The sequence below is a fragment of the Bradyrhizobium sp. 613_E4_N2_2 genome (genome assembly GCF_052075995.1).
GTDB lineage: Bacteria > Pseudomonadota > Alphaproteobacteria > Rhizobiales > Xanthobacteraceae > Bradyrhizobium > Bradyrhizobium barranii.
The window spans coordinates 3,175,511-3,230,764 of sequence record NZ_CP197234.1 but is presented as its reverse complement, the minus strand read 5'-3'; the positions used below and the strand labels follow the sequence as shown (position 1 = coordinate 3,230,764).

Below are 55,254 nucleotides of genomic sequence, written 5' to 3'. Positions count from 1 at the left end.
GCCCCTATCTAGGACGAACCCAGGTTTTGGAACCGGGCAACGCCAACAACGTTCTCTTGTCCTGTCTGGAGAAAAACGTGACGAAACAAGCCTCCGCTACGGCCACCCCGCCGCTTTCGTCACCGTCGGCCGACCCGCGCGGCCTCGCCCAGGGGCTGGAAGAGGCGTTTCTCGCCGTCCGCAACGAGACCGAGCGCCGGGCCGCGCCGCTGTCGCCTGAAGACCAGCAGATTCAATCCATGCCGGATGCGAGCCCCACGAAATGGCATCGGGCCCATACCACCTGGTTCTGGGAGCAATTCCTGCTCGGCGAGCACTGTCCCGGCTACCGGCCCTTCCACCCTGATTTCGCTTTCCTGTTCAATTCCTATTACGTCAGCGCCGGCCCGCGTCATTCCCGCAATCACCGCGGCGACATCACCCGCCCCAGCGCCGATCAGGTCGGCGCCTATCGAACATATGTCGATGCGGCCGTCGTCGAATTCTTCCGCGAGGTCGGCGCGGACAAGCTTCGCGAGATCGCACCGCTGGTCGAGGTCGGGCTCAATCACGAGCAGCAGCATCAGGAATTGATGGTCACCGACATCCTGCATGCTTTCGCGCAGAACCCGATCCCGCCGGCCTATGATCCGGACTGGCGCTTCCCGGCTTCGACACGCGCGGGGGAGGATTGGCTGACGCTGAACGAAGGTATCCACACCGTCGGTCACGTCGACGACAGTTTTCATTTCGACAATGAGAAGCCGGCGCATCGCGCCCTCGTCGGTCCGGTCAGGGTCGCACGCAATCTCGTCACCAACGCCGAGTGGCTCGCCTTCATGCGCGACGGCGGCTACCGGACCGCAACGCTGTGGCTGATGGACGGCTTTGCCACCGTCAACAACGAAGGCTGGGACGCCCCCGGCCATTGGCGCGAGATCGACGGCCAGTGGCACATGATGACGCTCGCCGGCCTCAAGCCGGTCGATCCGGACGCGCCGGTCTGCCATGTCAGCTATTACGAGGCCGATGCGTTTGCGCGCTGGGCCGGAAAGCATCTGCCGACCGAGATGGAATGGGAGGTTGCTTCGCGTGCCGGCCAGCTCAACGACGCCTTCGGAATCGTCTGGCAGTGGACGCGTTCTTCATATTCGCCCTACCCCGGCTATCGCGCCATCGAAGGCGCGCTCGGGGAGTACAACGGCAAGTTCATGATCAACCAACTGGTGCTGCGCGGCTCCTCGCTTGCAACTCCCGAGGGCCACAGCCGTATTACCTATCGCAACTTCTTTTATCCGCACCATCGCTGGCAGTTCACGGGACTGCGGCTCGCCGACTACGAATAAAAAATCATCCGACGACAAATACGCGCCGGACAGCGCGTTCAGGAGAGTATCATGAATGTGCACGCCAGCGCTTTGGCCGAAGCCCATCTCCCCGACGAGCAGACCACCGCTTTCGCCCGCGAGGCCATCGAGGACCTCTCGCAGCAGCCCAAAAAACTGTCGCCGAAATATTTCTACGACGCGACCGGCTCGGAGCTGTTCGAGGCGATCACGCGCCTGCCGGAATATTACCCGACGCGCACCGAGCTTGCGATCCTGAAGGAGCGCGGCAGCGAGATCGCGAAGATCATTCCGCAGCATGCGGCGCTGGTCGAGTTCGGCGCTGGAGCAACCACGAAAGTCCGCCTGCTGCTCGATCACTGCAAGTTCGCGGCCTATGTGCCCGTGGACATCTCCGGCGACTTCCTGAAGGCGCAGGCGAACGGCCTGAAGCGAGACTTCCCGACGCTCGGCATCTATCCGGTGGCGGCCGACTTCACCACGCCGTTCGAGTTGCCCAAGGCAGTCGCATCGATGCCCAAGGTCGGCTTCTTCCCCGGCTCGACCATCGGAAATTTCGAGCCGCATGAGGCGCAGGCCTTCCTGAAGAGCGCCCGCAAGATCCTGGGCAAGGGCGCGCAGATGATCATCGGCGCCGACCTCGAGAAGGAAGAGCGCGTCCTCCATGACGCCTACAACGATGCCGCCGGCGTCACCGCCCGCTTCAATCTCAATGTGCTCGTGCGCATCAACCGCGAGCTCGGCGGCAATTTCGACCTGTCCGCCTTCACCCATCGCGCGATCTACAACCGCGAGCGGCACCGGATCGAGATGCATCTCATCAGCAAGAAGAGCCAGACCGTGCGCCTGCTCGGCACCAGCTTCTCGTTCCGCCCCGGCGAGAGCATCCACACCGAGAACAGCTACAAATACAGCCTCGAGCGTTTTGCTGCGCTGGCGCAGGGCGCGGGCTGGCAGGTTCGCGAAAGCTGGACGGACGCGGCGAAGATGTTTTCGGTGCACGCGCTGGAGGCGGCGGAGTAAGTGCTCCGTTGAATCTGAGAGCGTTTTCCTGCGGCGCATCCTTCGAGACGCCCGCCTTCGGCGGGCTCCAGCGCGCGGCAGCAGTTTCAGCGGGCGCCTATGCCGATTAGCCTCATCCTGAGGAGACCGCGCAGCGGTCGTCTCGAAGGACGAGGCGCTCGCTCAGACCGCTCCAAATTCAATGCTGCTCTGCCTCCTCCGGCTTCGACCCCAGCGACATCGACTCCCACACTGCGACCACGATCATGATCACGGTCGACGCGACCGACAGCCAGAGCGGCGAGAGATCGGCGGCGAACCACCACAGCACCAGTAGCAGGATGATGCCGATGCCGTGGGAGAGCTGGAGGAAGCCGCGGATCGCGTGCTTGAACAGGATGGTGCCGACCAGGAACACCAAGGGACCACCGACCGTGCTCACGATGGTCCTGATATCGGAATGGCCGGTCGGATGCTTCAGCACCAGCTCGTCCGACACTGCGGTCAGGATGATGCCGGCGACGATCGGCATGTGCAGATAGGTATAGGCCATCCGTGCCAGCCGGCCGGATTCGGTGGATTTCGAGAGCCGCTCGGAGCCGGCCTCCGCGCCCTTGTGGAAATAGACCCACCACATCGCGATGGCCCCGGCCAGCGCCGAGACGAAGGCCAGGATGTTGTCCGCGGTCCACTCCAGCTCGGCGAAGGTGGCACCGTTGACGACGACGGCCTCACCGAGTGCGATGATGATGAAGCCGGCGCAGCGCTCGGCCATGTGGCCGCCCTCGACGGCCCAGGCTTCGACCGACGAGAAGCCGAGCTTCGGGACCCAGAAGCGCACCGCCGGCGAGACGTATTCGATCGCGAGCGCCGCGATCCAGAACCACAGCCGCGCCTCGTCATGGGCGAGACCGCCGAGGATCCAGAAGATCGCGGAGCCGCAGAGCCAGACCAGAATGCGGATCGCGTTGTGCCGGACGGCCGTTCGATGGCGCGGGGTCGCGAACAGCCAGAAGGCGGTGCGTCCGACCTGCATGGTCGCGTAGGCGATCGCGAACCACAGGCCCCGCCCCTCGAAGGCGGTCGGGATCGTCGTCGACAGCACGAGGCCGCCCAGCATCATCAGGAAGATCAGGATGCGGACCGGGGTCAGCTCGGGATTGAGCCAGTTGGTGACCCAGGCGGTGTAGACCCACACCCACCACACCGCGAGGAACAGCACCGTGACGTGCACCGCGCCGAGCGGGGTGAAATGGTGCAGCAGCGTATGCGAGACCTGCGTGACGGCGAAGACGAAGACGAGGTCGAAGAACAGCTCGGCATTGGTGACGCGGCTGTGCTGGTTCGGAGCGATGACGCGAAACATCGCGCCGCGAGGATTGTCCGCAGCCATCGTCATCCCCCCGTCACGCGATCAGATCAGGCCCCCGGTACCCCGGTTTGCAGCGCCAGAGCATGCAACACGCCGCCCATCTGGCCTTGCAGGGACTGATAGACGATCTGGTGCTGCTGGACGCGGGACTTGCCGCGGAAGGATTCCGAGATCACGGTCGCGGCATAGTGGTCGCCATCGCCGGCGAGGTCACGGATCGTCACCTCGGCATCGGGGATCGCTGCCTTGATCATCGCCTCGATATCGTGGGCGTCCATGGGCATTCGGGTCTTGCTCCTGTCTCGGCTTCGAATCGCTTGCCGGGGTCCCCGGACCGGCAGGGCCAAACTTAGCGTGAACGGCCTTCTACGTCACGCATTCCGGCACTATATCCCTGATCCCATCCGGATAAAGGCACGACAAAGTGCCGCGCGCGCAAGATTGATCGAAAAGGCGTGAAATCATGAAGCTTCCAGGGCCCGACCACCCCATCACCATTACCCAAAATCCCCGACGCGTCCGCGTCACGGCCGGCGACATCGTGATCGCCGAGACCAGCAAGGCACTGATCTTGAAGGAGGCCAAATATCCGGCGGTGCAATATGTGCCGCGGGAGGACGCCAACATGGCGGTGCTGGAGCGCACCGACCGCGTCACCCATTGCCCCTACAAAGGGGACGCGAGCTATTACAGCGTCAAGGCCGATGGCAAGACGCTCGACAACGCGATCTGGACCTACGAGACGCCCTTCCCCGCGATGACGGAGATTTCCGGCCATCTCGCCTTCTATCCGGACAAGGTGAAGATCGAGGAAGTGGGGTAGGCTCACCGCGCCGGGGCGATTGCAGGTCGCTTCCTCTCCGTCGACACAAGGCTCAAGATGCCGCGCAAAGCCGCAAGACTGATTGGGGTCTCGTTGCTGGGCGTGGCCGGCATCCTCATCGTGGTGGCCGCCGCCGGACTGGGTTTTCGCGCCTATCGCCAGCATCTTGCTGCCGAAACCCTCGCGATCCGCTCACCAAAGGGCGTGCAGGAGGGAGGGTTCGTCGACATCGGCGGAATCAAGCAATGGATTCAAATCCGCGGCGAGGATCGGGATAACCCGGTCCTCCTGTTCGTCCACGGCGGGCCCGGAGGGTCCAGCTGGCCAATGTCGTCGGGTTGGCGCCCCTGGGAAAAGCACTTCACCATCGTGCAATGGGACAAGCGCGGCACCGGCCGCACGTATGGCGCCGCCGGAGACTCGCTGGCGCCAACCATGACACTGGAGCGCATGACGCAGGACGGCGTCGAGCTGGCCGAGCATCTGCGCACGCATCTGCACAAGGACAGGATCGTCCTGGTCGGGCATTCGTGGGGCTCGTTCCTGGGAATTCACATGGTGAAGCAACGCCCGGATCTGTTCTCGGCCTATGTCGGCACGGGCCAGGTGGTTGGCAGGACGACCTTCGAGAAGGCATTCGAGCTCACGATCGCGCGCCTGCAACGGCTTGCGGCATCCGCCAACAATCGTGAAGCCCTGGCGGAATTGGCGCCGATCGCTTCACAGCCGACCCTCACCCCGGAAAATCGCCTGATTGCGGACAAATGGAGCAACGCGCTGGGTCTGCCGCCCGCCGGCGGCTTCCAGCTCGCCGGCCCCATCCCGCCGCTCTTCATGCCGGATGTCTCGCTGCTCGACTTGTACAACTGGCGCAAGGGCGTCGCCTTCTCGGCCCAATATCTGACCGGACGGAACGGGCCGATGTTTCAGAGCGACATGGCCTCGATGGGATTCAGATCTTCGATCCCCATGTTCTTCATCGAGGGCGACGCGGACGGCGTGACGCCGGGCGAACCGGCCGAGCAATATTTCAAGGAGATCACGGCCCCGCATAAGGAATTTGTGTGGGTTCGCGGCGGCGATCATTTCATTCCGTTCGATCGTCCTGATGAGTTCCTGGCCGAGCTGATGGCCCGCGTCATGCCATTCGCAGGCAATTGAGGGCCGGCGCGCCGGCCCTCCGATTCGGCAGCCCGGCTACGCCCTGAAGATCGTGAGCCCCAGTATCAGCAGCACCAGGAAGATCACGACGAAGATATAGAACAGGAAGCGAGCGACATCGGCCGAGGCGGCCGAGAGGCCGGTGAAGCCGAGCACGCCGGCCACGATCGAGACCAGGAGAAAGATCAGCGCCCATTTCAGGATCGTCATAACCAACTCCGACTAAAATGCCGCACGTGCGGCCCTCAACCTATTCGCGAACGCTAACTTCGCTGCGCGGAACTGGTTCCTGAGGGCGCTCCGCGGGCAAGGCGCGGCATAAACTGCGCTTGCTGAATCCGGTTCCCGGCGGCACAGTCCGGCCAGGGCAGGAGCGCAATCGGGGCGACCATGATGACGATGTCACATTCCGCGACGATCGGCGCGGAGGCGCACGCCGCGCCGAAAGCCAAGGCGCGCAATCTGTCGCTCGATCGGACCCGCACCTTCCTCACGCTGGTGGTGCTGCTGCACCACGCCGTCATTCCCTACACCTATTTCGGTCACACCGACCCGGCGTCCTGGATCGGCTTCGACGTCGTCGTGCTCTGCACCGACAGCTTCTTCATGGCGATGTTCTTCTTCCTGTCGGGACTGTTCACGTGGTCCGGCATCGCGCGCAAGGCGCCACAGGTTTTCCTGCGCGACCGCCTGTTGCGGCTCGGGCTGCCGTTCGTGATCGCGGCCTTCACGGTCATCCCGCTCGCCTATTACGCGATCGCGCTGCGGCACGATCCCGAGCTGACCTTCGCTTCGTTCTGGTGGAAGACGATCACCGTCGGGCCGTGGCCGAGCGGGCCGATCTGGTTCGTGTGGGTGCTGCTGGCGTTCGACCTCACCGCGAGCCTGCTCTACCGGGTCTCAGCCCACCTGGTCGATCCGGTCAACCGCGTTTCGGTGCGCGGATTTGACCAGCCGGCCGTGTTCTGGCTGCTGCTCGCCGTCGTCACTGCCGTCGTCTACGTGCCCGCGCTGGTCCATTTCGGCGCCAACAAATGGTTCGAGTTCGGACCGTTTTCGGTGCAGGCGAGCCGCATCCTGCTCTACTTCGCCTATTTCTTCATTGGCGTCAGCGTCGGTGCCGCCAACTTCGATCGCGGCATCCTCAGCGCCGAGGGCCAGTTGCCGAAGAACCGATGGATGTGGGTGATCGCCACGCTGGTCCCCTACTGCCTGATGTGGTGCATGATCTACATCAAGCGCGCAATCCTCGGGAATCCCAACGTGCTGCCGGACTGGTATCAGGCGATCTACGGCACGCTCGTCGTGCTGTTCTCGGCCGCGATCCTGCTCGCGATCCTCGCCTTCTTCCTGCACCAGAAGTCGCCGGGGCCGAACCTGCTCGACCGCATGCAGGCGGACGCCTACGGCATGTTCCTGGTGCACTACCCGATCGCGCTGTGGATCCAGTATGTGCTGTTCGACTACTCGTGGCCTGCGATCTTCAAGGCCGCGATCGGCTTCGTGCTCACGGTGTTGCTGAGCTGGGGACTGACGGCAATGTTGCGGAAGATTCCGGGCGCGTCGCACGTTTTGTGAGGCCGAGGTCTCTCCATCCGCCATTGCGAGCGTAGCGAAGCAATCCAGAGTCTCTCCGCGGAGACAGCCTGGATTGCTTCGTCGCTCTGCTCCTCGTAATGACGGAGTGTGTGGCGGCGCCTTACGCCGCCTTCCCGCTCATATATTCCGGCAGCCAGCGCTCGAACGATTTCCGCAGGCTATCGATCGTGACCGGCGCCTCGCCCGCGATCGCGATTGCATCGCCGCCGGTGGTGCCAATGCGCACGCAGGGCACCTCGCAGCCGCGCATCTTGGCCAGCACGCGGCCGGCTTCCGCTTCCGGCACGGTGACGAGATAGCGCGCCTGGTCCTCGCCGAACCAATAGGCTTGCGAGACGAGCGACGTCGGCGCCGCCAGCAATTTTGCGCCGATGCCGCTGGCCATTGCCATCTCGGCGAGCGCGATCAGCAGGCCACCGTCGGAGAGATCGTGCACCGCGGTCGCAGTGCCCGCATGGATCATGCCGCGCACGCAGTCGCCGTTGCGCTTCTCGGCCGCGAGGTCGACCGGCGGCGGCGCGCCCTCCTCGCGACCGCAGATGTCGCGCAGGTAGACCGACTGGCCGAGCCAGCCGTGGGTTTCGCCGACCAGGAGGATCGCCTCGCCCTCGGCCTTGAAGGCCAGCGAAGCGGACTTGGTGAAATCGTCGAGCAGGCCGACGCCGCCGATCGAAGGTGTCGGCAGGATCGCGCGGCCGTTGGTCTCGTTGTAGAGCGAGACGTTGCCGGACACGACCGGGAAGTCGAGCGTGCGGCAGGCCTCCGAGATGCCCTTCAGGCAGCCGACAAACTGGCCCATGATCTCGGGCCGTTCAGGATTGCCGAAATTGAGATTGTCGGTGATCGCGAGCGGCTTGCCGCCGACCGCGGTGATGTTGCGCCAGGCTTCCGCCACCGCCTGCTTGCCGCCCTCGAACGGGTCAGCTTCGCAATAGCGCGGCGTGACGTCGACGGTCAGCGCCAGACCCTTCGGCCCGTCCTGCACGCGCACGACGGCGGCGTCGCCGCCGGGACGCTGCAAGGTGTTGCCGAGGATGACGTGGTCGTACTGCTCCCAGACCCAGCGCTTGCTGCACATGTCGGGCGTGCCGATCAGCTTCTCCAGCGCGGCACCGACGCCCATCGGCGCCGGCACCTCGCGCGCGTGCACCACAGGCAGCGCGGCGGAGGGAACGTGCGGACGGTCGTAGAGCGGCGCCTCGTCACCGAGCTCCTTGATCGGCAGGTCGGCCATGACGTCGCCGCCATGCTTGACGACAAAGCGCTTGCTCGGCGTGGTGTAGCCGACCACTGCGAAGTCGAGCCCCCACTTCTTGAAGATCGCCTCGGCTTCCTTTTCCTTCTCGGGCTTGAGCACCATGAGCATGCGCTCCTGGCTTTCCGAGAGCATCATCTCGTAGGCGCTCATGCCGATCTCGCGGGTCGGCACCGCGTCGAGATCGAGGTCGACGCCGAGGTCGCCCTTGGCGCCCATCTCGACCGCCGAGCAGGTCAGGCCGGCCGCGCCCATGTCCTGGATCGCGATGACGCAGCCCTTCTCCATGATCTCGAGGCAGGCCTCGAGCAGCAGTTTTTCGGCGAAGGGATCGCCGACCTGCACGGTGGGGCGCTTCTCCTCGGACTTGTCGTCGAACTCGGCCGACGCCATCGAGGCGCCGTGGATGCCATCGCGCCCCGTCTTGGAGCCGAGATAGACGATCGGCATGTTCACGCCGGAGGCGGCAGCATAGAAAATCTTGTCGGCATCGGCGAGGCCGACCGCCATTGCGTTGACGAGGATGTTGCCGTCATAGCGGGTGTGAAAGCGCACCTGGCCGCCGACCGTCGGCACGCCGAAGGAATTGCCATAGCCGCCGACGCCGGCGACGACGCCGGAGACGAGATGCCGTGTCCTGGTATGCTCGGGCGCGCCGAAGCTCAGCGCATTGAGGCAGGCGATAGGACGCGCGCCCATGGTGAAGACGTCGCGCAGAATGCCGCCGACGCCGGTGGTCGCGCCCTGATAGGGCTCGATGTAGCTCGGGTGGTTGTGGCTCTCCATCTTGAAGACCACGGCCTGGCCGTCGCCGATGTCGATCACGCCGGCATTCTCGCCGGGGCCCTGGATCACCCAGGGCGCCTTGGTCGGCAGGCCGCGCAGATGGATGCGCGAGGATTTGTACGAGCAGTGCTCGTTCCACATCGCCGAGAAGATGCCGAGCTCGGTGAAGGTCGGCTCCCGCCCGATCAGCTTCAGGATGCGCTCGTACTCGTCGGGCTTGAGCCCGTGGGCGGCAACCAGTTCGGGGGTGATCTTGGGTTCGTTCTTCATGGATTCGGGGCTTTCGGCGGCGTTTTGCCGTTCTTAGGAAGATCGGGGGCCTACGAAAAGCCCTTTATGGCGCATTTTCCCGCTGTCCCACGTTTTGCGGGCAGGCGGTCGGCGGGAACGGGAATTGCAAGGCGCTGACGGATCGGATTTAAGGACTAAAGACCCGTAATTGAAGGCCCATTTCCTTGCACGAATTGACCAAAGTCCCCTCCACCCGCCGCCCGGACCTGCACGTCGCCACCGATGGCGAGTTCACGGGCTGGCGGACCTGGGTTCGCGACAGTTTTGAGAGCCATATCGGCCCGTTCTGGCACAAGATCGAGGAGGACGGCAGCGTCCGCTCGGCGTTCCGGGTCGAGAAAAAGCACCTCAACGGCTCCGGAAACGTCCATGGCGGCTGCTTCATGGCCTTCGCCGACTATTGCCTGTTCGCGATCGCCACCCACGAGCTGGATGGCCCGGCCGTGACGACGAATTTCGCCTGTGATTTCCTCGACGCGGCCCGCGAGGGCGAGCTGGTCGAATGCGTCGGCGAAGTGTCCCGCGCCGGCGGCTCACTGATCTTCCTGCGGGGCAAGCTGACCTCGGCCGGGCGGCCGCTGTTTACCTTCTCCGGCACGATCAAGCGGGTGAAGCGGAAGCCCGCACTCCAGCCAAACGCATAGCTCGACGCCTTCCCTTTTCGCGCCCCCTCGCCCAGACTTGCTGAAAGCGCTTTTGCGCGGGGGAGCAAGAACAAGGTGCCGCAGAGCACATCCGGATCGGGCCACACAGCGCCCTCCGCGTCAGCGCCATTGCCATCCATGACCGCCGTCGGCGCCCGTAACTGGCGCGACTATGCGCTGCTGTTCGCGCTCGCCTGCTGCTGGAGCTCGACCTATCCGCTGGCCAAGCTCGCGCTTCCCACGATCCCGCCCATCACCTTCATCTCGGCGCGCTCGCTGATCGCGTTCGCCTTCCTGTTTGCCATCCTGTGGATGCGCGGCGTCAAGCTGCCGACCGACGTGAAGGCCTGGAAGCTGTTTGCGACCCAGCAGCTGATCAATTCGACCTTCCCGTTCCTGGTCATCACCTGGTCGCAACAATATGTCCCGGCCTCGAACACGGTGGTGCTGGCCTCGACGACGCCGATCTTCGCCTTCCTGATCACGTCGCTGATCACGCGGCACGAGCCGGCCACGCTGCTGAAGCTCGCGGGCGCAATTCTCGGCCTCGCCGGCACGATCGCCATCGTCGGGCTGGACGCGCTGCGCGGCTTCAGTGGCGAGATCGTGGCGGAGATCGCGATCCTGCTCGCCACCATCTCCTTTGCCTGCGCGACCATCTTTGGCTTGCGGCTCTCCGAATACGATCCGATGGTGGTCGCAACCGGCTCGCTGCTGTTCGGTGGCCTCGTGCTGCTGCCGCCCTCGCTCATCATCGACCAGCCCTGGACGCTGCACCCGACGCCGACGGCGATCGTCGCCACCATCGTCATGGGCATCGTCTCCAGCGCGCTGGGGCTGATGCTGTTCTACGTCTGCCTCGGCCGGCTCGGCACGCTGACCACGAACGCGCAAGGCTATCTGCGCATTCCAATCGGCGTTGGATTGTCCGTGCTGCTGCTTGGCGAGAGCGTGCCGTCGAACCTGGCGCTGGGCCTGCTGCTGGTCATGGCCGGCGTCGCCGCCATGACGGTGCCGGCGGAGAAGTTCAAGCTGCGCAAAGCATGATCCGGAAAAGTGCGCAGCAGTTTTCCGATGAGATCATGCTCAAACAATAAGACCGCTCAGGTCGAAATCTGCTTCTCGGCGATCGAGAGCCACTCGGCCTGCGCCTCGCGCAGATATTTGGGCGCGCGCCGCATCTGGATCAGGAGTTCGTTGAAGACCACGCGCGCCTCGGCGCTGCGGCCGACCATCTGGAGCAGCATGCCGTAGCGCACCCGCGCCTCGGCGCCCGGGAAATAGCCGGCGACGGCGTGATATTCCTCCAGCGCCTCGTCGAGCCGGCCGACCTCGGCGAGTGCGCGGGCGTAGAGCAGATGCGCATCGGCGGAATCGAAGTCCGGCCATTGCTTCTGAAGATCGTCCAGCGTCGCCAGCGCATCGGCCGGACGCTTGGCGGCAAACTCGGCTTGCGCCTTGCCGAAGGCATAAGCGGGGTCGTGGCCCATCGGCAGGCTCAGGATGTGACCGTAATGCTGCTCCGCCTCGCTGAAGCGGCCAACCTTTGCGCATTCCTCGGCCAGCGCCGCACGGTTGGCGATGGTGTCGGTGGCCGCCAGCCGGTCGCACAGCTCGCGATAACGCTTCTCCGGATCGAGCCGATTGGCAACGCGCTGACGCGCCTGTCGCGCACCGGGGCTGGAAAACCATTCAGGGACGAGCTCGACCGCGATATAGGCGAGCGCGCCGATCAGCGGCACCATCAGGATGATGAAGGCCCAGGGCTGCAACCGCCCGGTTCGCGACGCGTGATAAATCAGTGTGATATCGAGCAGCAGAACGACCAAAGCGACGGGCATGGGACATCCGGGAGCACAACGACAGCGCACGCTTCCTGATATCGCAACTCGCGCGGCCAAACAACTTTGAGTTGCTTCCACCCGCGCGGAAATCAGCGACCCCGGACGCGCGCACCTTGATGGCGACGAGGAGTCAGTCGTCTCAAACGCGATTGAGGTTCATGAGACAGCAAGCCCAAAACCGCTATGACCTGCTATGACTTGGGCGGCTGCTACTTGGCGTCGTCGGCCAGCATCTTCCGGTATTTCTCGACGTCGCGCGTCACGAGCTTTTGCAGAACCTCGGGCGTGTGCTCGTCGGGGTCGGGCGCGACGGTCGAGAGCTCGGCAAAACGCTTCTTCACCGCGTCGGTTTCCACCGCCGTGCGCGCAGCCGCGTTCAGCTTGGCGATGATGGCCGGCGGCGTGCCCTTCGGCGCGAACAGGCCGTTCCAGCCCTGCGCCTCGAAGTCCGGCAGGCCTGCCTCGGCAGACGTCGGCAGATCGGGCAGCGTGGCCAGCCGCACGGTCGAGCCAACCACGAGCCCCCGCACCAGCTTCTCGTTGATCGACTGCGAGACGGAGGCTGCGGCGTCGCAGACGCCGTCGATCTGGCTGCCGATCGCATCCGTGAGTGCGGGCGCCGCACCGCGATAGCCGACCAGTGTTGCGTCGACCCCGGCGGCCGTCACAAAGCTCTTGCAAATGAGGTAATTCGACGAGCCGACGCCGGCGTGGCCGAGATTGATCTTGCCCGGGTTGGCCTTGGCGTAGGCGATGAACTCTTTCAGGTCCTTCGCCGGGAAATCCTTGCGCAGCGCGATGACGCCGAACGTCTTCGCCACCATGGCGATCGGCACGAAGGATTCAGGCGTGAACGGCAGTTTCGGATAGATCGTGTAGGTCGCGGCATTGGTGCCGGCGTTGCCGATAGCGATGGTGTAGCCGTCAGGCTCGGCGCGGGAGGCGCGCGCCAGCGCGGTCGAGCCGCCGGCACCGGCGACGTTCTCGATCACGATGGTCTGGCCGAGCGCGATGCCCATTTGCTCGGCGACCGTGCGCGCGATCACGTCCGACGTGCCGCCGGCCGCGAACGGCACGATCATCGTGATCGGGCGCTTGGGGAAATCCTGCGCGAAGGCGGCGGTCGCGAGCGAAAATGTCGCGAGCGACAGCGCCGCGATCGCGGCGAGAGCCCGCTTCCCCACGAACGAGATCACGCGGCCTTTTCCAGATGGGCAGTGAGGCCGGCGAACAGGCCGCGGCCATCGGTGCAGCCCATGATGTCTTCGACGTGGTTCTCCGGGTGCGGCATCATGCCGAGCACGTTGCCCCTGTCGTTGACGATTCCGGCGATGGATTGCGCCGCGCCGTTGATGTTATGGGCCTCGTCGACCACGCCCTCGGCCGAGCAGTAGCGATAGAGCACCCGCCCCTCGCCTTCGAGCCGCTTGATGGTCTCTTCGTCCGCCTCGTAATTGCCCTCGCCATGCGCCACCGGCACGCGGATCACCTGGCCCGCATTGTAGCCGCGGGTGAACGGCGTGTCGGAGCGTTCGACGCGCAGATGCACGTCGTGACAGATGAATTTCAGCCGTGCGTTACGCATCAGGACGCCGGGCAGCAGGCCGGACTCGCAGAGGATCTGAAAACCATTGCAGACGCCGAGCACGAGACCGCCCTTGGCCGCATATTCGCGCACCGCGTCCATCACCGGCGACCGCGCCGCAATCGCGCCGCAGCGCAGATAGTCGCCGTACGAGAAGCCGCCGGGCACCACGACGAGGTCGGTGCCCGCGGGCAGCGACGTCTCGGCGTGCCAGACCATCGCGGGCTCGCTGCCGGAGATCAGCCTCAATGCGCGCGCCATGTCGCGCTCGCGGTTGATTCCGGGAAAGACGAGGATGGCGGCTTTCATGGTTCGGGTTCCGACGGTGATGGGAATCGGGCTGGCCAAAGGGCCAATTCGTCAGGAGACATAGCCATTTGACGGGGATTTTACCAGTGCTAGCCTCGCCGGGCGGCCTTGTACACAGGCCATAGCCACGGCAATTTTGCCTGACGATTTTGCCCGGGATTGAAGCCATGAACGTCCCGTCGCTGCCCGCCTCCCTCTCCGAACCGGTGTCCACTCAGGGCGTCATCGCCGCCGGCGCCTATGTCGACGGCCGGCGTGTCGCCAATATCGCCATCAGCGAGGCTTCGAGCTGGCGGGCCAAGCCCGGCCACGTGGTGTGGATCGGGCTGCACGAGCCTGACATGGCGCTGCTCGGCGCCGTGCAGAAGCAGTTCGACCTGCACGACCTTGCCATCGAGGACGCCAACAACGCCCATCAACGGCCGAAGATCGAGCAATATGGCGAGGCCCTGTTCATCGTGGCGCGGACGGCGCAATTGTTCGAGGGCCGGATCGCCTTCGGCGAGACGCACATATTCGTCGGCGAAGGCTATCTGGTCTCGGTGCGCCATGGCGCCTCGACATCCTACACGCCGGTGCGCGAACGCTGCGAAAGCTGCCCACGGGCGCTGGCGCGCGGCGAGGACTACATCCTCTACGCCATCCTCGATTTCATCGTCGACAACTACTCGCCCGTGCTGGAGAGCATCCACGAGGAGGTCGAGGGCATCGAGGACGACGTGCTCTCAAAGCCGATCAGCAAGGCGCAGATCGAGCGGCTCTACATGCTGCGCCGCGACCTGTTGCGGCTCAGGACCGCGATCGGCCCGCTGGTGGAAGTCTGCCGCCGCCTCGAGCATGACGAGCTTGCGATGGTGCGTGCGACGATGCAGCCGCTGTTCCGCGACGTCACCGACCACGTCAGGAACATCCAGGAGCGCATCGATTCCATGCGCGAGGTGCTGGCCTTCGCCTTCGAGGCGAGCCTGCTGGTCGGACAGGCGCAGGAGACGGCGGTCTCCAAGAAGCTCGCCTCGTGGCTCGCGATCCTCGCCGTCCCCACCGCAGTCGCAGGCATCTACGGGATGAACTTCAAGTACATCCCCGAGTTGCAATGGGAGTACAGCTATTTCGTCGTCATGGGGACGATGGCCCTCGCCTGCCTCGGGTTGTACTGGCGCTTCCGCCGCGTCGGGTGGCTGTGAGCGCCGCGCGGGCTAGACGATCTCGACGCGATAGTTCTCGATCACGGTGTTCGCCAGCAGCTTGTCGGCGGCCTCCTTCAGCGCCGCTTCGGCCTTGGCCTTGTCGGCGCCGGCAAGCTCGATGTCGAACACCTTGCCCTGGCGGACGCTGGCGACGCCGTCGACGCCGAGCGACTTCAGCGCGCCTTCGATGGCCTTGCCCTGCGGATCGAGGATGCCCGTCTTCAGGGTAACGGTAACACGTGCCTTCACGTCAAATCCCTCTTAGCTCTTCACCAGCACCGGGCCAGTGCCCTGCGGACGCTCGTTCTCCATGAGGATGCCGAGGCGTTTTGCGACTTCGGTGTAGGCCTCGAGCAGGCCGCCGAGATCCCTGCGGAAACGGTCCTTGTCGAGCTTCTCGTTCGACTTGATGTCCCACAGACGGCAGCTATCCGGCGAGATCTCGTCGGCGACGATGATCCGCATCATCTCGTTCTCGAACAGCCGGCCGCACTCCATCTTGAAGTCGACGAGGCGGATGCCGATGCCGAGGAAGAGGCCGGTGAGGAAGTCGTTGACACGGATGGCGAGCGCCATGATGTCGTCGATCTCCTGCGGCGTGGCCCAGCCGAAGGCGGTGATGTGCTCTTCCGACACCATGGGGTCGTTGAGCTGGTCGTTCTTGTAGTAGAATTCGATGATCGAACGGGGCAGCTGCGTGCCCTCCTCGATGCCGAGGCGCTGCGACAGCGAGCCGGCGGCAACGTTCCGCACCACCACTTCCAGCGGCACGATCTCGACCTCGCGAATCAATTGTTCGCGCATGTTGAGGCGGCGGATGAAATGGGTCGGCACCCCGATGTCGTTGAGGTGCTGAAACAGGTACTCCGAGATCCGGTTGTTGAGGACACCCTTGCCCTCGATCACCTGATGCTTTTTCGCATTGAACGCGGTGGCGTCATCCTTGAAGTGCTGGATCAGGGTACCGGGCTCCGGGCCTTCGTAAAGAACCTTTGCCTTGCCTTCATAAATACGACGCCGACGGCTCATGGGGATGTACCGTGTTTTGTTGAAATCCATGTATTTGGTGTGCTCCGGTTACCAGGCTACGACCCACAGCGGAGCTGCCGTGAACGGCTGGGAACCCGTCTATAACCCCTTGGAAACAGAACGGGAACCAAACCTTCAGGCAACCTATCCGATTGGCTGTCCCAGCACAATCGATCCGGCCGCCCGGCATCAACTTATACCGTCTTGCCTGCGGCTTAACGGCTCGTTGTTTTGCCGATTCGTGCCCCCTATCTAGGCATGCGCCGGGGCCGTCGCAACGACGGCCACCGGATCCAGTCAGCAGGGAATTGGAAAAAGGCATGAGCAGTTTGGACAAGCGCGAGGAAGGCTTCGAGAAGAAGTTCGCCCTCGACGAGGAGCAGAAATTCAAGGCGGAAGCCCGCCGCAACCGGCTGCTCGGCCTTTGGGCCGCCGAGAAGCTCGGCATCACCGGCGAGGCCGCCACCGCCTACGCCAAGGAAGTGGTCGCGGCCGATTTCGAGGAGGCCGGCGATGCCGACGTCCTGCGCAAGGTCATGGCCGATTTCGCCGCCAAGAACGTCGCCATCACCGAACAGGCGATTCGCGCCAAGATGAGCGAATTGATCGCTGTGGCCGCGGCCGAGGTGAAGGCGGGGAAATAGCCGAATAGGGAGCGGCGAGTAGCGAATGAACCCCATTCGCTACTCGCCATTCGCCATTCGCGTCCCTCACCCCTCCTTGAAGCCGTATTCCGGCACATTGCCGCTGGCGCCGTAATATTTGTACGGCAGAAACTTGCCGCTCATGGTGATCTTGACGCGGTCGCCCTTCGGGTTGGCAACGCGCTCCATGGCCATGTCGAAGTCGATCGCCGACATGATGCCGTCGCCGAATTCCTCCTCGATCAGCGCCTTCCACGCCGGACCGTTGACCATCACCATCTCGTAGAAGCGATAGATCAGGGGATCGGTCGGCGGCATCGGCGTGCCGGTGCCGCGCATCGGCACCTCGTTGAGCATCGCGGTCTCGGCCTTCGACAGGCCGAACAGCTCGCCGGCATTGGCGGCCTGCGGTTTCGTCAGCTTCATCTGGCCGAGAATCGCACCGACGATCAGCACCTCGGAATAGCCGCCGACCTTGTCGCAGATGTGTTTCCAGCTCCAGCCGTTCTCGCGCTTGATGTCGAGCAGCTTTTCGGTGAGGTCTTCGCGTTTCATGTCAGGGTCTCCCTTGGCCAGGCATCGTGTCACGTCGTTTGTGCCGCTTTGGGAGGCACGAAACGTGCCAATAAATGAGGCTTGAGGCGTCACCGCCTCGACCTCCCCTCACGCGGTAAAGCCTCCGTGAACCGCTTGATCGCCTCGAGCACCGGCTGCTGATCGCCGGCAAAGAACCAATGGTCATTGCCGTCGAGCTCGACGAATTCTGCACCGATGATCCGGCTCGCGATGTCGCGCCCGGCCGCGATCCGCACGGCCTTGTCGTCCCGACGATGCAGCACCAGCGTCGGCACCGCAATCCGCGCCAGAAGGTGTCGCACATCGGCATCGCGAAATGCCTCGAGCACGGCGGAGATTCCGCCGGGACTGGACGCCGCGCGCAACAGCCCCGCCCACCAGGCGCGCGCCTGCGGATCATTGGCCAGGCTCGGCGCGAAGGCTTCGATCCCGACCGGACCGCCCCATTGCGCAATCAGGTGCTTGCTCCAGGCGTCATACTGGCTGGCGCGCAGCGCGTGCGGATAGTCCTCCGACCAGCAGCCCTTGGCCAGTGCGCCGAACAGAATGAGCCCGGCCACATGGCGGGATTCCTCGACCGCAAATTTGATGCAGGCCGGCCCGCATTCGGATGCGCCAAACAACACGACGCGGCGCGAGTCCGCCGCCCGCAGCACCGTGCCGATGTCTTCCGCGGTGACGTCGATGCCGGGGGCCGATCCGACCCGGTCGGACAGGCCGATGCCGCGGCGATCGAAAACGATCAGCCGCCCAAGCCTCATCAATGAAGCCAGAAACGTCCGGCTCGCAGGGTTCTCCCAGGCGCGCTCCACATGCGAGACGAAGCCGGGCATAACCAGGATGTCGAGCGGACCACTTCCGTAGGTCTGATACGCCAGATGCACGCCGGCGCCCTTCACGTAGCGTGTCGCTGGAAGAGCATCGCGCAGCGGCGCGGCCGCGCGGCTCATGAGCGCCTCGGTCTCGGCTTCCGGCGCGACCCCAAGCTCGTCCCGAAGCCGCTGCGCTAGTGCGGCGTGATGCCGTTCCGCCGCGCTTCGGTCGCCCGCCAGCAGCAGGCTGCGGATCAGGTGCCGGCCATACACCTCGCTGAGCGGATCGAGCTCGACCAGACGGCCCGCATGCAGTGTCGCGGCGAGATGATCGCCCGCGGCATTCCTGTCCTGCACCAGACGCTCGAGCGCCTGCACGAGCCGCCCCCGCAGCGCCTCGCGGCGAAAGAACGCCCAATCGTCGAACTCAGGACAGTCGTCCGGAGAAAAGCCCGCCAGGAAGTCGCCGCGATAAATCCGGCAGGCCTCTTCAAAGTCGCCGCGGTCGCAGGCGCGCTCGAACCGATGCGAGTCGATCTTCAGCTCGACCTCCGGAGACCAACGCAAGCTCGTGCGGTCGGTCTCGAAAACCGCCTGGCCGAGCGTGAGCTCGACGCGGTGAAGCAGACGCCGCAATCGCGCGAGGCTGGTCTCGCGGGAAGTCTCGGGCCATAGCAGCGTGGCAATGACGTCGCGCGCGACGGGGCCTTTGGCTTCCGCGAGATAGACCAGCAGCGCTAGCCCCTTGCGTAAGGCCAGCTTGATCGGGCGGTCGTCGGCATGGACCTCGGGGAACCCGAACGTGACAAGCGAAAAGGCCGTCATGGAGATCCTCCCTCCCCGGTCGGCGCCCCCGGGGGACGCGCAGGGGACGGTCCAGCGATAGCGGTCAGGCCAGATCGAGCCCGCTCGCCAGCGAGCGGTTCAGGCTCCTGAATGCGGCACCGCCGCCATCGGCACAATAGGAAAAACCATGTTCGCGCGCCTCGCAATCCTGCTCTACGCCATCGTGAGCTACGCCGTCTTCACGGCTTCATTCCTCTACGCGCTCGGTTTCGTCGGCAATTATGTCGTGCCCAAGTCAATCGACACGTCGATCGACGTCGGCGCGCCTGCGAATTTGGGTGAGGCTATCGTCGTCAACCTGCTGCTGATGAGCCTGTTTGCCATCCAGCACAGCGTCATGGCGCGCCCGGCCTTCAAACGCTGGTCGGCCAAATTTCTTCCAGTGGCCTGCCAGCGCAGCACCTATGTGCTGCTCTCCAGCCTGGTCCTCGTGCTGCTGTTCTGGCAGTGGCGTCCGATCCCGACGCCGATCTGGCAGGCCAGCGGCATTACGGCGTGGCTCCTGACCGGCGTGCATTGGCTCGGCTGGCTGATCGCGTTCGCCTCGACCTATATGATCGATCATTTCGATCTGTTCGGCCTGCGCCAGGCTCTCGTCGCGTTGCGCGGAGCCGAGATATCAGGTCAATCCTTCCGGGCGCCGCTGCTCTACAAGATCGTGCGGCATCCGCTCATGCTGGGCTTTCTGCTCGCGTTCTGGGCGACGCCCGAGATGACCGCCGGCCATCTGCTGTTCGCGATCGCCAACACGGCCTACATCCTGGTCGCCCTGCAGTTCGAGGAGCGGGACCTGATCGCCGAGTTCGGCGCGACCTATCAGGACTATCGCCGGCGGGTTCCGATGCTGTTGCCGCGCATTTTCGGAGCGCCCCGATGAAAGCGGTTCTGTGCAAGTCATTCACTGGCCCTGCGGATCTGCGCCTCGGTGAGATCGCTACGCCGCGGCCTGCCGGCGACGAGATTCTCATCGACGTCCACGCGGCATCCGTGAGCTTCATGGACCAGTTGCTGGTCTCGGGCCTCTACCAGATGCGGCCAGCGACACCCTTCGTGCCCGGCACCGAAGCATCCGGCGTCGTCGTCGCGGTCGGCGACAAGGTCACGACATTTGCCCCCGGCGATCGCGTGGCCTGCAGTGCCTGGACCGGCGGCTACGCCGAACGGATGATCGCGAAGGAATCGAAGAGCGTGCGGCTGCCTGATGGCGTCGCGTTCGAAGCCGGGGCAACAGTGCTGCACAATTACGGCACGGCCTATTATGCGCTGGTCGAGCGGGCACGGGCGCAACGCGGGGAAACGCTGTTCGTCACCGGCGCAGCCGGCGGGGTTGGCCTTGCCGCCGTCGACCTCGGCCGCCATCTCGGCCTGCGCGTCGTCGCCGGCATCGGCTCCGACGACAAGGCCGCCCTGGTGCGGCGTTACGGGGCCGGCGATGTCGTCAACTATCGCAGCGAAGATCTGCGCGACCGGATCAAGTCGATCACATCGGGAGAAGGCATCGATGTCGGTCTCGACAACGTCGGCGGCACGATCTTCGAACAGATGGCCCGGCTGATGAGATGGGACGGACGGCTGATGCCGATCGGCTTCACCGGCGGCGAGATTCCACAGATCCCGATGAACCTTCCTCTCCTCAAAAATTACGCCATCATCGGCGTCTTTGTCGGCGCCTGGGCGGAGAAATTCTCCGCGGAGGCCGCGCGCATGAATGACACGCTGATGCAATTGCTGGCCGACGGAAAGATCCGCCCGCACATCGATCGCGTCCTCCCTTTGGAGGAGGCCGGCGACGCCATGCGCGCCGTCGCCAATCGCGCGGTTCTGGGACGAATTGTCCTCAAGATCAGGTAGACTGCGCCCGACGAGGAAGAGAGGACAGAACCGATGACCGAGATCATCATCGACAAGCGCTTTTGCGGTCCTCCGAACTCCGGGAACGGCGGCTATGTCTGCGGCCGGCTGGCCCGCCACATTTCCGGCGGCGCCGAGGTGACGCTGCGCGCGCCGCCTCCTCTAGACAAATCGCTCGATGCGGCCGCGACCGCCGACGGCACATGGGAGCTTCGTGACGGCGCCAAGGTCGTCGCGACCGCGCGGGTGGCCAGCGTCGAGCTTGCGCGCCTTGAGACAGCCCGTTTGCAGGAAGCACGCGCAGCCGAATTGCTGGCGCTGTTCAAGCCGCACGAGCATCCGCTGCCGAACTGTTTCGTCTGCGGTCCCGCAAGAGCGAAAGGCGACGGCCTGCGCATCTTCGCCGGCCCGCTCGGACGTCACAACGCCGTTCTCGCGGCGAGTTGGACGCCGGACTCGAATCTGGCCGCCGAGGACGGCCTGGTTGCGTCAGAATTTCTCTGGTCGGCGCTCGATTGTCCCACCGGCTTTGCCTGCAATTGCGATCAGCAGAGCGCGACCTTCGACAAGACGCCACTGCTGCTGGGCCGGATGTCGGCACGGATCGAAGCCCGGCCGCGCCCCGGAGACCGCTGCGTCATCACGGCTTGGCCAACCGGCCGCGACGGCCGCAAGCGCATGGCCGAGGCCGCGCTCCACGATGAAGCCGGGGGACTGCTGGCCGTGGCGAGGACGACATGGATTGCGGTGGAGCGCGAGGTGCAGCTCGGGCGTACTTCGTAGGGTGGGCAAAGGCGCACAGCGCCGTGCCCACCACTTCTGTCTCAGCTCCGTTGAGCGACATGGTGGGCATGCTTCCGCCTGCGCTCTTCGAGCTACGGCGGACAAGTCGCTTTGCCCTACCTACCTCTAATCACGCAACACATCCGTCGCCGCACCTTCGGCCTGCACCAATCCGCATTCTCCTGCACGCCCGCGGCCGCGCTTGCGACGGTTTACCTTGCGTCAAGCACGCCCGGCAATCGATGGCTGTCTTAAAAGGCTTGTTAGGAGCGGTCATCGTTGTTGGCGCCCGGAATACGGGGACGCTCTGCAATGCAATCGGACGAGGGACTCTACAGTGCGCCACGCTGGCGCCTGACACGCTGGCTCGCCGAGCCGGGGCTAGGTGTTCCCGACGACATCCGCGCCGCGCTCATTGTCCAGCTCTATGGATCGCTGCCGGTTTTTGCTGCCGGCGCCGTCAACACCATTGCCGTCGCCGCCGTGATCGCTGGCCGCAAGCAGACTGCACCATTCATTGTCTGGCTGGTCATGGAGATCGCGATCTGCCTGGCCCGCCTCGCCGTGCTCGTCAGCGCGCATCGCAGGGCGCGTGCCCACTGCCCGACGCCGACCGACCTTCATCTCCTGCTCGCGGTCGCCTGGAGCGCCAGCGTTGGATTTGGCGTCGTTGCCAGCCTGGCCAGCGGGGACTGGGTCGTCGCCATGCTGGCCTCGCTCTCGGCGGCGGCGATGGTTGGCGGCATCTGCTTCCGCAATTTCGGCGCGCCGCGGCTGGCCGGGACCATGATCCTGCTGAGCCTCGGTCCCATCATCCCCGGCGCTGCGTTCGCCGGCGAGCCGCTGTTCTACATCGTCTACCTCCAGGTGCCGATGTATCTGGCCGCGATGACGGCCGCCGCCTTCCGCCTCAATCGGATGCTGATCACCACCATGCGCGCCGAACGCGAGAACAGCCATCGCGCACATCATGATGCACTCACGGGGCTGCTCAATCGCGCGGGCTTCGTCGAGGCACTCAGCGCCAGACTTGGAGCCCACGCCGAACGACGGTTCGCTGTGATGTTCTTCGATCTCGACGACTTCAAACCGGTCAACGACACGTTCGGACATGCGGCGGGCGACGAGGTGCTGAAAGCGGTGGCCGGGCGCGTGCGCCGGGCGCTGCCGGACGGCGCGGTGGTCGCCCGGATGGGTGGCGACGAGTTCGTCGTGCTCGTCGACGGCGTCACGGCCGAAATGGCCCAGGAGGCGGGATACCGCCTCATCAGCGAGGTTGCCGTCTCCTATGAGCTCGGCGGCGAGGTGCGCGCCGGTGTCGGCGCCAGCGTCGGCATTGCGATGTCGCCGGATCATGGCGCCGAAGTCGAGGAATTGCTCGCGGTCGCCGATGCAGCACTTTACGAGGCGAAGTCAGGCGGTAAATCGCGTTGCTGCCTCGCCTCGGTCGAGACCAACCTCGCGGCGTTACGTCGGCTGCAGCAGAGCGGCCCAAAAGCCCCGGTCGCAAGCGCCGCCTGACGCAGTACGACTAACGCACCCCACAAGCGCGATCTCGTAGGGTGGGCAAAGCGAAGCGGGCCTACCATCGCGCTCGAAGGCAAAATGGTGGGCACGGCGCTACGCGCCTTTGCCCACCCTACGAGAGCTCCGGCCTACGCGCTCTGCTCGATCATCCCCTGCAACCGCACCAGCTCCGCCTCGAGATCGCGCTCGACGTCCGCTGCCCGGATCTCCAGCACGCGATAGTCGCGCGCCTCCAGCCACGTCCGCCGACCCGCACGATCAGCCGCGATGGTCTCGCCCTCGCCCGGGTTGACCAGCTCGATCGCGATCCGGTGCGGGAACGAGACGAAATCGGGAATGTGCCGGCCGACCGGGGTCTGGCGCTTGAACCCTCCTGCGAAGCGGCGGTCGCGGGTCAGGGCCTGCCAGAGCAGGCGCTCGGCATCGGTCGGGTTGCGGCGGAGCAGGCGGGCGAGGCCGCGCACGGTCGATCCGCTGTCGGGTACGCCGCCGCCCTGGCCGTGCTCGGCCAGCAACGCGCGCAGGCGCGTGGCCTGCTCGCCGTCGAGCACGCCGCCCTTGGCCGGGCCCTTGCGCCCTTCCGCGATCGCCATCACCACACCATGCAGGGTGTGCATGTCCTGCTTGGTCGGCTCCATCCGGCTGAAGATGTTGCGCAGGTTGACCAGCATGGTGTCGCGCTTCTCGGCCGGGCGCAGGAATTCGACCCGGTCGAGCTCGCGGATGAGGTTGTCGAAGAAGGCCTGCATCTGGTGCTGCGAGGCGCGCTCGGACCGCTCGGGCATGCTGTGCGGCAGCTCGCCTGACGTTGCCCGCTTGAACCATTCATAGCCAACCAGCAGCACGGCCTGGGCGAGGTTGAGCGAGGCAAAGCCCGGATTGACCGGGAAGGTGATGATGCGATTCGAGAGCCCAACCTCCTCGTTGGTCAGCCCCCAGCGCTCGCGGCCGAACAGGATGCCGGCCTTGCCCCCGGTCGCGACGTGACCCGAGATCTCGGCCGCGGCTGCCTCGGGCCCCACCACCGGCTTGGCCTGGTCATGGGGACGCGCGGTGGTGGCGAACAGCAGATCGAGGTCGGCGACCGCCTCGCCGACCGTGTCGAACAATTCGACCTTTTCCAGAATATAGTCGGCGCCGGCCGCGGCGCGCTGCGCGGCGATATTGGGCCAGCCGTCGCGAGGATTGACGATGCGCAATCGGCTGAGCGCAAAATTGCCCATGGCGCGCGCGGCCATGCCGATGTTTTCGCCAAGCTGCGGCTCGACCAGGATCACGATGGGACCGTCGAGGGAAAGGCCCGCCTTGCTCTTGTCAGTCCCCGACATCTCGCTTCGCTTTCACACTGGTTCTCAAGGCCTTGGCAAGGCGCTCTTCAGGAATTGATTCAAAGCCGGCCCAAGGGGCCGGCTGCCCGTTCGCCTGTCGTTTGCCTGTCCTGACGAAATTCTCAAGGGAAATAACGGGTTGGATTCGACTTTTGAATCTCTTCTGAAGCCTGAGGCTCGCCCCCGCGGCAGGGCCCGCCCCGCCCCCCATCTGGGCAAGCTGGATGAGCTAAAAGTGCATAATCCCTTGGCTTTCGCCCGCTGCAGTCCGGTGCTAAGAGGCGGCGGATATTCCCGTGGCGCGCCAAAGCGCCGTTCCTAAGAGGCTTCCCCGATCATGGCAAAAATCAAGGTGTCCAACCCCGTCGTCGAACTCGATGGCGACGAGATGACCCGGATCATCTGGCAGTACATCAAGGACAAGCTGATCAACCCGTACCTTGATGTCGAGCTGCTGTATTTCGACCTGGGCATGGAGTACCGCGACGAGACCAACGATCAGGTCACCATCGACGCCGCCGAAGCCATCAAGAAGGTCGGCGTCGGCGTCAAGTGCGCCACTATCACCCCGGACGAGGCCCGGGTGAAGGAGTTCAACCTCAAGCAGATGTGGAAGTCGCCGAACGGCACCATCCGCAACATCCTCGGCGGCGTGATCTTCCGCGAGCCGATCATCTGCAAGAATGTGCCGCGCCTGGTTCCCGGCTGGACCAAGCCGATCATCATCGGCCGCCACGCCTATGGCGACCAGTATCGCGCCACCGACATCAAGTTCCCCGGCAAGGGCACGCTGACGATGAAGTTCGTCGGCGAGGACGGCACCGTCATCGAGAAGGAAGTGTTCAAGACCCCGGGGTCCGGCGTCGCGATGCAGATGTACAATCTCGACGACTCCATCATCGACTTCGCACGCGCCTCGCTGAACTACGGCCTGCTGCGCAACTACCCGGTCTACCTCTCGACCAAGAACACCATCCTCAAGGTCTATGACGGCCGCTTCAAGGATATCTTCCAGGACATCTACGACCGCGAGTTCAAAAAGGAATTCGAGGCCAAGGGCCTGACCTACGAGCACCGCCTGATCGACGACATGGTGGCTTCGGCCCTGAAGTGGTCCGGCGGCTATGTCTGGGCCTGTAAGAACTACGACGGCGACGTGCAGTCCGATACGGTCGCGCAGGGCTACGGCTCGCTCGGCCTGATGACCTCGGTGCTGCTCACCCCCGACGGCAAGACCGTGGAAGCCGAAGCCGCTCACGGCACGGTGACCCGCCATTACCGCGAGCACCAGAAGGGCAAGGAGACCTCGACCAACTCGATCGCGTCGATTTTCGCCTGGACCCGCGGCCTGTCGCATCGCGCCAAGCTCGACAACAATGCCGAGCTTGCCAAGTTCGCGAGCACGTTGGAGAAGGTCTGCGTCGACACCGTCGAGGAAGGCTACATGACCAAGGACCTCGCGCTCCTGGTCGGCGCCGACCAGCGCTGGCTCTCGACCACCGGCTTCCTCGACAAGGTCGCAGAGAACCTCACGAAAGCGTTGGCGTAAGCCCGCGCATTATTTTTGCCTGATCGGGGTTAGACATCATTATGGGCCGCGCTTGGGCGCGGCCCATTCATTTTGACACCGTTGCGCGGAGGCCACCCATGTCCATCGTCAAGTTCGCTGTCCCCTGCCTGATGCTGCTGGCCGCCCTGGCCGGGCCGGCCGCCGCCGCGGAGCCGCTCCCCGACGCCATCGCCGCCCCCGGCGAGACCGTCGTGCTCAGCGTCCATGCCGAAGGCGCGCAGGTCTATGACTGCAAGGCAGCCGCCGACGGCAAGCTTGCCTGGGCCTTCCGCGAGCCGGTGGCGACGCTGCTCGCCGAGGGCAAGACCGTCGGCCGCCACTATGCCGGCCCGAACTGGGAACTCGCCGACGGCAGCGCCGTGGCCGGCAAGGCCATCGGCAACGCGCCGGGCGCAACCGCCGCCGATATCCCCTGGCTCAAGCTGGAGGTCGCCTCCCGCCGCGGCAGCGGCGTGCTGACGCCCGTCACCACCGTCCAGCGCATCAACACCCACGGCGGCAAGCTCGAGGGTTCTTGCGACAAGGCCGGCGAATTCAAAAGCGCGCCCTACTCGGCCGACTACATTTTCCTGAAGAAGGGCTGACCGCTTAGGAGGCGGTGTCGTCGCGCTCCGCCTGCGCCAATTCTGCCGCCGCAAGATCGCCGGTCTCCTCGAGCCGTGCCTTCGCGGTCTGGTGGACGTGGGCGGCGAGCGTCGGCATGCGCTCGATCAGCGCGTGAAAATCCTGGGCGTCGAGCACGAGCAGCCGCGTCTTGCGCGTCGCCGTCACCGTACCGCTGCGTTTGGTCTTGTGCAGCAGCGCGATCTCGCCAAAGAACGTGCCGTCGGCGAGCCGCACCTGCTGGCTCGGCAGCGTGATCTCGACCTCGCCGGCAGTGATGAAATACATCGACGAGGCGGTATCGCCACGGCGCACCAATATCTCGCCCTGCTCGATGGTGCGGGCGCGGAGCAGCCGCATGATGTCGGCGATCTCCGCGGCCGAAAGATGCGAGAACAACGGCACCCGCGCCAGCATGCCCCAGGTCACCACGAAGTCGCGCCGCCTCACCTCCTCGGCAAAGGCGGTCGAGATGATCGCGACCGGCAGCGCGATCATGGCAAAACCTGAGATGATCGCAAACACCGAGACGAATTTGCCGAGCGGCGTCACCGGCACGACGTCGCCATAGCCGACGGTGCCGAGCGTCACGATTGCCCACCACATCGCGTCCGGAATGGTGCCGAGCTTGCTGGGCTGCACATCACGCTCGATGGCGTAGAGCAGCGAGGCGAAGGTCAGTACCACGCCGATCAGGATGACGATGCAGCCGATCAGCGCACGCCGCTCGGCATGGATGGCCGCGAGCAGCGAGCGCATCGCCGGCGAATAACGGATCAGCTTGAAGAACGGCAGCACGCCGAGCCCAGCCAGCGTCGCGTGCCGGCCGGTGGCCAGCACGATCGCGGCCGGCAGGAACGCCATGAGGTCGATGATACCGAGCGCGGAGAAGGCATAAGAGAGCCGGTCGGACAGCGCGGAGCCGTTGCGCTGGGTGTGCCCCGCCACGGTCCACAGCCGCGCCAGATATTCGAGCGCGAACACGATGACGGCGAGGACGGCGACCGCGCTGAACAGCGTGTCGAACCGCGCGTCGAGCTCCGGCACCGAGGCGAGGATCATCGCGACCACGTCGAGCACGATGACGCTGATGATCACCTGGATGAAGCGCGACCCGATCGAGTAGGCGAGCGGATCGTGCTCCAGCAATTCGTACAGGCGATCCCTTAGGTTGGGATCGGCCGAGCCACGTCCTCGCGGAACGAGGCGCATGGCCGTTTACGCGCCTGCCATCGCTTTTTCGATCGCCGCGAGCGCCTCGGGCGCCTTGGCGCCATCGGGACCGCCAGCCTGCGCCATGTCGGGCCGGCCGCCGCCGCCCTTGCCGCCGAGCGCCTCGGAGGCGACGCGCACCAGGTTCACGGCATTGAAGCGCGCGGTGAGATCGGCGGTGACGCCGACCACGATCCCGGCCTTGCCGTCCTCGGTGACGCCGACGATGGCGACCACGCCGGAGCCGATCTGCTTCTTGCCGTCGTCCGCAAGGCTCTTGAGATCCTTCATCTCGATGCCCTCGACCGCGCGCGCCATCAGCTTGACGTCGCCGACCTCGCGCACGCCTGCGGCTGCGCCGTTCCCGACGGATGTACCGCCGCCCATCGCGAGCTTCTTGCGGGCGTCGGAGAGCTCGCGCTCGAGCTTCTTGCGCTCCTCCATCAGGGCTGTGATGCGCGCCGGGACGTCGTCGATCGAGGTGCGCAGCTCGTTGGCCGCGGTCTTCGCCAGCGCCATGGTCTCGTTGGCGTGCCTGCGCGCGTAGTTGCCGGTCAGCGCCTCGATGCGGCGCACGCCGGAGGCGACCGCGCTCTCGCCGGTCAGCGTGATCAGGCCGATGTCGCCGGTGCGCTTCACATGGGTGCCGCCGCAGAGCTCGACGGACCAGCCGAGCGCGTTGGTGCCGCGCTCCCGCGCGGTCCGGCCCATCGAGACGACGCGGACCTCGTCGCCATACTTTTCGCCGAACAGCGCGCGCGCGCCGGCCTCGCGCGCTTCATCGACTCCCATCACGCGTGTCGTGACTTCGTCGTTCTCCAGCACCACGTCGTTGGCGATGTCCTCGACGCGGGCAAGCTCTTCCGCCGTGATCGGCTTCGGATGCACGAAGTCGAAACGCAAACGATCCGGCGCGACCATCGAGCCGCGCTGGGCGATGTGGTCGCCGAGCACCTGGCGCAGCGCCTCGTGGATGAGATGCGTTGCCGAATGGTGCGCGCGGATCGAGGAACGCCTGCCGTGATCGACCTCGAGCTGCAGCGCGGTGCCGAGCTTCAGCTCGCCGCTCTCCACGGTGCCGACGTGAACGAAGAGATCGCCGAGCTTCTTCTGCGTGTCGGTGACGCGGAACTTGATGCCGCCCTCGCCGCTGAGCACGCCGGTGTCGCCGACCTGACCGCCTGATTCCGCGTAGAACGGCGTCTGGTTGAGCACGATCGCGCCGGTCTCGCCGGCCTTGAGGCTCGCGGTTTCCTGGCCGTCCTTCACCAGCGCGGAGACCACGCCTTCGGCACTCTCGGTCTCATAGCCGAGGAATTCGGTGGCCCCGAGCTTCTCGCGCAGCGGGAACCAGATCGCTTCGGAAGCCGCCTCGCCCGAACCCTTCCAGGACTCGCGCGCCTTGGCCTTCTGGCGCTCCATCGCGTCGGTGAAGGAGGCCTGGTCGACGCCGATGCCGCGCGATTTCAGTGCGTCCTGGGTCAGGTCGAGCGGGAAACCGTAGGTGTCGTACAGCGTGAAGGCGACGTCGCCGTCAAACATGTCGCCCTTCTTCAGGGACGCGCTCTTCTCGTCGAGGATGGCAAGGCCGCGCACCAGCGTCTTGCGGAAGCGGGTCTCTTCCAGCCGCAGCGTTTCCTCGATCAGATTCTCCGCGCGCATCAGGTCGGGATAGGCCTGGCCCATCTCGCGGACCAGCGCCCAGACCAGGCGATGCATCAGCGGCTCTTTGGCACCCAGCAGCTGCGCATGGCGCATCGCGCGGCGCATGATCCGGCGCAGCACATAGCCGCGGCCCTCGTTGGAGGGCAGCACGCCATCCGCGACCAGGAAGGCCGAGGAACGCAAATGGTCGGCAATGACGCGGAACGAGGCCACGGTCTGCTCGTTCGGCCCGGCGCCGAGCGCCGACGACGTCGCATCGATCAGATGGCGGAACAGATCGGTCTCGAACACGCTGTCGACGCCCTGCATGATGCTGGCCATGCGCTCCAGCCCCATGCCGGTGTCGATCGAGGGACGCGGCAGATCCACGCGCTCCTCCTTCGTCACCTGCTCGTATTGCATGAACACGAGATTCCAGAATTCGAGGAAGCGATCGCCATCCTCTTCCGGCGAGCCCGGAGGTCCGCCCCAGATGTGGTCGCCGCGGTCGATGAAGATCTCCGAGCACGGGCCGCACGGCCCGGTGTCGCCCATCGCCCAGAAATTGTCCGAGGTCGGGATGCGGATGATGCGGTCGTCGGAGAAGCCCGCGATCTTCTTCCACAGCCCGGCCGCCTCGTCGTCGGTGTGGTAGACGGTGACGAGCAGCTTGTCCTTCTTGAGCCCGAACTCCCGCGTGATCAGGGTCCAGGCCAGCTCGATCGCGCGCTCCTTGAAATAGTCGCCGAACGAGAAATTGCCGAGCATCTCGAAGAAGGTGAGATGGCGCGCGGTGTAGCCGACATTGTCGAGGTCGTTGTGCTTGCCGCCGGCGCGCACGCATTTCTGCGACGTGGTGGCGCGCTGATAGGGCCGCTTCTCGACGCCGGTGAAGACGTTCTTGAACTGCACCATGCCGGCATTGGTGAACATCAGCGTGGGATCGTTGCGCGGCACCAATGGCGAGGACGACACGATCTCGTGGCCGTTCTCGGCAAAGAAGTTCAGAAAGGTCGACCTGATCTCGTTGACGCCGCTCATGTTCATCCAATCGGGTGTGCTTGGACCCGCGATACGCCATCCAAACCGGGCATTTGGGCTGATATCTGCGGGTCAAAGCGCTTTTAGACAAGGCCAGCTGCGCTGTCCAGAAACTGTGCAAGGAGATCAGTGAGTTGCCGCAGGCGCGCAATCCCGTTTGCAATCCCGTTGAAAGCCGCCAGGTGCGCGTTGACAGGCTTGGCCGGCCTGTGGTCTGTACCCATCTGTATCGTACGGCCACGTCGGGAGAGACCGGCTTTGGTGCCGGCGCCGAAGGAGCAACCGCCCCGGAAACTCTCAGGCAAAAGGACCGCGTGGCTTTGACGACATCTGGAAAGAGGCGCCGACGGGCAAATACCTTTTCATAAGGGTTGGCCCGGACTGCGTCCGCCGACGGGATAATACTCTCAGGCACAGCGACAGATGGGGCTTCGACTGGTGTCCATCGGGGAATCGTCCCCGGGGAACCGCCGAGGGCCCCGTAATGCTTGCGCGCCACGACCAAGATTCCCTCAAACGTACGCCCCTTCACGGGCTTCATGTCTCCCTCGGCGGCAAGATGGTGCCGTTCGCGGGCTATGACATGCCCGTTCAGTACCCCGCGGGCGTCCTGAAAGAGCACCTCCATACCCGTTCCTCCGCCGGCCTGTTCGACGTCTCCCATATGGGCCAGCTCGCGCTCCGGCCGAAGTCGGGCAAGGTCGAGGACGCCGCCCGCGCGCTGGAACGGCTGGTGCCGCAGGATATCGTGGCGATCGCCCCGGGACGGCAGCGCTATGCCCAGTTCACCAATCCGGACGGCGGCATTCTCGACGATCTGATGGTCGCCAATTTCGGCGATCACCTGTTCCTGGTCGTCAACGCCGCCTGCAAGGAAGCGGACGAGGCGCATCTGCGCGCGCATCTCTCGGACGACTGCATCATCGATTCGCTTCAAGACCGCGCCCTGATCGCGCTGCAGGGCCCGAAGGCGGAAGCGGTGCTGGCGAAATTGTGTGCAGAGGCGCCCGCCATGAAGTTCATGGATGCCGGCCCGCACAAGGTCGCCGGCCTCGACTGCTTCGTCTCGCGCTCCGGCTACACCGGCGAGGACGGGTTCGAGATTTCGGTCCCCGCGGCCGATGCCGAGCGCCTCGCCAAAACGCTGCTGGACAATCCCGATGTGATGCCGATCGGCTTAGGGGCCCGCGACAGCCTGCGGCTGGAAGCCGGGCTCTGCCTCTACGGCCACGACATCGACACCGCCACCACGCCGGTCGAGGCCGCGCTGGAATGGTCGGTGCAGAAGAGTCGCCGCAGCGGCGGCGCGCGCACCGGCGGCTTTCCCGGCACTGATGCGATCCTCGCTCATTTCGATAACGGCGCAAGCCGCCGCCGCGTCGGCCTGCGTACGGAAGGCCGCGCGCCGGTGCGCGAGGGCGCGCTGCTGTTTGCGGATGACGCCGGCGGCGAGCCGATCGGAAAGGTCACCTCGGGCGGCTTCGGCCCGAGCCTGAATGCGCCGGTCGCGATGGGCTACGTGCCCACGGCATCGAGCGCGCTCGATACAAAACTGTTCGCCGAGGTGCGCGGCCAGCGGCTGCCGCTCACGGTCGCCGCCATGCCTTTCGTGAAAAACACCTACAAACGCTGAGGACAAGACAATGACCACGACGCTGTACACCTCCGACCACGAATGGCTGGCCATCGACGGCGACGTCGCCACCGTCGGCATCACCGACTACGCGCAGTCCCAGCTCGGCGACGTCGTGTTCGTCGAGCTGCCCAAAGCCGGCCGTGCGCTGAAGAAGGCCGAAGCCGCCGCCGTCGTGGAGTCGGTGAAGGCCGCCTCCGACGTCTACGCGCCTGTTACGGGCGAAGTGCTCGAGACCAACGACGCGCTCGCCGCCGAGCCGGCGCTGGTGAACTCGGACGCGCAAGGCAAGGCGTGGTTCTTCAAGATCAGAATTGCCGACAAGAGCGAGCTCGGCGGCCTCATGGATGAGGCCGCCTACAAGGCACATACGGCGTGAGATGAAGCGAACTCTGACCTCATATTCGGTGTCATCACCCGCCTTGTGCGCACTGCGCACTGGGGCGGGTGATCCAGTACGCCGCGGCTTCTCGGCTCAAGCCGTGACGCCTGCGTTTACTGGATGCCCCGCCTTCGCGGGGCATGACGGCGACAGCGAAATCTAAAGCGAGGACCCATGATGACCGCGCACCGCAAATCCAATGGCGACACCGCCGCCACCTTCGTTCGCCGCCACATCGGCCCGTCGGCGCGCGACGTCACCGCAATGCTGGAGGCCGTCGGCGCCAAGAGCGTGGACGCCCTGATGGCGGAGACGCTGCCGGCCTCGATCCGGCAGACCGCCCCGCTCGACCTCGGCAAGCCCTTGAGCGAGACCGAGGCGATCGCGCACATGGCCGAGCTCGCGCGAGAGAACCAGGTCTTCACCTCGCTGATCGGCCAGGGCTATTCCGGCACGGTTTTGCCCGCGGTGATCCAGCGCAACATTTTGGAGAACCCGGCCTGGTACACGGCCTACACGCCCTACCAGCCCGAGATCAGCCAGGGCCGGCTGGAGGCGCTGCTCAACTTCCAGACCATGATCTGCGACCTCACCGGGCTCGACGTCGCCAACGCCTCGCTGCTCGACGAGGCGACCGCCGCGGCCGAAGCCATGGCGCTCGCCGAGCGCCACTCGCGGGTCGAAGCAAAAGCCTTCTTCGTCGACAAGGACGTGCATCCGCAGACGCTGGCGGTGATGCGCACCCGCGCCGAGCCGCTGGGCTGGACCCTGATCGTCGGTGATCCCCTCGCCGATCTCGACAAGGCCGACGTGGTCGGCGCGCTGCTGCAATATCCGGGCTCCTCGGGCGCCGTGCGCGACCTCAGGCCCGCGATCGCGACGTTGAAGGCCAAGGGCGCGCTCGCGATCGTTGCCGCCGATCTCTTGGCACTGACGCTGCTCGCCTCGCCCGGCGAGTTGGGCGCCGACATCGCGATCGGCTCGGCGCAGCGCTTCGGTGTGCCGATGGGTTATGGCGGGCCGCACGCGGCCTATATGGCGGTGCGCGATGCACTGAAGCGCTCGCTGCCCGGCCGCATCGTCGGCCTCTCCGTGGACTCGCGCGGGATGCCGGCCTATCGCCTCGCGCTGCAGACCCGCGAGCAGCACATCCGCCGCGAGAAGGCGACCTCCAACATCTGCACCGCGCAGGTGCTGCTCGCCGTGATCGCCTCGATGTACGCGGTCTATCACGGCCCCGAGGGTCTCTCGCAGATCGCGCGCAACGTGCATCGCCGCGCCGCCGTGCTCGCAGCGGGCTTGCGCAAGCTCGGCTTTGCGCCGCAGTCGGATAGCTTCTTCGACACGCTCAGCGTGGACGCCGGTGCCAAGCGCGCCGAGATCGTCGCGCGCGCGGCTGCCGAGAAGATCAACCTGAGCGTCGGTGAGACGGCGTTGCGCATCGCGCTCGACGAGACCACAACGCCGGCAACCGTCGAAGCGGTCTGGCGCGCATTCGGCGGCACGCTCACCTATGCCGAGATCGACGCCACCACGCGCGAGGCGCTGCCGGAGTCGCTCAAGCGCACCACCGCCTTCCTCACCCATCCCGTGTTCCACGCGCATCGCTCGGAAACCGAGATGCTGCGCTACATGCGCAAGCTCAGCGATCGCGACCTCGCGCTCGACCGCGCCATGATCCCGCTCGGCTCCTGCACGATGAAGCTGAACGCGACGACCGAGATGATGCCGCTGACCTGGCCGGAGTTCGGCAGCCTGCACCCGTTCGCCCCGCGCGAGCAGGCCAAGGGTTACCACGCACTGTTCGCGCGGCTGGAAAAATGGCTGTGCGATATCACCGGCTATGACGCGATCTCGCTGCAGCCGAATTCGGGCGCGCAAGGAGAGTATGCCGGGCTGCTCGCGATCCGCGGCTATCATGCCGCGCGCGGCGAGACGCACCGAAAAATCTGCCTGATCCCCTCCTCCGCCCACGGCACCAACCCGGCTTCGGCCGCGATGGTCGGCATGGACGTGGTGGTGGTCGCCTGCGAAAAGAACGGCGACGTCGACGTCAACGATCTCCGCGCCAAGGCCGAGAAGCATTCGGCCGATCTCGCCGCGGTCATGATCACCTATCCCTCGACACATGGCGTGTTCGAGGAGCACATCCGCGAGATCTGCGACATCGTGCACGGCCATGGCGGCCAGGTCTATCTGGACGGCGCCAACCTCAACGCGCAGGTCGGCCTGTCGCGGCCCGGCGATTACGGCGCCGACGTCAGCCATCTCAACCTGCACAAGACTTTCTGCATCCCGCATGGCGGCGGCGGCCCCGGTATGGGCCCGATCGGCGTGAAGGCGCATCTCGCGCCGTTCCTGCCCGGTCATCCGGCGACGCAAGCCGAAGCACCGGTCGGCCCGGTCTCGGCCGCGCCGTTCGGCTCGGCGTCGATCCTGACCATCTCCTACATCTACATTCTGATGATGGGCGGTGACGGCCTGAAGCGCGCCACCGAGATCGCGATCCTCAACGCCAACTACATTGCCGCGCGCCTCGATGCGCACTTCCCGGTGCTCTACAAGAACGCGAAGGGCCGCGTCGCACATGAGTGCATCGTCGACCCGCGCGCGCTGAAGACGACGTCGGGCGTCACCGTGGACGACATCGCAAAACGCCTGATCGATTACGGCTTCCATGCCCCGACCATGAGTTTTCCGGTGCCGGGGACGCTGATGATCGAGCCGACCGAGTCGGAATCGAAGGCGGAGCTGGACCGGTTCTGCGACGCCATGATCGCGATCCGGAAGGAGATCGCCGAGGTCGAGGCCGGCCGCTTCAAGATCGAGGCTTCGCCTTTGCGTCACGCCCCGCACACCGTGCACGACATCGCGGACGACGATTGGAATCGCGCCTACACCCGCGCCGAGGGCTGCTTTCCCGACGGCGTCTCGCGCACCGACAAATACTGGTGCCCGGTCGGTCGCGTCGACAACGTCTATGGCGACCGCAACCTGGTGTGCTCGTGCCCGCCGGTGAGCGATTACGCGGAAGCGGCGGAGTAAGGGATCGTAGCTTCGTAGGGTGGGCAAAGCGACTTGTCCGCCGTAGCTCGAAGAGCGAAGGCGGAAGCGTGCCCACCACCTTTATGCGCGTTGGAATATGGTGGGCACGGCGCTTGCGCGCCTTTGCCCACCCTACGTCCCCGAACGCGTATCAAGGGTGCAACGAGCGAACGGTTCTGTCGGTCCCAACGCCACAGCCGTTCGTTGGTCAGAAGCGTTCCGCCCCACCAGCGTCTGATCGGGGTTTGACGGCGGAAATCCTCCCGGCCTTCAAGGACCGCTTCCCCAAATTCGGTGAGCGATAGCCGGCTTCGGCGAAAGGCGGCGTTGCGGCCTCGCGCGGGGCCAGCGTCGCGAGTTTCGGATCGAGACCCGTGATCACCGGCATTGGGCCGGACCCAAGCCCTTCGAGCAGCGGGCCCAATTCCCATTGATCGAACACGCGCGTTTGCAGCGGACCGTCCGGTTGAAACAGCTCCTTGGTACGGTTGTGCCCCCGCGCAATCAGGTCGAGAAGCCGCGCTTCCGTCGTACCTAGTCCGGTGATTGGTGATGGCAGTTCTGCCAGCAATTGTTCCATCGCAGGCTTCAGGAAGGGCAGCCTGGGGAAATCCCTGCCGAGCAATCCGAAACAGAGCTCCGGCGTTGGCGCCCGGTAGGCTTCCCAGGCCATGTTGGCGATCTCGAAGTCGCAGTCCGCGACCTCCAATTCCCGCACCATACGATCGCGAAGCTCTGTGCCGTCCGCTCCGCGCAGATCGAAATTGACACGTCGCAATCTCAGACGATCGGTGATCGATGGATGGGACCGCAAATAATCGAGGATCCAGATCAGTTGCAACTGACTATTGGGCTCAGGGTCGAACCACAGCTCGATGAGATCGACGCCATAGGTCTCGCAAAACCAAATCAGGCCTGTCTCTTTGTGCGCGAGACCGGTCTGAGGCAACCGGCCAACAAGATCGGACCAACGCACCTCCGGATCGCCTCTGACATAGCCTCCCGTCAGGTATTGCTCGAGGTGATGCGAGGTAGGCAGTGGCCCCGAAACGAAGCGAAAGATGAACGGCACGACCATGTCGGCGCGATCCGCATGGGCAAGACCGACGCCGGACGAACTGGTCAGGATCACGCGTTTCATCGCGAACGCCCCACAAAACGAAACGGGCACTGACGACGTCGGCAACTCAACGTCCTCAGCGCCCGCTCCTCGCGAAAGTTCTTCGCGTTAGGCCTTACTCGTCCGCCGGCTCCTCGCCGTCGGCGTCACGCTCCGGTGCACCGGCGAGAATCTGCTCGGCGATCAGGCCGGAGTTCTGGCGGATCGAGGTCTCGATCTTGGCGGTGATGTCGGGGTTGGCTTTCAAAAACGCTTTCGAGTTCTCGCGGCCCTGGCCGAGGCGCTGGCTGTCATAGGAGAACCAGGCGCCGGACTTTTCGACGATGCCGGCCTTGACGCCGAGATCGAGGATCTCGCCCATCTTGGAGACGCCCTCGCCGTACATGATGTCGAATTCGACCTGCTTGAAGGGCGGCGCCAGCTTGTTCTTCACCACCTTGACGCGCGTCGTGTTGCCAACCACTTCGTCCCGCTCCTTGATCGCGCCGATGCGGCGGATGTCGAGACGGACGGAGGCATAGAATTTCAGCGCGTTGCCGCCGGTCGTGGTTTCCGGCGAGCCGTACATCACACCGATCTTCATGCGGATCTGGTTGATGAAGATCACCATGGTGTTGGATTTGTTGATGGAGGCCGTCAGCTTGCGCAGCGCCTGGCTCATCAGACGGGCCTGGAGACCCGGCAGCGCGTCGCCCATCTCGCCCTCGAGCTCGGCCTTCGGCACCAGAGCCGCGACCGAATCGACCACCAGCACGTCTACCGCACCCGAGCGCACCAGCGTGTCGCAGATTTCCAGCGCCTGCTCGCCCGTGTCCGGCTGCGAAATCAGGAGCTCGTCGATGTTGACGCCCAGCTTGCGCGCATAGACCGGGTCGAGCGCGTGCTCGGCGTCGATGAAGGCGCAGATTCCGCCCTTCTTCTGCGCTTCCGCCACCGTGTGCAGCGCCAGCGTGGTCTTGCCCGAGGATTCCGGCCCGTAGATTTCCACGACGCGCCCCTTCGGCAGACCACCGATCCCGAGCGCAATGTCGAGCCCGAGGGAACCCGAGGACACCGCCTCGACATCCATCGACCGGTCGTTCTTGCCGAGCTTCATCACCGAGCCCTTGCCGAACTGGCGCTCGATCTGGGAGAGCGCGGCGGCCAGAGCTTTACTCTTGTCCATGGAAGATCCTTCGACGATACGCAGGGCAGTGTTGGACATTGGGTCGTGCTCCTTATGGCGAGGATTCGCTAGAGGGACAAACGATTGGCGGGGCGGGCCGGCGATAAAAGTAATGTACCCTATTTGTTCCAAGTTCGCAATATGTTCTTTCGCGGATTTTGGTACTGGCCTGTTTCCGGCGACATTGCCCTGGTTTGAAATGACACGTGGCCTGTTTTGTTCTGGGCCAACCATAAGGTGTATTCACGGGCGGAACACGCCGTCATATATTACCGAAATTTCCCGGGTCTGGCACAATCTGCATAGACGCTCGTTCCGATTGAGCGCAGGGTTCCCTCTCAATCGGGGGGTGACACCATGACCGAGCGACTTATTCAGACAGGTATTGTCACCGTAGGCACCGTGAACGCTGGCCTAATCGTCTGGCTGATCCTGATGATTTGAGGCCGCCTCAGTTGGCGGCCTCTTTTCCATCCAGCTTCTCATCGATGTAGGCCCGCGCTCCCTTTGAGGCCGCTCTAGTGGGAGCCATTCCTGCGAAGCGATCTCCTTGCCCGATCCTGGGATAAACAATCCATTCCCATTTTTCTTCGGTGAGTGGCCGGCCATAAAGCCGCCGTCCGGTGCGGTCCTATAGTGGCCCTACTTCGCATCTGCGAGTGGCCGGCATCTAACCGGCGGGTTTTTCTTTGTCCTCGTGCGGCTGCTCGCCACGGTTTTCGGCAGTCTGCTCCGGATCCCCGGGCTTCTTCCCGGCCATGTTCCCAGGATTGAAATGGTACTTGCCGTCCGGATTCTCGCCGGGCTGCTTCTCATTTGGATTTTTATTGTTGTCGTCGGCCATAAGGCTGTTCCTTTAGAGGGAGGAACAACATGCAACAGGGCGGGCAATCCCTTAGTTCCTACCAGTGGCCTACTTTGCAATCCCGAGTGGCCTATTTCGGCAGTACCCGGATGCTGGCCTGGTTTCCGAGCGCGGTGGCCTAGTTTGATTTTCGCGGTGGCCCGATTTGGATTTGAAGAACGGACCGCAAACGAATGTGTTCCGCTAAGCGAACATGAGGTGTAGAGTTCCGTAGAACTTCTGTGCCCCTTGAAAGTTTTAAGCAGAGCGAACTTTGTGACAGGAGGAAGTCATGAAGCGCTTCCGATTCAAACCGGATAGAGTGCTTGGAGAGCGGCTCATCAAGGAAGCCAGACTAGCGCGAGAAAAGGCAGAACAATTGCAGGCGGCCCCAGAGCAAGAGGCTCTTTTGAAGAAGGCCCACGAATCCGATGTCGCCGCCCGCATTGAGGAATGGTTGAAATCATCCGGCTTGCAGCCGCCGAAGTAAGCCCGTCGCGTTGACTCCGCTGGTTCTCGAAACAGCGGGCCAGCGGGCCATGCAAGATCATCTGGTTCAACTTGAGAAGCTGCGGAAGGACGCGGCGGAGTGCGCTCTCATCCGCGACCGACGCCGCTAAGCGCGAACTATTCGACCGCCTCGCAAGTCATCTCACAGTCCTGGCCGACCAAGTTGAAATGGCGATGCTCGAACGGAAGACCGGTTAAGGCCGCCTCAGTTGGCGGCTTCTTTGCCAGCTTCCCGGCGAAGCTTTCGCAAAAGGATTTCGATGTAGCCTTCCAAGTCAGCCACGCTGTCAGCCGACAATCCCTCCGGGAAAAACGCGCAAGCTCGCCATTCATAGAACCACGGAAAAGAAGTGCCCTAATCCGCCTCTGCGCGTGTGAAACGATCTCGTCTCCTGCCCGTATCTATTGGCCTGGGGGATTTCAATGCCCAGTTCGACGCAGCGCCGCCACGCATCCATTTGAGCTTGGTCGCGTTGTGCCGTTGAACCTTCTCGTCATCCATTCGGACTGATCAATATCCGGGATTTTGCTAATCCCTCTCGGGGCTGGAACGCCGCCGCCTGCGCTTCATTTCAAGCGGGCGGCGTTTTCATTTCATTTGTGGCCTGATCTCCACTGAGCGGCGCCGACAGTTTCACACGACTGTCATGGCACGTTCCTAGCATTGTCATGCGACGGGGGTCCGGCGCGCGGCTCTCCGTCCAACCTCGGCCTAGACCACCAGATGGGCGGAGAGCTCGCCGACCTCCTGAACCATGGCGGCACGCCCGGGTTGGTTCGGCATGTATCGCATCCGGTATTTTTGCACCTTCCTCGCCGTGACCGGAATCGGCTTCGTATTTCCGGTCACGCAAACCCGCTTTGTAGGCGGATGAAGCAAGGCCGCCTCAGTAGGCGGCCTGACGGGAACGACTCGAACCAAGGGATTGAGATTCCGGTCTGTGGCGCGACACTCTCGCGCCATCCACCCGGAACGGTCCATCGTACAATGCGCGCGTTGGCGATGGGCCGGGTCTCGTGAGGCCGCCTCGGTTGGCGGCCTCTTTCGTTTCGTGAAGTCTTCCTTCCGCCAAGGAAGCCCCTCCGTACCGACTGGTTGATCCCGATAGATCATCTTGAAGATGCTGGCCGCCGGATCCATGCCGCGCCCGTTCTTTCTGCTTTGGCGACACGCCCAGCTCAATAACATGGCGCTTAGTTGCGGCGGAGCGTGCTGTCCGCATTTGAGCCGTTGTGTCCCAAGTTGAATTCGTCAGTGTCCTAATTCGTAAAAGTTCCGAATGGCGGGACAAATTGAGGACTCGCTAATCCCCTGATCCGAGCGCACACTTTCACCATCACCGCCCGGATCGTGGCTACCATCGGTGACGAGAACGCTCCATCACAGCGCTCCCGCCCCCTCGAACAGGGAGCAGCGCCTTGCAAAGACGGCAACGCATCAGACAATCCGTATCTCTTCAGGACAGGCTGCGGGTCTTCGCTGACGATATCCGTACCCGGGCGGCAGAGCTTTCGCCAGGCGTTCTGAAGGATGATATGCTGAGGAAAGCCCGTCAGGCTGACACTGCATGTCACCTCGAAGAGTGGGTCAATTCCTCGGGTTTGCAGGCACCGAAGTAAGCTGAGCATCATGGCTCAGTATTTTTTCGACCTCAGGTCGGATGGCATCTTCTCGCAGGACAAAGATGGCGTCGAACTGCTGGACGCCGAGGCGGCACACGATATGGCGCTCGGCGCACTTGTCGATGCCGCCCGCGATGCGGTCATGGAAGGTTCAACGGGCCAGCATTTCGCGGTGGAAGTTCGTAACAGAACTGGCCGTGTTCTCGAAGTCACGGCCATTTTCAATTCCAGGATTTTCAGCAAGCAATGATAACGCCGCCTCAGTGGCGGCCTCTTTCACTTGAAGACGTCGTCTTCGCAATCAGCCGAAAGCTCGCGTCAAAGGCCGGTAATCTGGCTAGACAGGCGAATAGTCCTTCGGCAATCCCGTAACAAGTACTGCCCCCACGACGTTCTTTCTTCGAGACAATACTGATTCTCAGAAGTTCGCGGTAGGTGGTGGCCCGATCCCCGCTGCGGCGTCCCGCAACGTGACATAAAACCTTGGCACAGGTTGTGCACACTCATCATCACCGGGGTTTTGCATCCACCTCTCCGGGGCTGGAAAGCCGCCGCCCGCGCGACATTTAAGCGGGCGGCGTTTTTATTGATGTCGCAATCTGACAGCCCCGCTGTCCTAATTAGGACAGCACCCGGATTTGGTGCTGGCTTGTTTCCGAGCGCGGTGGCCTGGTTTGAAATTCACCGTGGCTTGATTTGAAAAGTTCACTTTGGAACTGAAGGTGGCCCGTCTGCATATTAAGTTCGCTGGAACTCAAACCCTGCGGTTAGGACCCGTAAAGACGAGGTTGTGTCATGAAGCAGCGCCGTCGTTTCACGCAGACCGTGTCACTGGAAGAACGACTTGCCGGAGAAGCGAAACGCCTCCGCGAACAAGCTAAAGCCCTCCCTCACGGTCCTCAACGAGAGGACCTCCTCCGCAAAGCCAGACAGGCTGAGACCGGCTCGCACATGAGCGAGTGGCTGAGATCGCCGGGGCTTCAACCGCCCAAGCCAGCCTAGAAGCAGACGCGCCTGAGGTATCGCGTTGCCGGCACAGATCCGGTTTCTGTCCCGGCGTGGTCATTCGCGTTGGCGGCATCAACGCTTGAGGATGAAGGTTTTCCCAATTCCTGCGGCTGGCCCGATGAACCTTGGCACGGGACGTGCAGACAAAACGATATCGGGATTTTACAATTTCCCTCCCGGGGCTGGAAAGCCGCCGTCCGCGCTTCATTTAAGCGGACGGCGTTCTTGCTTCTGAAGCCCAACAAGCAGCCTGTCCTGACTTGATGTTCCGAGTGTCCCAATTGGGACAGCACCCGGGTTTGGGCGTGGTCTGTTTCCGACCTCACTGTCCGATTTTGAAACGAGCCTTTGAAACGAGCCGTGGCCGGATTTGAAGTCGTTCAATTGTCGCGAGGTGAGACAGCACGTCGCGGCAGGACGCAGTCACCCTCCACCTGTCACCGAGCGGCCCTTGGCAATCTACCGGTGATTGAAAACGCCATCACGCTCGCGCCTCGCTTCCCTCTCGGAAAGAAGCAACTCGGCAGAGCTTCGCGAAATCCTCCAAGAGCTCCGCAAGAAACTGAACCAACGCCGGCTCGATTGGCCGCCCCCGTCTTGATCCGTCACCGCGTTGGCGCGGCTGCTGCGGCGACAGAAAGCGAGGGGAACCAGAACACTCTTTCACCAAGGCGGACAAGCGGCCGCTTCGAAACGTCGCGGCCTGCGGGAACAAAGTTCATGCGAATGGACGATGACCGCATCGAGATCGTCTCCCTAGCATTCACGCGCCTCGTTCACTCGCTTCGATTCAAGATGCTCTGCGAACAGGCTCAAACCGAAGAAGGGTCTGCCACTTCCAGCCACGACCGCTTCGATCAACGAGGTACGATGAATGGATCAATTGTACGCCGAGCGGTTCGATAGCTCCCAGAGTTCGGAACACCGCCCATTCATTTCGGTGGCAATACCCACCTTCCGCCGACCGGAGATGGTGCGCCGTGCGATTCAAAGCGTGCTGCAGCAGGAGCACGCCGACTGGGAAATGGTGATCAGCGACGACGAAGGTCCGGAAGGCGCGACTTGGAGCATCCTGTCCGAGCACGCGCGGAGCGACCCGCGCATTCGCGTTATCGAGAACCACCGCGGCCGCGGCCAGGTTGAGAATACCAACAACGCGATGCTCGCATGTCGCGGCGACTGGATCAAAGTGCTGCACGACGACGACTGGCTCACGCCAGGATCGCTTGCGACTTTTGCGGAATTGGCGAGGACGTACCCCGCCGCTGCGTTCATGACCTCCACATCTCATCTCGTTCAGGACAGCGGCATAAGGTACCGGCGAGGACGCCAGGTTTATCTGTATTCGGGCCAGCAGTGCCTGGCGGATCTCTATCTGGCGGGCAAGACCCGATTGCTTGGGATTGTCCCGTCGACCCTGCTGATCAACGGCAAGGTCATCCGGGCCGGTTGCCTGATGCGAAACTACAAGTCGATCAGTTGGGGCGTGGACCAACTGTTCTTTCTCGATCTCGCCTGCCAGGGCGACATGGTGGCGATCGACGACGGTCTTGTGTTCTACGACACGACCAACCACGCGAGCATCACGGCATTGGGATCGTTCCCTCAGATTGACCAGGAGACCATCGAACTCAAGCACCTCGCCTGGAGCCTTCTGGAGGATAAGCGCGGACTTCCCGATCCTGAAACGATGGTGCGTGCATTGCGGGTTGCCCGGCTGCGCACACGGATCCGTCAGCAGCCCCTGAGCGCAACGATCCGCGATGCGCTTCAAATCTTGCGCCCCTCGGTTTTGAAGGCGGCCAATTTGGCGATCCGAGCCTGGGCGCGCGCACCGGGTGCGATTGCAACCTTACCGGGGATCGCTCATTGCACGGATTTCTTGTGAGCTCATTCGGCAGTCCCGGTGTCAGAGTTGCCACAGCTGCGTTTGAGACACCGAGATAGGTGACCGAAAATCAGTCCCTCCCAAAGCCGCTCCCGTCTCCCGATCCGGAGCGCACCGAGGAAGCCGGACGGGAGTATGCCGCGGCCCATCGGTCGCGGGAATTTTTGGCAATACGGCGGACTTGACTGCCGTGCACCCGCGAAGACATCGGGCGCAGCTGTTTCGATGATCGCCAGGCCCTTGCGCTCTCGGTCGGAGATCATCCAACCGATGCCACCCATCCGAATGAAAAAATCTGCCCTGCGAGGGTGCCGGTCAGGCAATACGCACGTCTCCGTGGTCTGCCAATCGAAGACGATAAGGAAACCGTGCCGGCCTCGAGATGCATTTGCGCATGCGAATGCGGGGCAGGAAAATTTGGCAATTATGTGCTGAAACGAACAGAGGCGCGGTGAGGGTCGACTAAACTCGGATTCGCTTGGTCTTTGCCAAGGGCCAAGCATCCCCAAGCGGCCCCGGCCTTCACCCCTATCAAGCCCCACCGGCCGGGGCCGTCTTCAGGGACGAGCCTGTTTCCTGGCGTGGTGGCCTTTGATTTCGGGAGTGACGCGATTTGTGGCGCAGAACACAACCTGACGACGAATAGCTGTGGTAGGATGCGAGGCATTGCAACGCCAAGGGTCGTCAGCGCCCCGCGTGGGAACCGTATTAGGGTTGAGCTGTTGACCTGTTTCATAGATGGGCTCAATTATGATCGACGCTGCTAAATGCGAGGAACTCGCAAATCATTACAAGGTCCTCTCTCAATCGTCCGGGGTTTCGGCGGACAGGGCCTTCCTGTTGAAGAACATCGCCCGGAGCCTCACTGGCGTGGCTAGCCAATTGGACAGGCTTGCCGCCCTGACGAGAGACGAAGCAAGGGTCACGCCGCCACAGATGTAGGCGGACGCAAGGCGGATCGAGACCGTCCGTAAAGACAGCTATGATTGACCTGGTTCAACGGCGCTCGGCGTCCAGGTCTACGATTGCCCAACCTGCAAGCGGCGGTCCTGGCATTCTCGCCGGCCAACGGGACGCCAACCACGCCCGGGGATTGGGACAGTACCCGGATTCCAGCCGCCGAAATAATTAGGAACGGTCCTCCCAAGGCGGGGTTGGCGGCGATACTCTCTCTGAGAGGCGGCGCCATGGTCCGGTACTTTTTCGATATCCGAGACGACACCGGCCTCTATGCCGACGATGAGGGACTGGAGTTTCGAACCCAGCGCGAAGCAGAGATCGAGGCGACGCAGACATTGAGCGGCCTTGCGCGCGACTTGGCGGGACACGAGGATCGAACAGACGTTGCGATCGAAGTCCGCACCGACGCCGGGCGGGTGTTCCAAGCCGCCCTCATCTTCGAGCCGCCGACAACGAAGCAATAGGCCGCCACGGCTCGCCACATTGGGCGTGCACGTCGCGACGGACCGAGGCCGCCTGATCGGTCCATTCCGCGGAGCGCTCGCCCCGCCTCATCTGCGATCTACCTCACTTTGCCCCATCTCGGTCCGCCGCAAGGACGGCGGCTCGTCGTCATGCCTCTGATCGAACTTGAATGTAGCGCTACAATATGTAACGCTCACATCGGTAGCGCTACTTTGCGTACCGTTCGAACAACCTCGGGAGGCACGATGAAGGCAATCCTCAAGATCGCTCTGGCGCTGTCTGTCCTCGCCGGTTCGGTGCCGGCGCAAGCCCAGATATCGAATGCCGCGACGGCATCGGGCGCCCCGAAGGTCGGCGCAAAGGTGACGAGGAAGTCTCAGTTGCACGACGGCTGCCACAGCCGGCATGCCCAGATGATTGGCAAGCCCTGTCGTTAGAAGCCCTGCCGCTAGCGGGCAAGCGATTCAAAGATCAAGTGATTCAAAGATGATGAGAGGCCGCCTCGGTTGGCGGCCTTTTTGATTTTTGCCGATCCTCCGCATTCGTCACCCTTCGACTGAAGATGACGCGCATCAAAGACGCAGCCGCCGTGCGCCGTCATAATTCCGCAATCCTGCGGCATCGAACCTTTCTGCGATGCCCGGCTTTCTTCGAGATCGGATCGCAACGACGGGGACCAGGAACATGACGGAAGACGCGCACCCCAATGCTGTCAGGCGCAATCACCTCCTGGCGGCGGCGCACGAGGAAATGGTGAAATTCGAGCGGAAGGAAAACGAGTTTCGCAAGAAGGACCGCGAAGAGCGCGCCGCCGAACTCCGCCTTCCCCTGGGTGAGATCAAGGTCCACTGAGCCTGCCGACGGGCTTCCGATCTGACCAAGGCTGCGCCGCGATGGGCGGCTAGCCGTCGTACCGGCCGTCGGGAATGCGCGTCGCAGAATTGGGCCGGCAGAGCCAGCCCCTGTTCATGTCGAGGATCCGGCATTGCGCTCGGGGTGCGCCCCGGAGCCATTGCGTGGCATTTAAGGTATCTAAATACCACAACTAAGCCATTGATCGCACAACGAAATCGCCCGACCCCCTACTGTGCATGGGGTTGTTTTCCATGTTTTGAAAGGGCGCGGCGGCGTCCTGGGTGCCCACCCAGGATCGAAGCGCCTGCTTTAGCCCGGTCCGGCCTTGGCTGCCGTCCGCCGGTACGCCTTACAGCAGCGCCAGCAGCACGAGGCCGATCACCAGCACGACGAAGCCAGCCGCCGTCGCGGCGGCGAATGACCGCTCTACGTTATCCATGATGCCACCCCGCTGCCGGCGCACCACGTTTCCCCCATGGCGTCGCCGACGATACGAAATCTCGCCGAGGGGTGTGGCTCCAGTGGTGCGATCGGGTGGCCAAATTGGGACGCGTGCGGGGCCAGTCTGCGGCCTCCCGACGCGGATTTCGGTGCCGGCCGTCAGGCACCCGTAAGCCTGGTCTCCTAGTCTGGCTCTGCCCGGTGGACCAACACCGGGCCTCCATACACAGTCGAGGACCCCGCTCTGCCCCGAGCGGGGTTTTCTGTTTGCGGGCGCGGAGGCGCGGCAGGTTGAAAGCCGATCTGCCGGCCCTGTCAGGCTGTCGTAAGCTCAACCGGCTAGGGTCGTCGGGCTACGGTGTTGCAGCCCAGCACCTCAGCCTCCAATAACCTTTCACCCGCTTGGCTCTCCCCAAGCGGTTTTTTTTCATGCTTGCCGGCCGCCTCACCGAGCCCTCTCCTCTTGCGTCAGCCGCAGCGAGAAGGCGCGGATCGCAGGCGCCGCGAGCAGCACGATCGGCAGCATCGCGGCCCACGCGATCAGCCACGACACCATCCAGTGCGCGAGGAAGACCGTCGCGCCAGAAGCGGGAAAGCTGGCGATGCCCGCCGCGATCAGCGAGGTCAGGCCGGACTGGATGACACCGAAGACGAAATGAGAGTAGCGGCGGGGAATGCCGAGCATGACGCGCCCATGTTGTTTGCCGTCATGAGGCCAAGCAAGGCATATGCCGCAGCACGCATGGAGTGGACTTCGACGCACACCGCCGGCGTCGGATCAGTGCCGCGAATCGGACAGCGGCGCGCGCCGCCTCGCTTCAGTGCAATCGGGCCGCGACGATAGTCCTTCGAAACGCCAGAACGTGACGACGCTGGTCTCGCCGCACTCTTCGCAGACGAGCTTCTCGTCACCGAGCATGAAACGCGCGCGCTTGAAGCTCGATGAGGACGCGGGATGCCGGCAATGGGGACAGGTCAGCGAGAAATTCCGTGCACCCCAGCGCAGCACAAGATGTCTCAGCCAGCTCACACCTTCCCCTTCGTGACATCGCGTTCGAACCGTCGTTCACAAGCAGAGCATAGATATATGACACGCAAAAGTGGAAAAGTATCGACCACACCTGTTCGCTTTGAATGGCGGCGGTAGCAACGCGCGCCGCTTTGGGTTCCACACGATACGGAAAGGAATCCGGACCGCGCCTCGCTCGCAGCGATGTGTCAAATGCGCGGATCCCGCGTTCCGGGGTTCTCCGACCATGAACAAAGTTCCTCGGCGTGGCACGGCAAGGCCGCGTGAATTGCCATGCCTTGCCCGGATTCCGTGCACGGTTTTCGGAACCTAATTTCGTTTGTTTCGGACCGCGCGCGGTTCCAAAGATTACCGTGAATTATCCAAGGCTTACCGCCAAATTTCGCTTGTCGCAGGAATAGGGCGACGCCCAACATGTTCACGGTGAATGGAGGGTGAATCGTGGAGATGACCATGAATCACAGGGGCGTTGAGTTCACTGTTGCCGAGACGGCGCTTCCCGGGGTCTGGCAGTGGCAGTTCCGCATCGGTGACGAGACCAGGACGGGCAAGACCGAGACGAAGATCGATCTGTTGGCGATCCGGCGCGTCCAGTTGCGCATCGATCGGGAGCTGAAGGCGATCGGGCGCAAGACCGCATGAATAGACCACCCGGGCCGGTTTCAGCAGCATACGCGCCCCGCGAGGTCTCGTCCGTAGCGGCCCGGAATTGATCTGTCCCTGGTTTGGGACTGCACTGCGCGCGCCCATGGCCCGGGAGGCGGGACCATCATGTGACCGGTGCCAGCCATGCCGCTCTACTTCTTTCGAATTCGGAACGGCCGCTATTCCGGCTGCGCGGACCAGGCGACGGAATTTGCCGATCGCGATGCGGCCTGGAAGATGATGACCAGCATCTGCGCCGACATGGCCGCCGGCCTCGCGCGCAAGCTCAACGAAAATTCCGAATGGCACATGGAGCTGCTGGACGAGGCCAAGGAGCCCGTGTTCCGGATCCGCATCATCGCCGAATCCTTCGAGGAGACTTGACGTCTAGTCGGCGCTGGGCAGCCGCCGCATGGTGAATTCGATGTCGCCGCCCGGCAGTTCGCGCCAGGTCTCGACCGCGCTCATATAGCCGGCCTTGGGGTAGCGGGCGAAGAAAGCCTCCGCCCTCGCCCGCGCCGCCGGGCGCGGCAGAGTGAAAGTCTCACGCAAGAAGCCGTCGCCGCCGCGCTCGCCCGGCTTGCCGCCCATCTTGCGCCGGCGCGCCATCCGCTCGGCGAGATCCCGCGGACGATCGGCCATGCCGTTCCTCCTCAACGCAATACGCTCTCGGAGATGTAGGAAGCAGGCCGGCCAAAGAGGAGTCCCGGCCGGAGGCATCAGCCGCCTCCGATCGGGGACAAGGTCAATTGGCGGTCGTGCCGGACTTCTTCTTGGGCGCGCTGGTTGCGGCCGATGCCTTCGGCGCAGCCGCCTGCTTCGGCGGGTCGGAACGCATGTTGCCCCAGGGATCGTTGGACGCCTTGGAATCCGGAATCTTCTTCAGCGTTTCCTTGTAGGCCTTGTCACGCTCGGCTTCCGCGGCCTTTTCCTCGGGGGTCTTGCCTGGACCCTCCTGCAGCAAATTGAGATTGGGCATTTGCGCGTAGGCCGGTCCCGCCAGCACGGCCAGCAGCACCGCCGCCATACGGAAAAGCTTCATCATTGACTCCTTGATCATCCATGAAGGGCGGGTCAACCGCGCCTTGTCGTTCTTGTCAACGGCCCGCCAGGGCCGAATGGCGCGCTAGAGCCGGTCCGATCTGCACGATTTCGGCGCCTGCAGCCAGTCGTCCCAAATCGGGCCGCATCTGGTGCACCCGTCCAGCACGAGACCCAGCGCTATCAACCCAAACACGAGGACACACCGACGCAACATCGCCCACCCGCTCCCAAGCCCGGTATCATATCGGGCCAAGTCAGGCATTTTCAAGCCGACAGAGCCGACCGAAGACCGGGTGACTTTGCCGCGCCGATGCGCGCAGAATGGCCGAAACATCCGGCAACACAGGGGGGGACCGACAGCAATGCCATCGCAGCCAGAAGCCCAGTTCGGCATCGCTGAGGCCAGACGCATACTCGGCGAGGTCTTTGCGCCCTGGGTCCAGGATCTCAACCTCGCCGTCGAGCGCCTCGAGCACCTGCCGCCGCCGGACGAGCCGGACTGGCAGCCGGGCGCGCTCCTGCGCATGCCATTCTCGGAGCGGCTGTGCCGCAACGGCGGCGTGGTGTGCGGCCAGGCGCTGATGGCGCTTGCCGATACCGCGATGGTGATCGCGAACCTCGCCGCCAATCGCGGCTATCGTCCGATGACGACGGTCGACCAGACCACGCATTTCATGCGCGCAGTCTCCTCCTCGGATGTGCTCGCCGACGCGCGCGTGGTGCGGCTCGGACGCACCATGAGTTTTGGCCGCGTCACGCTGCTCTCGGCCACCGACAACAAACAGGTGGCGATGGTGTCGAGCGCGTTCGCGATGCTGCCGGGCTGAGCATCATCCAAAAAGAAGAGAGCCGCGTGAGCGCGCAAGGCGCTCCGCGGCTCTCCAATCAATTTCGCATCGAAGCGAGGGACTGAAGCGCGGTTGCGTCCGCGCTTCGGTCGGCTTCGGGAATTACTTGCCGAGAATTTCGTCAGCCGCGGTGACGACGCTAACGGTCGGATTCTTTCCGCAATAAGCACCGAACTTCTTGGCGTTCTCGATGAACACCTCGGTGTCGATGATCGCGTTGTCCTCGTCGCCCTTGTACCAGCCGTCCATCCAGGTCAGCACGACCGCGATGTTGTCTTCGCCGCTCTCGAGGAACTGCTTGCAGGTCATGGTCGAGAGGTCCCACTTGACGGCGTGGGCGGGCATCGATGACAGCGAGAGCGCTGCGGCGAACAGAAGCGAAAGCGTGGTCTTCATCAATATCTCCATCGGCGCGTAACGCCATAAAGGAAGGGCTTGTGAGGGAAGTCGGCGGGAAGTGACTCACCGCTCCAACGTCGTAAACGAAGTCTGAAGCGCTGTGCAAGTAGCGTCAGTATTGAGTTTATTTCAACGTAATTTCTATGCACTACTTCACAATCATCGTTATGGATTAATGCCGATGATCGAGAAACGTGCAGCGCAGCGTTACCGTGTTTTCAAGGGTGGAACGATCACCTTTGAAAGCAGCGGCATCGCGTGCACGGTGCGAAACATGTCGGAAGGCGGCGCGGCGATCGAGCTCGATTCCCCCGTCATATTGCCGAAATCATTCACGCTCTCGATCGCGCGCGACAATTTCGTACGGAATTGCCGCACCGTATGGCGCAATGACAGGCGCATCGGCCTCGCTTTCGTACGATAGCGTGCGCGATGTGAACAACCGTTCGCATCGCATACACAACGCAGCATCATGCTTGCTTTATACGACGTCGACGACGCCAGCGCAGGCTCGCGATGGTCAGCAGGATGATCGCGAACACAATTGCTGACGACGACACCCAAAATCGTCCGCCCGGACGATCGATGGTGCGCGACCATAGCGACGGCCCTTCACCCGGCCGCGCCAGGCGAAACGCAACGACGCTGTCGCCGATCGAGGTGCCGACCTCGGAGTGGCCGCCGGCGCCGATCGCGACATATTGCTCGCCCTTCCAGAGATAGGTCATGGGGTTGGCGACGCCGGGCACCGGCAGCCGGCCTTGCCACAACTCCCGGCCGCTTCGCGCATCGAAGGCGCGCAGATAAGCATCCATCGCGCCGGTGAAGACGAGACCACCTGCGGTGACTGCGAGCCCGTTGACGAGCGGCGCGCCCCACGGCAGCGGCACGCCGAGCGGCGCAAGGTCTTCCGTGGTGCCGACCGTTGAACGCCAGAGGATCTTGCCGGCCTTCAGATCGACCGCGACCATCTCGCCCCAAGGCGGCTTGTTGCAAAGAAGCCCGAGCGGCGACATCACCACCGCACGCGACATCGCAAACGGCGCGCCCTTCTGCTGGCCGAAATCATGACCGGGCGGCGGATCGAATCCAGCGGCCTCCGCACGCGGGATCAGCTTGATGAGATGAACGGCGCGGGCGGTGTTGGCGTAGAGGATCTGGTTGACCGGGTCGAAGGCTGCGCTACCCCAGTTGACGCCGCCGCCGGTGAAGGGAAACTCCGCCGTGCCTTGCGTCGAGGGTGGGGTGAACAACCCCTCGTTACGTGCCTCCGCGAACTGCCTTTCGCAAGCGGAGCGACCCAGGCCAGGGAGGAGCGAGAGCGCATCCTCAGTCGAGATTCTTTGCGATGTCAGCGGCGGCACATGCGTCGGGAATGGCTGCGTCGGCGACAGTCGTTCACCTTCCGCGCCGCCTTGCGGCACCACGCGCTCTTCCACCGGCCACACCGGCTTGCCGGTATCGCGGTCGAGCACGAAGACAAATCCCTGCTTGGTCGGCTGAATCACGACATCGCGCTGGCCGTCTCCGGTGTCGATACGCGTCAGCGTCGGCTGCGACGCCAGGTCGTAATCCCAGACGTCGTGATGCACGGTCTGGAATGCCCACACGAGCTCGCCGGTCTCGATGCGCAGCGCGACCACCGAATTGGCGTGCTCGTTGTTGCCCGGCCGCTTGCCGCCCCAAAAGTCCGGCGACGGCGAGGATGTCGGCAGGAAAACCAGCCCGCGGGCCGCGTCGACCGACATCGGCGCCCAGACATTGGCGTGACCAGCTTCGACACGGTCGCGCTTGAGCGGCTCGAAGGTCCAGCGCGGCTGGCCGCTGCGCGCATCGAACGCGCGCACCACGCCGCTCGGCGCGTCGACGCGGCGGTTGTCGCCGATCGCGGAGCCAATCACGACGACACCGCGGCCGACCGCCGGCGGCGAGGTGATCTGGAATTCGCCGGGCCAATCCAGCTTCATGCCGATATCGGGCCTGACCTCACCGCCAGTGCCGAAACCGGCGCAGCGAATGCCTGTCTTTGCATCGAGCGCGATCAGGCGAACATCGTTCGTGCCCATGAAGATGCGCGATCGGCAGGCGGCATTCGCGGGCGCCTCATCGTCGATCCAGTAGGTCACGCCACGGCAGACGTAGCGGTTGGCGGGCCGCTGATTGGTCGCGATCTTCGGATCGAAGCGCCATTTCTGCGCGCCCGTGCCGGGATCGAGCGCGATCACCTCATTGAAGGGCGAGCAGAAGATCAGGCTGTCCTCGACGAACAACGGTGTCGCCTGGAATTTGGTTCGCCGCATCACCTCGGGCGGCCGCGCCGCGAGATCGCCGGTATGGAATTCGAAGGCCCGAACCAGATTGTCGACATTGTCGGGCGTGACCTCCCGCAAAGGCGAGAAGCGTGAGCCGCCGGGATCGCCACCCCAGCTCTCCCAGGCGATGCCTGGCCACGAGGAAAACAAGAGGAGCACGATGGCGGCGGCCGACTGACATAGACGGCTCGCCAACGCCCCCCTCATTTATTTGGGCTTCTTGGCAGGTTCAGCCGGACGGGCTCCGCCCCACGGGTCGTACTTCTCCTTGGGCTCCGGAATGCGCTCGAGCGCGGCCTTGTAGGCCTTTTCGTCGACCTTGGGCTTGTTGTCCGACTTCGCTTCGTTCGGCTGGCCTCTGCTGCGGCCCTGCGCCTGCGCCGACGCAGCCGTTAGTGCGAGCACGGCGGCCGCGATGACCAAAATCCGCATTGATGCAATCCCCCTCGTCTGGGGCACAAACTAGCCTGCAATCCCGTAATAGCAAATGCCGGAGGGCCGGAATTTCAGCAAATCTTGATCGGCCGGGACTTTGCCGGATCGCATTCCTGCCTATCTGTTGGCCCGCAGGGGACCTTCACGGATGTTGCGGATTGTTGCTCATGCGGCGCTGCTGGCCAGCGCCCTCGCACTTGGTTCTTGCGGCTTCGCCGACAGCCGCGCGCCGGTGCCCGAGTTCATGCGCCTGAAGGAAGCCGAGCAGCCGCCACCCGAAGCGCCCCCCGACGTCAAGCGCGTGGTCCGCGAGCAGATCAACGTGGTCTTCCTCAACACGTCCTATCCGCGCGAGGTGCACGTCGCCCCGCCCCATCGGGAGGTGCGGGGACAGGGCTGGACCGCCTGCGTCAGCGCGCAGCTCACCTCCGCCACCGGCTCCACACTCGGCACCCAGATTTACATCGTGACGATCTCAGGCGGAAAAGTGGTCGATCGCCGCCGCGCGGAAGCCGACGACATCTGCGGGACGGAAACCTACGAGCCGATCTAGGAACAAATCACGCCGACACGCGCTCCGGTTCCGGGAAAAACCTGTAATTCGACCCGGAACGATCACCGCCTCCCCTTCTTGTTACCCCCGAGGGCAGTTTCGGAGGAGGACACGATGAGGACATTCACGATCGCACTACTGGCTGGCGTCGGCGCCCTCGCTGCGGCGAGCGGCGCGAAGGCCGCGGACATCTACACGACCAGCGAATACGCCAACCCTGAGCTCGTTCAGGAAGTCCGGCTTGTCTGCGATGACGCCGGCAATTGCTATCGCACCCGTGGCGGCTCGCGCGTGATCGTGCGCGACTCCTACAACGCCATGCCGCGCGATCGCTATTACGAGCGCCGCACCTATCGCGACTGGGACGATGGTCCGCGCGGCGGCGTCGGCATTCGGGCGCCCGGCGTCAGCGTGGGCGTCGGTGTCGGCGGCGACCGCTGGTAGTCACTGAAGCTCTAACAGGGCAGGACCGGACGAGATCCACTCGCCCGGTCCTGCCCATGTCAGGTTTCGAGCGGATCGGCCGGCGCGACGAGGCGCGTTGATGACGGGAGCTGCGCGACGAAGCGGGCGAGCACCATGCCGGCAAGCATTGCGGCGACGAAGATGAAAGCGGACGCCGAGCCGAATCCGAGCGCGGTGAGCGCAGGGCCCGGACAAAAGCCTGCGAGCCCCCATCCGATGCCAAAGATGGCGGGACCGGCGATAACTCTCGAATCGATATCCTTTCGCGTCGGAAGGTAAAAGCGGTCTGCGAAAAACGGTCGCGCGAGTTTCAAGACACGGCTGAAGCCGATGAAGGTTACCGCGACAGCACCCGCCATCACGAAGGCGAGGCTCGCATCCCACGTTCCGGCGGGAATGCCGGCGACGTCCAAGAAGTTCAGCACCTTTGCCGGATTCGACATGCCGGAGACGATGAGCCCGATACCGAAGAGGAGGCCGATCGCGAATTGGATGAGGATTGCCATCGTCGTCAGCCCCAGTGCCGCATCACGAAGACAGTGGCAATGCCCGCCGACATGAAGGTGATGGTCGCGACCAGCGATCGCAGCGACAGCCGCGACAGGCCACAGACGCCATGGCCGGACGTGCAGCCGCTGCCCCAGACCGCACCGAAGCCCGTGAGCAATCCGGCGACGATCAGCACCGGCGTTCCCGCCGCGATCGTTTGCGCCGGCAGGCTTCCGCTGACAATGCGCACCAGGATGGGTGCGGCGACGAGGCCGGCGACGAAAGCGAGCCGGCCGGCGAACTCGCGGTCCTCGTAAGGCGGAAACAGCCGCGCCGCGATGCCGCTGACACCGGCGATCCGTCCCGTCGCCCACATCAGGAGCACGGCGGACAGTCCGATCAACGCGCCACCAAGGAGCGACGCCATCGGCGTGAAAGGTGTGGCG

At 64.0% G+C, this 55,254-nt stretch carries 56 protein-coding genes and 1 riboswitch (1 of these 57 running past the window's edge); of the genes, 30 read left to right on the top strand and 26 right to left on the bottom strand.

The window, feature by feature from the left end:
* Positions 1-26: 26 nt before the first annotated feature.
* Positions 27-1,325, top strand: a complete 1,299-nt coding sequence (gene egtB, locus AB7290_RS15150) for an ergothioneine biosynthesis protein EgtB (protein WP_085404301.1) — start codon at positions 27-29, stop codon at positions 1,323-1,325.
* Between the two features lie 51 nt (positions 1,326-1,376).
* Positions 1,377-2,348: an L-histidine N(alpha)-methyltransferase gene (gene egtD, locus AB7290_RS15145; RefSeq protein WP_063982369.1), complete on the top strand. Its 972-nt coding sequence runs from the start codon at positions 1,377-1,379 to the stop codon at positions 2,346-2,348.
* 178 nt (positions 2,349-2,526) lie between these two features.
* On the opposite strand, the gene AB7290_RS15140 is transcribed toward egtD, so the two are convergent.
* Positions 2,527-3,720: a low temperature requirement protein A gene (locus tag AB7290_RS15140; RefSeq protein ID WP_085404373.1), complete on the bottom strand. Its 1,194-nt coding sequence runs from the start codon at positions 3,718-3,720 to the stop codon at positions 2,527-2,529.
* A gap of 26 nt (positions 3,721-3,746) precedes the next feature.
* Entirely contained in the window at positions 3,747-3,983 is a 237-nt protein-coding gene (locus AB7290_RS15135) for a BolA/IbaG family iron-sulfur metabolism protein (protein WP_028147489.1), read from the bottom strand.
* 179 nt (positions 3,984-4,162) lie between these two features.
* On the opposite strand from AB7290_RS15135, the gene AB7290_RS15130 reads away from it, so the two are divergent.
* Together AB7290_RS15130 and AB7290_RS15125 are read left to right on the top strand one after the other, a co-directional pair.
* A complete protein-coding gene (locus AB7290_RS15130) occupies positions 4,163-4,522 on the top strand; it encodes a DUF427 domain-containing protein (RefSeq protein ID WP_085404300.1) in 360 nt (119 codons plus the stop codon).
* A gap of 57 nt (positions 4,523-4,579) precedes the next feature.
* On the top strand, positions 4,580-5,683 hold the full coding sequence (locus tag AB7290_RS15125) for an alpha/beta fold hydrolase (RefSeq protein WP_085404299.1): 1,104 nt from the start codon (positions 4,580-4,582) through the stop codon (positions 5,681-5,683).
* A 36-nt stretch (positions 5,684-5,719) separates the two neighbouring features.
* Here the strand turns inward: AB7290_RS15125 and AB7290_RS15120 are convergent, their stop codons facing one another.
* Entirely contained in the window at positions 5,720-5,893 is a 174-nt protein-coding gene (locus AB7290_RS15120) for a DUF1328 domain-containing protein (RefSeq protein WP_028158427.1), read from the bottom strand.
* Positions 5,894-6,073: 180 nt separating this feature from the next.
* On the opposite strand from AB7290_RS15120, the gene AB7290_RS15115 reads away from it, so the two are divergent.
* Entirely contained in the window at positions 6,074-7,261 is a 1,188-nt protein-coding gene (locus AB7290_RS15115) for an acyltransferase family protein (RefSeq protein WP_085404298.1), read from the top strand.
* A gap of 121 nt (positions 7,262-7,382) precedes the next feature.
* Here AB7290_RS15115 and purL read toward each other — a convergent pair whose 3' ends face one another.
* Complete coding sequence (gene purL / locus AB7290_RS15110; protein ID WP_085404297.1) at positions 7,383-9,593, bottom strand: phosphoribosylformylglycinamidine synthase subunit PurL; 2,211 nt, start codon at positions 9,591-9,593, stop codon at positions 7,383-7,385.
* A gap of 185 nt (positions 9,594-9,778) precedes the next feature.
* Here purL and AB7290_RS15105 point away from each other — a divergent pair, with 185 nt between their 5' ends.
* Complete coding sequence (locus AB7290_RS15105) at positions 9,779-10,258, top strand: PaaI family thioesterase (protein ID WP_085404296.1); 480 nt, start codon at positions 9,779-9,781, stop codon at positions 10,256-10,258.
* A gap of 75 nt (positions 10,259-10,333) precedes the next feature.
* The gene (locus AB7290_RS15100) at positions 10,334-11,305 is read left to right on the top strand and encodes a DMT family transporter (protein ID WP_085404295.1); all 972 of its coding nucleotides are present in this window, start codon (positions 10,334-10,336) and stop codon (positions 11,303-11,305) included.
* Between the two features lie 56 nt (positions 11,306-11,361).
* Here AB7290_RS15100 and AB7290_RS15095 read toward each other — a convergent pair whose 3' ends face one another.
* The 3 genes from AB7290_RS15095 to purQ form a co-directional block, all read right to left on the bottom strand.
* Positions 11,362-12,099 carry a tetratricopeptide repeat protein gene (locus tag AB7290_RS15095; protein WP_085404294.1) on the bottom strand — a complete coding sequence of 246 codons (738 nt, stop codon included), beginning with the start codon at positions 12,097-12,099 and terminating at the stop codon, positions 11,362-11,364.
* A 212-nt stretch (positions 12,100-12,311) separates the two neighbouring features.
* Entirely contained in the window at positions 12,312-13,298 is a 987-nt protein-coding gene (locus tag AB7290_RS15090) for a tripartite tricarboxylate transporter substrate binding protein BugD (protein ID WP_085404293.1), read from the bottom strand.
* The gene (gene purQ / locus AB7290_RS15085; protein ID WP_085404292.1) at positions 13,295-13,996 is read right to left on the bottom strand and encodes a phosphoribosylformylglycinamidine synthase subunit PurQ; all 702 of its coding nucleotides are present in this window, start codon (positions 13,994-13,996) and stop codon (positions 13,295-13,297) included. The genes AB7290_RS15090 and purQ overlap by 4 nt, the downstream gene beginning before the upstream one ends.
* A gap of 167 nt (positions 13,997-14,163) precedes the next feature.
* Here purQ and AB7290_RS15080 point away from each other — a divergent pair, with 167 nt between their 5' ends.
* Positions 14,164-15,180 carry a magnesium and cobalt transport protein CorA gene (locus AB7290_RS15080; RefSeq protein WP_085404291.1) on the top strand — a complete coding sequence of 339 codons (1,017 nt, stop codon included), beginning with the start codon at positions 14,164-14,166 and terminating at the stop codon, positions 15,178-15,180.
* A 12-nt stretch (positions 15,181-15,192) separates the two neighbouring features.
* Here the strand turns inward: AB7290_RS15080 and purS are convergent, their stop codons facing one another.
* Together purS and purC are read right to left on the bottom strand one after the other, a co-directional pair.
* On the bottom strand, positions 15,193-15,432 hold the full coding sequence (gene purS, locus AB7290_RS15075) for a phosphoribosylformylglycinamidine synthase subunit PurS (RefSeq protein ID WP_014494125.1): 240 nt from the start codon (positions 15,430-15,432) through the stop codon (positions 15,193-15,195).
* Positions 15,433-15,444: 12 nt separating this feature from the next.
* Complete coding sequence (gene purC, locus AB7290_RS15070) at positions 15,445-16,212, bottom strand: phosphoribosylaminoimidazolesuccinocarboxamide synthase (RefSeq protein WP_172782948.1); 768 nt, start codon at positions 16,210-16,212, stop codon at positions 15,445-15,447.
* Positions 16,213-16,532: 320 nt separating this feature from the next.
* On the opposite strand from purC, the gene AB7290_RS15065 reads away from it, so the two are divergent.
* On the top strand, positions 16,533-16,856 hold the full coding sequence (locus AB7290_RS15065; RefSeq protein WP_014494124.1) for a DUF1476 domain-containing protein: 324 nt from the start codon (positions 16,533-16,535) through the stop codon (positions 16,854-16,856).
* A 66-nt stretch (positions 16,857-16,922) separates the two neighbouring features.
* Here AB7290_RS15065 and cynS read toward each other — a convergent pair whose 3' ends face one another.
* Both cynS and AB7290_RS15055 read right to left on the bottom strand, forming a co-directional pair.
* Positions 16,923-17,411, bottom strand: a complete 489-nt coding sequence (gene cynS, locus AB7290_RS15060) for a cyanase (RefSeq protein WP_014494123.1) — start codon at positions 17,409-17,411, stop codon at positions 16,923-16,925.
* An 89-nt stretch (positions 17,412-17,500) separates the two neighbouring features.
* Positions 17,501-19,069, bottom strand: coding sequence for an alpha/beta fold hydrolase (locus AB7290_RS15055; RefSeq protein WP_085404290.1), 1,569 nt, complete (start codon positions 19,067-19,069; stop codon positions 17,501-17,503).
* 148 nt (positions 19,070-19,217) lie between these two features.
* Between AB7290_RS15055 and mddA the strand changes: the two genes are divergently transcribed.
* From mddA to AB7290_RS15035, 4 genes are all read left to right on the top strand, one after another.
* Positions 19,218-19,967: a methanethiol S-methyltransferase gene (mddA, locus tag AB7290_RS15050; protein WP_085404289.1), complete on the top strand. Its 750-nt coding sequence runs from the start codon at positions 19,218-19,220 to the stop codon at positions 19,965-19,967.
* Complete coding sequence (locus AB7290_RS15045; protein WP_085404288.1) at positions 19,964-20,941, top strand: NADPH:quinone oxidoreductase family protein; 978 nt, start codon at positions 19,964-19,966, stop codon at positions 20,939-20,941. The genes mddA and AB7290_RS15045 overlap by 4 nt, the downstream gene beginning before the upstream one ends.
* Before the next feature lie 33 nt (positions 20,942-20,974).
* Entirely contained in the window at positions 20,975-21,724 is a 750-nt protein-coding gene (locus AB7290_RS15040) for a hypothetical protein (protein WP_085404287.1), read from the top strand.
* 312 nt (positions 21,725-22,036) lie between these two features.
* Entirely contained in the window at positions 22,037-23,245 is a 1,209-nt protein-coding gene (locus AB7290_RS15035) for a GGDEF domain-containing protein (RefSeq protein WP_085404286.1), read from the top strand.
* A gap of 134 nt (positions 23,246-23,379) precedes the next feature.
* Here the strand turns inward: AB7290_RS15035 and AB7290_RS15030 are convergent, their stop codons facing one another.
* Positions 23,380-24,579, bottom strand: coding sequence for a TrmJ/YjtD family RNA methyltransferase (locus AB7290_RS15030; RefSeq protein ID WP_085404285.1), 1,200 nt, complete (start codon positions 24,577-24,579; stop codon positions 23,380-23,382).
* Between the two features lie 337 nt (positions 24,580-24,916).
* Between AB7290_RS15030 and AB7290_RS15025 the strand changes: the two genes are divergently transcribed.
* Both AB7290_RS15025 and AB7290_RS15020 read left to right on the top strand, forming a co-directional pair.
* Positions 24,917-26,128 (top strand): NADP-dependent isocitrate dehydrogenase, encoded by a 1,212-nt coding sequence (locus tag AB7290_RS15025; protein ID WP_071912356.1) that lies wholly within the window; start codon positions 24,917-24,919, stop codon positions 26,126-26,128.
* Positions 26,129-26,226: 98 nt separating this feature from the next.
* Complete coding sequence (locus AB7290_RS15020) at positions 26,227-26,733, top strand: DUF3455 domain-containing protein (protein WP_085404283.1); 507 nt, start codon at positions 26,227-26,229, stop codon at positions 26,731-26,733.
* 4 nt (positions 26,734-26,737) lie between these two features.
* Here AB7290_RS15020 and AB7290_RS15015 read toward each other — a convergent pair whose 3' ends face one another.
* Positions 26,738-27,964 carry a cyclic nucleotide-gated ion channel gene (locus tag AB7290_RS15015; protein ID WP_085404282.1) on the bottom strand — a complete coding sequence of 409 codons (1,227 nt, stop codon included), beginning with the start codon at positions 27,962-27,964 and terminating at the stop codon, positions 26,738-26,740.
* 6 nt (positions 27,965-27,970) lie between these two features.
* Positions 27,971-30,649, bottom strand: a complete 2,679-nt coding sequence (gene alaS, locus AB7290_RS15010; RefSeq protein ID WP_085404372.1) for an alanine--tRNA ligase — start codon at positions 30,647-30,649, stop codon at positions 27,971-27,973.
* A 233-nt stretch (positions 30,650-30,882) separates the two neighbouring features.
* Positions 30,883-30,971: riboswitch (glycine riboswitch) on the top strand.
* 162 nt (positions 30,972-31,133) lie between these two features.
* On the opposite strand from alaS, the gene gcvT reads away from it, so the two are divergent.
* The 3 genes from gcvT to gcvP all read left to right on the top strand — a co-directional run bounded on the left by gcvT (position 31,134) and on the right by gcvP (position 35,709).
* Entirely contained in the window at positions 31,134-32,282 is a 1,149-nt protein-coding gene (gene gcvT, locus AB7290_RS15005; RefSeq protein WP_085404281.1) for a glycine cleavage system aminomethyltransferase GcvT, read from the top strand.
* 10 nt (positions 32,283-32,292) lie between these two features.
* On the top strand, positions 32,293-32,661 hold the full coding sequence (gene gcvH / locus AB7290_RS15000; protein ID WP_085404280.1) for a glycine cleavage system protein GcvH: 369 nt from the start codon (positions 32,293-32,295) through the stop codon (positions 32,659-32,661).
* 180 nt (positions 32,662-32,841) lie between these two features.
* Positions 32,842-35,709 carry an aminomethyl-transferring glycine dehydrogenase gene (gcvP, locus tag AB7290_RS14995; RefSeq protein WP_085404371.1) on the top strand — a complete coding sequence of 956 codons (2,868 nt, stop codon included), beginning with the start codon at positions 32,842-32,844 and terminating at the stop codon, positions 35,707-35,709.
* 208 nt (positions 35,710-35,917) lie between these two features.
* On the opposite strand, the gene AB7290_RS14990 is transcribed toward gcvP, so the two are convergent.
* The 3 genes from AB7290_RS14990 to AB7290_RS14980 form a co-directional block, all read right to left on the bottom strand.
* On the bottom strand, positions 35,918-36,850 hold the full coding sequence (locus AB7290_RS14990) for a hypothetical protein (protein WP_245344238.1): 933 nt from the start codon (positions 36,848-36,850) through the stop codon (positions 35,918-35,920).
* A 94-nt stretch (positions 36,851-36,944) separates the two neighbouring features.
* Positions 36,945-38,033, bottom strand: a complete 1,089-nt coding sequence (recA, locus tag AB7290_RS14985) for a recombinase RecA (protein ID WP_085404279.1) — start codon at positions 38,031-38,033, stop codon at positions 36,945-36,947.
* Between the two features lie 631 nt (positions 38,034-38,664).
* Entirely contained in the window at positions 38,665-38,838 is a 174-nt protein-coding gene (locus AB7290_RS14980) for a hypothetical protein (RefSeq protein WP_166091088.1), read from the bottom strand.
* Positions 38,839-39,130: 292 nt separating this feature from the next.
* On the opposite strand from AB7290_RS14980, the gene AB7290_RS14975 reads away from it, so the two are divergent.
* From AB7290_RS14975 to AB7290_RS14950, 6 genes are all read left to right on the top strand, one after another.
* A complete protein-coding gene (locus AB7290_RS14975; protein ID WP_063982347.1) occupies positions 39,131-39,328 on the top strand; it encodes a hypothetical protein in 198 nt (65 codons plus the stop codon).
* A 1,650-nt stretch (positions 39,329-40,978) separates the two neighbouring features.
* Entirely contained in the window at positions 40,979-41,221 is a 243-nt protein-coding gene (locus AB7290_RS14970) for a DUF6894 family protein (protein WP_085404277.1), read from the top strand.
* A 1,632-nt stretch (positions 41,222-42,853) separates the two neighbouring features.
* Complete coding sequence (locus AB7290_RS14965; RefSeq protein ID WP_085404276.1) at positions 42,854-43,867, top strand: glycosyltransferase family 2 protein; 1,014 nt, start codon at positions 42,854-42,856, stop codon at positions 43,865-43,867.
* A gap of 986 nt (positions 43,868-44,853) precedes the next feature.
* On the top strand, positions 44,854-45,291 hold the full coding sequence (locus tag AB7290_RS14960) for a DUF6894 family protein (protein ID WP_349642920.1): 438 nt from the start codon (positions 44,854-44,856) through the stop codon (positions 45,289-45,291).
* Between the two features lie 246 nt (positions 45,292-45,537).
* A complete protein-coding gene (locus AB7290_RS14955; protein ID WP_085404274.1) occupies positions 45,538-45,729 on the top strand; it encodes a hypothetical protein in 192 nt (63 codons plus the stop codon).
* A gap of 247 nt (positions 45,730-45,976) precedes the next feature.
* The gene (locus AB7290_RS14950; protein ID WP_094184405.1) at positions 45,977-46,144 is read left to right on the top strand and encodes a hypothetical protein; all 168 of its coding nucleotides are present in this window, start codon (positions 45,977-45,979) and stop codon (positions 46,142-46,144) included.
* An 889-nt stretch (positions 46,145-47,033) separates the two neighbouring features.
* On the opposite strand, the gene AB7290_RS14945 is transcribed toward AB7290_RS14950, so the two are convergent.
* Both AB7290_RS14945 and AB7290_RS14940 read right to left on the bottom strand, forming a co-directional pair.
* Positions 47,034-47,273: a DUF2798 domain-containing protein gene (locus tag AB7290_RS14945; protein WP_085404273.1), complete on the bottom strand. Its 240-nt coding sequence runs from the start codon at positions 47,271-47,273 to the stop codon at positions 47,034-47,036.
* 93 nt (positions 47,274-47,366) lie between these two features.
* Positions 47,367-47,618, bottom strand: a complete 252-nt coding sequence (locus AB7290_RS14940) for a hypothetical protein (protein ID WP_148312138.1) — start codon at positions 47,616-47,618, stop codon at positions 47,367-47,369.
* Positions 47,619-48,071: 453 nt separating this feature from the next.
* Between AB7290_RS14940 and AB7290_RS14935 the strand changes: the two genes are divergently transcribed.
* Both AB7290_RS14935 and AB7290_RS14930 read left to right on the top strand, forming a co-directional pair.
* On the top strand, positions 48,072-48,260 hold the full coding sequence (locus AB7290_RS14935) for a hypothetical protein (RefSeq protein WP_085404370.1): 189 nt from the start codon (positions 48,072-48,074) through the stop codon (positions 48,258-48,260).
* Between the two features lie 147 nt (positions 48,261-48,407).
* Positions 48,408-48,647 carry a DUF6894 family protein gene (locus tag AB7290_RS14930; protein WP_028152656.1) on the top strand — a complete coding sequence of 80 codons (240 nt, stop codon included), beginning with the start codon at positions 48,408-48,410 and terminating at the stop codon, positions 48,645-48,647.
* A 3-nt stretch (positions 48,648-48,650) separates the two neighbouring features.
* Here AB7290_RS14930 and AB7290_RS14925 read toward each other — a convergent pair whose 3' ends face one another.
* Positions 48,651-48,905, bottom strand: a complete 255-nt coding sequence (locus AB7290_RS14925; RefSeq protein ID WP_085404272.1) for a hypothetical protein — start codon at positions 48,903-48,905, stop codon at positions 48,651-48,653.
* A gap of 103 nt (positions 48,906-49,008) precedes the next feature.
* Positions 49,009-49,305: a hypothetical protein gene (locus AB7290_RS14920; RefSeq protein ID WP_081369444.1), complete on the bottom strand. Its 297-nt coding sequence runs from the start codon at positions 49,303-49,305 to the stop codon at positions 49,009-49,011.
* A 364-nt stretch (positions 49,306-49,669) separates the two neighbouring features.
* Between AB7290_RS14920 and AB7290_RS14915 the strand changes: the two genes are divergently transcribed.
* Positions 49,670-50,134: a PaaI family thioesterase gene (locus tag AB7290_RS14915; protein WP_085404271.1), complete on the top strand. Its 465-nt coding sequence runs from the start codon at positions 49,670-49,672 to the stop codon at positions 50,132-50,134.
* A gap of 123 nt (positions 50,135-50,257) precedes the next feature.
* On the opposite strand, the gene AB7290_RS14910 is transcribed toward AB7290_RS14915, so the two are convergent.
* Positions 50,258-50,551 (bottom strand): HdeA family protein, encoded by a 294-nt coding sequence (locus AB7290_RS14910; RefSeq protein ID WP_014494092.1) that lies wholly within the window; start codon positions 50,549-50,551, stop codon positions 50,258-50,260.
* Positions 50,552-50,735: 184 nt separating this feature from the next.
* On the opposite strand from AB7290_RS14910, the gene AB7290_RS14905 reads away from it, so the two are divergent.
* Entirely contained in the window at positions 50,736-50,978 is a 243-nt protein-coding gene (locus AB7290_RS14905; protein WP_071917354.1) for a PilZ domain-containing protein, read from the top strand.
* Between the two features lie 46 nt (positions 50,979-51,024).
* Here the strand turns inward: AB7290_RS14905 and AB7290_RS14900 are convergent, their stop codons facing one another.
* Entirely contained in the window at positions 51,025-53,073 is a 2,049-nt protein-coding gene (locus AB7290_RS14900; protein WP_085404270.1) for a pyrroloquinoline quinone-dependent dehydrogenase, read from the bottom strand.
* On the bottom strand, positions 53,074-53,298 hold the full coding sequence (locus tag AB7290_RS14895) for a hypothetical protein (RefSeq protein WP_085404269.1): 225 nt from the start codon (positions 53,296-53,298) through the stop codon (positions 53,074-53,076).
* Between the two features lie 151 nt (positions 53,299-53,449).
* Between AB7290_RS14895 and AB7290_RS14890 the strand changes: the two genes are divergently transcribed.
* On the top strand, positions 53,450-53,854 hold the full coding sequence (locus AB7290_RS14890; RefSeq protein ID WP_085404268.1) for a hypothetical protein: 405 nt from the start codon (positions 53,450-53,452) through the stop codon (positions 53,852-53,854).
* 114 nt (positions 53,855-53,968) lie between these two features.
* Positions 53,969-54,298: a hypothetical protein gene (locus AB7290_RS14885; protein ID WP_028152664.1), complete on the top strand. Its 330-nt coding sequence runs from the start codon at positions 53,969-53,971 to the stop codon at positions 54,296-54,298.
* Positions 54,299-54,357: 59 nt separating this feature from the next.
* Here the strand turns inward: AB7290_RS14885 and AB7290_RS14880 are convergent, their stop codons facing one another.
* A complete protein-coding gene (locus AB7290_RS14880) occupies positions 54,358-54,825 on the bottom strand; it encodes a DUF6691 family protein (protein WP_085404267.1) in 468 nt (155 codons plus the stop codon).
* A gap of 5 nt (positions 54,826-54,830) precedes the next feature.
* Positions 54,831-55,254, bottom strand: the 3' portion of a protein-coding gene (locus AB7290_RS14875; RefSeq protein WP_085404266.1) for a YeeE/YedE family protein. Its footprint extends 5 nt past the window's final position; the window shows 424 of its 429 coding nt (coding positions 6-429); its start codon lies off the right edge, out of view; the stop codon is at positions 54,831-54,833.

What these genes read in the sequence shown, in the direction of transcription:
- egtD (WP_063982369.1), top strand. Translation starts at nt 1,377, where the DNA reads ATGAATGTGCACGCCAGCGCTTTGGCCGAAGCCCATCTCCCCGACGAG.
- AB7290_RS15140 (WP_085404373.1), bottom strand. Translation starts at nt 3,720, where the DNA reads ATGGCTGCGGACAATCCTCGCGGCGCGATGTTTCGCGTCATCGCTCCG.
- AB7290_RS15135 (WP_028147489.1), bottom strand. Translation starts at nt 3,983, where the DNA reads ATGCCCATGGACGCCCACGATATCGAGGCGATGATCAAGGCAGCGATC.
- AB7290_RS15130 (WP_085404300.1), top strand. Translation starts at nt 4,163, where the DNA reads ATGAAGCTTCCAGGGCCCGACCACCCCATCACCATTACCCAAAATCCC.
- AB7290_RS15125 (WP_085404299.1), top strand. Translation starts at nt 4,580, where the DNA reads ATGCCGCGCAAAGCCGCAAGACTGATTGGGGTCTCGTTGCTGGGCGTG.
- AB7290_RS15120 (WP_028158427.1), bottom strand. Translation starts at nt 5,893, where the DNA reads ATGACGATCCTGAAATGGGCGCTGATCTTTCTCCTGGTCTCGATCGTG.
- AB7290_RS15115 (WP_085404298.1), top strand. Translation starts at nt 6,074, where the DNA reads ATGATGACGATGTCACATTCCGCGACGATCGGCGCGGAGGCGCACGCC.
- purL (WP_085404297.1), bottom strand. Translation starts at nt 9,593, where the DNA reads ATGAAGAACGAACCCAAGATCACCCCCGAACTGGTTGCCGCCCACGGG.
- AB7290_RS15095 (WP_085404294.1), bottom strand. Translation starts at nt 12,099, where the DNA reads ATGCCCGTCGCTTTGGTCGTTCTGCTGCTCGATATCACACTGATTTAT.
- purQ (WP_085404292.1), bottom strand. Translation starts at nt 13,996, where the DNA reads ATGAAAGCCGCCATCCTCGTCTTTCCCGGAATCAACCGCGAGCGCGAC.
- AB7290_RS15080 (WP_085404291.1), top strand. Translation starts at nt 14,164, where the DNA reads ATGAACGTCCCGTCGCTGCCCGCCTCCCTCTCCGAACCGGTGTCCACT.
- purC (WP_172782948.1), bottom strand. Translation starts at nt 16,212, where the DNA reads ATGAGCCGTCGGCGTCGTATTTATGAAGGCAAGGCAAAGGTTCTTTAC.
- AB7290_RS15065 (WP_014494124.1), top strand. Translation starts at nt 16,533, where the DNA reads ATGAGCAGTTTGGACAAGCGCGAGGAAGGCTTCGAGAAGAAGTTCGCC.
- cynS (WP_014494123.1), bottom strand. Translation starts at nt 17,411, where the DNA reads ATGAAACGCGAAGACCTCACCGAAAAGCTGCTCGACATCAAGCGCGAG.
- AB7290_RS15055 (WP_085404290.1), bottom strand. Translation starts at nt 19,069, where the DNA reads ATGACGGCCTTTTCGCTTGTCACGTTCGGGTTCCCCGAGGTCCATGCC.
- mddA (WP_085404289.1), top strand. Translation starts at nt 19,218, where the DNA reads ATGTTCGCGCGCCTCGCAATCCTGCTCTACGCCATCGTGAGCTACGCC.
- AB7290_RS15045 (WP_085404288.1), top strand. Translation starts at nt 19,964, where the DNA reads ATGAAAGCGGTTCTGTGCAAGTCATTCACTGGCCCTGCGGATCTGCGC.
- AB7290_RS15040 (WP_085404287.1), top strand. Translation starts at nt 20,975, where the DNA reads ATGACCGAGATCATCATCGACAAGCGCTTTTGCGGTCCTCCGAACTCC.
- AB7290_RS15035 (WP_085404286.1), top strand. Translation starts at nt 22,037, where the DNA reads ATGCAATCGGACGAGGGACTCTACAGTGCGCCACGCTGGCGCCTGACA.
- AB7290_RS15030 (WP_085404285.1), bottom strand. Translation starts at nt 24,579, where the DNA reads ATGTCGGGGACTGACAAGAGCAAGGCGGGCCTTTCCCTCGACGGTCCC.
- AB7290_RS15025 (WP_071912356.1), top strand. Translation starts at nt 24,917, where the DNA reads ATGGCAAAAATCAAGGTGTCCAACCCCGTCGTCGAACTCGATGGCGAC.
- AB7290_RS15020 (WP_085404283.1), top strand. Translation starts at nt 26,227, where the DNA reads ATGTCCATCGTCAAGTTCGCTGTCCCCTGCCTGATGCTGCTGGCCGCC.
- AB7290_RS15015 (WP_085404282.1), bottom strand. Translation starts at nt 27,964, where the DNA reads ATGCGCCTCGTTCCGCGAGGACGTGGCTCGGCCGATCCCAACCTAAGG.
- alaS (WP_085404372.1), bottom strand. Translation starts at nt 30,649, where the DNA reads ATGAGCGGCGTCAACGAGATCAGGTCGACCTTTCTGAACTTCTTTGCC.
- gcvT (WP_085404281.1), top strand. Translation starts at nt 31,134, where the DNA reads ATGCTTGCGCGCCACGACCAAGATTCCCTCAAACGTACGCCCCTTCAC.
- gcvH (WP_085404280.1), top strand. Translation starts at nt 32,293, where the DNA reads ATGACCACGACGCTGTACACCTCCGACCACGAATGGCTGGCCATCGAC.
- gcvP (WP_085404371.1), top strand. Translation starts at nt 32,842, where the DNA reads ATGACCGCGCACCGCAAATCCAATGGCGACACCGCCGCCACCTTCGTT.
- AB7290_RS14990 (WP_245344238.1), bottom strand. Translation starts at nt 36,850, where the DNA reads ATGAAACGCGTGATCCTGACCAGTTCGTCCGGCGTCGGTCTTGCCCAT.
- recA (WP_085404279.1), bottom strand. Translation starts at nt 38,033, where the DNA reads ATGTCCAACACTGCCCTGCGTATCGTCGAAGGATCTTCCATGGACAAG.
- AB7290_RS14980 (WP_166091088.1), bottom strand. Translation starts at nt 38,838, where the DNA reads ATGGCCGACGACAACAATAAAAATCCAAATGAGAAGCAGCCCGGCGAG.
- AB7290_RS14975 (WP_063982347.1), top strand. Translation starts at nt 39,131, where the DNA reads ATGAAGCGCTTCCGATTCAAACCGGATAGAGTGCTTGGAGAGCGGCTC.
- AB7290_RS14970 (WP_085404277.1), top strand. Translation starts at nt 40,979, where the DNA reads ATGGCTCAGTATTTTTTCGACCTCAGGTCGGATGGCATCTTCTCGCAG.
- AB7290_RS14965 (WP_085404276.1), top strand. Translation starts at nt 42,854, where the DNA reads ATGGATCAATTGTACGCCGAGCGGTTCGATAGCTCCCAGAGTTCGGAA.
- AB7290_RS14955 (WP_085404274.1), top strand. Translation starts at nt 45,538, where the DNA reads ATGAAGGCAATCCTCAAGATCGCTCTGGCGCTGTCTGTCCTCGCCGGT.
- AB7290_RS14950 (WP_094184405.1), top strand. Translation starts at nt 45,977, where the DNA reads ATGACGGAAGACGCGCACCCCAATGCTGTCAGGCGCAATCACCTCCTG.
- AB7290_RS14945 (WP_085404273.1), bottom strand. Translation starts at nt 47,273, where the DNA reads ATGCTCGGCATTCCCCGCCGCTACTCTCATTTCGTCTTCGGTGTCATC.
- AB7290_RS14935 (WP_085404370.1), top strand. Translation starts at nt 48,072, where the DNA reads ATGAATCACAGGGGCGTTGAGTTCACTGTTGCCGAGACGGCGCTTCCC.
- AB7290_RS14930 (WP_028152656.1), top strand. Translation starts at nt 48,408, where the DNA reads ATGCCGCTCTACTTCTTTCGAATTCGGAACGGCCGCTATTCCGGCTGC.
- AB7290_RS14925 (WP_085404272.1), bottom strand. Translation starts at nt 48,905, where the DNA reads ATGGCCGATCGTCCGCGGGATCTCGCCGAGCGGATGGCGCGCCGGCGC.
- AB7290_RS14920 (WP_081369444.1), bottom strand. Translation starts at nt 49,305, where the DNA reads ATGAAGCTTTTCCGTATGGCGGCGGTGCTGCTGGCCGTGCTGGCGGGA.
- AB7290_RS14915 (WP_085404271.1), top strand. Translation starts at nt 49,670, where the DNA reads ATGCCATCGCAGCCAGAAGCCCAGTTCGGCATCGCTGAGGCCAGACGC.
- AB7290_RS14910 (WP_014494092.1), bottom strand. Translation starts at nt 50,551, where the DNA reads ATGAAGACCACGCTTTCGCTTCTGTTCGCCGCAGCGCTCTCGCTGTCA.
- AB7290_RS14905 (WP_071917354.1), top strand. Translation starts at nt 50,736, where the DNA reads ATGATCGAGAAACGTGCAGCGCAGCGTTACCGTGTTTTCAAGGGTGGA.
- AB7290_RS14900 (WP_085404270.1), bottom strand. Translation starts at nt 53,073, where the DNA reads ATGAGGGGGGCGTTGGCGAGCCGTCTATGTCAGTCGGCCGCCGCCATC.
- AB7290_RS14895 (WP_085404269.1), bottom strand. Translation starts at nt 53,298, where the DNA reads ATGCGGATTTTGGTCATCGCGGCCGCCGTGCTCGCACTAACGGCTGCG.
- AB7290_RS14890 (WP_085404268.1), top strand. Translation starts at nt 53,450, where the DNA reads ATGTTGCGGATTGTTGCTCATGCGGCGCTGCTGGCCAGCGCCCTCGCA.
- AB7290_RS14885 (WP_028152664.1), top strand. Translation starts at nt 53,969, where the DNA reads ATGAGGACATTCACGATCGCACTACTGGCTGGCGTCGGCGCCCTCGCT.
- AB7290_RS14880 (WP_085404267.1), bottom strand. Translation starts at nt 54,825, where the DNA reads ATGGCAATCCTCATCCAATTCGCGATCGGCCTCCTCTTCGGTATCGGG.